Raw genomic sequence first — 55,776 nt, forward strand, 5'->3', positions numbered from 1 at the left:
GGCTATATGATTAACGTGGCGGCTTATAAAAACGGTATCGGCTATGGGAAATGGACTCATATCGACGGTTTTTCACAGAGCATTATTCGTTATATCATTGAGTCTGAACGATAACGCGGGATGGTGAAGTCTGGTCTAACACACATGGTTCATACCCATGCACCGCAGGTTCAAATCCTGCTCCCGCAACCAAAAAAGGCCCAGCGAACTCGATGAGTTCCTGGGCCTTTTCCTTATGGGCAGGCATGATCGTGGGGCGGAGGGCAGGATGGCGGTTCCGAGTGCAGTTGCGGGTTTGCTGAAACGGCCGGCCCGGCTGGGCGACGCGGTCTATGCTGCGATCTTCGAGCGTATCATGGCGCTTGAAGTGGTGCCCGGAGAGCGGATTTCTGTCGATGCGGTGGCGCGCCAGCTGGGCGTGTCGCAGACGCCGATCCGCGAAGCGATGGGGCGGCTCGAAAGCGAGGGTCTGGTGCGCAAGACGCCGCTGGTGGGCTATAGCGCGACGCCGCGCCTGGGTGCGGCGGAACTCGCCGATCTCTATGAAATGCGGCTGCAGCTCGAGCCGTTCGCGGCGCGCAAATGCGCCGCGCTGATGCCCGATGCGGTGATCGAACAGCTTGAGGCGCTGTGCCAGGAGATGGCTGATCTGGCCAAGCGGGAGGGCCTGGCCGCCTATGCCCAGTTTGCCCAGCTCGACATGGCATTCCACGACCAGATCGCGGTCAGCGCCGGCAATGCGCTCGTCGCCGAGGCGCTAGGGCGGCTGCATAGCCATGTGCACCTGTTCCGCCTGCTGGCCGAGGCCAAGGCGCCGGCCGCGGCCAATGGGGAACACGAGGCGCTGGTGGCGGCGATCCGGGCGCGCGATGGCGACGGCGCCGAAGCGGCGATGCGTCAGCATATCGAGCGATCGCGGCGGCGGTTCGCCTGACCCAGAGGTCAGCAGGCACTGATCTAGAGATCGACAGGCGCCGACTCGGAGGTCAGCAGGCGACGACGTTGACCGCCAGGCCCGCCAGGCTGGTTTCCTTGTACTTTTCGCTCATGTCGAGCCCGGTCTGGCGCATGGTTTCGATGCAGGCATCGAGCGGCACGGCGTGGGTGCCGTCGCCCTTGAGGGCGAGGGAGGCGGCGGTGACGGCCTTGACGGCACCGAAGGCATTGCGCTCGATGCAGGGGATCTGCACCAGCCCGCCCACCGGGTCGCAGGTCATGCCTAGATGGTGTTCCAGGGCGATTTCGGCGGCGTTTTCCACCTGGGCCGGGGTGCCGCCCATGATGGCGCAGAGGCCGGCGGCTGCCATGGCCGAGGCGGAGCCGACTTCGCCCTGGCAGCCAACTTCGGCGCCCGAAATGGAGGCATTGTGCTTGATGATGCCGCCAATGGCGGCTGCTGTCAGCAGGTAGTCGCGTATCGATTGCGGACCGGCCGCGGCGTTGAACTTGAGGAAATATTTCATCACCGCGGGGATGACCCCGGCGGCGCCGTTGGTGGGGGCGGTGACGACGCGGCCGCCAGCGGCGTTCTCCTCGTTGACGGCCATGGCATAAAGGCTCAGCCAGTCATTGGCCATCAGCGGGGTCAGCTCGTTGCGCTGCCACTGGGCGTCGAGCTGGGTGAAGATGCTGCGGGCGCGGCGCTTGACGTTGAGCCCGCCGGGCATGATGCCCTCCTGGCTGATGCCGCGGTCGATGCAGGCACTCATAACGCCCCAGATCTCGTCTATGCCGCGATCAAGCGCCGCGCGGCTGCGGGTCACTTCCTCGTTGGCGCGCTTCATGCCTGATATGGAGAGGCCCGATGTGGCGGCCATGGCGAGCATGTCTTTGGCATGGGCGAAAGGATAAGGCACGTCGGCCTGACCGGGAGAGGCATGCTTGACCGCATCAAGCTCCTCGGCGCTGACCACAAAGCCGCCGCCGATGGAGTAATAGGCCCGGCGCAGCAGGAGTTGCCCGTCGGTGTCATAGGCGGAAAACTGCAGGCCGTTGGGGTGGCCGGGCAGCGCATTGCGCTTGTCGAATACAAGGTCCACTGCGGGGCGGAAGCGATAGGCCGGGTGACCCGGGGGATGCACGGTACCGGTGGTCTCGGCCTTGGCGACGATGGCGTCCATGGCATCGGGATCGACCGTCTTGGGGTCTTCGCCGCACAGACCCAGGATCACGGCGCGGCCGCTGCCATGGCCAATGCCGGTAAAGGCCAGCGAGCCATGCAGGCTCGCCGTCAGCGCGGCGGGGCGCGCATTGGTGGCGCGGGGCCAGTTGCCAGTCTTGAGTTCATCGAGGAAGCGTCGGGCGGCGGTCATCGGCCCCATCGTGTGGGAACTGGATGGGCCGATGCCGATCTTGAAGACGTCGAAGATGGAAAGGAACATGACTGCATTGTGCATGAAAGCGGCGTGCCAGCAATCGGCAGTGCGGGTCACTGTTTCGCAAACGGCAACAGTGCGTGGCCGACAGGCCGATTGCGCCGGTCACGGCGCTGGCCGATATGTGGTCGGGACAAATTATGGAGACCACCATGGCCGACTATCATTATCGCGAAGCCCAGGGCGCCGATGCACAGGCGCCGCTATTCTTGGTCTTTCATGGCACCGGTGGCGACGAGAACCAGTTCTTTGAGCTGGCGGGCCAGTTGCTGCCCGGGGCGCGCGTGATCGCCCCGCGCGGCGATGTCAGCGAGGGCGGGGCACTGCGCTATTTCCGGCGCACCGGGGAGGGGGTCTATGACATGGACGATCTGCGCCTGCGCGTCACGCAGATGATCGCCTTTGTCGAGGCGCGCCGGACCGAGGGCGCGGCGCGGCAGGTCGTGGGGCTGGGCTATTCCAATGGCGCCAATATCCTGGCGGCGGTGCAATTCGCGGCGCCCAGCCTGTTCGATGCCAGCGTACTGATGCATCCGCTGATCCCGTTCGCCCCGCCAGAGGCCGATTTCGGCGGCAAGCGCGTGCTGATAACCGGCGGCCGGCGCGATCCGATCGCGCCGGAGGCGATGACGCAGCGGCTGAGCGACTATTTCACCGGCCATGGCGCCGCGACATCGCTGGTGTGGCATTCGGGCGGGCACGAGCTGCGCCAGGAAGAGCTGGTGGCGGCGCGGGAATTTCTGGCGGCCGCGCGCTAGATGAGGCCGTGATCCCGCATGGCCTGTTCTTCGTCGGGCGTGACATAGCCAAAAACCTTGGCGGCGCCGTCGGCCGTGGTGACGAAGTAGAAGTTGGTGAAGGTAACATGACCGCTCTGGCCGGCCTTGTTGGTATAGGCAAAGTCCCAGTCAACGTCGGCGATGGCATGGCAATGGTCCAGCTCGGTCACCTTGAGCCCCTTGATGGTCATGTGCTTGCCACCGACAGCGCGGTAGCGGGCGAAGCCCTTGGGGATCATGGCGCGGAACTGCTCGTCATTGGCGCCGCCCATCACGCCGCGGGGGCTGGAGCCGACGAAGTAGGGGGCAAAGGCCGCGGCAACGCCGTCCACATCTTCACGAGGGGGATCCTGCAGGGCGTCGTCGCTGCGCTTGGCATAGGCGTCAAACAGCGCGCGGACCTTGGTTTCGAGCTTGGTCATTGCGGTCTCCTTTCCAGGCAGAGCAGGCGTCTCAGGCAAACGTGCAGGGCCGCCACAGGTTCACGACCGCGCCGCCCGGCAATGCCTTAACGAAGTCTTGACGGGTGCAGCCTAACAGTGTCGGGGCGGTCTCCCAAGGGCCGCCCATTGTATATGCGAGGCGCCAAATCAGCGGGCTTCGGGACACTATCGCCAGCAGCCTGCGGATTCGCGTGCTGATCCTGGTGCTGCTCGGCTTCGCCGCGGTGGCCGTGCCGGCCTATGCCGCATTCAACTGGATCGTTGCCTCCACCGTCGTCCAGCTGGGGACACTGTTCGCCGAAAAGCAGGTTCTCTACGATCGCCATCGCGGTCTCGAAGCGCTGATGCGCGAAGTGTCGCTGGCCGAGGCGCTGGCCGGATCGCAGTCGATCCGGGACTGGGCCAATGACGAAAGCGACGAGAATCTCAAGCGCCGCGGCATTGCCGAGCTCGAGCATTTCCGCCAGTCCTTCGCCGACAAGAGCTATTTCTTCGTTATCGACGCATCGGGCAACTACTATTTCAACGACGCGGCCAATGCCTATGCCGGCAGCCAGTTCCGCTACACGGTCAACCCCGACAACCCGCGCGATGCCTGGTATTACGCCACCGTGCAACTGGGCGAGGGCTGCCACCTCAACGTCGACAACGATGCCAACCTGCGCGTCACCAAGGTCTGGATGAACTGCGTCATCCGCGAGGGGCGGCGGGTGCTGGGCATATTGGGGACGGGGATCGATCTCACCAGCTTCATCCAGGAGGTGGTCAACGTCCCCCAGGTCGGCGTCACCTCGATGTTCGTCGACCGGCAAGGCGCGGTGCAGGCGCATCGCGACCAGGATATGGTCGACCTGCGCAGCCTCACCGCAGAGATGAGCGCCAAGCGCACCGTCTATTCCATGCTCGACAATGCTGGGGACCGGGCAGCGCTGCAGGCGTTGATGGACGAGGTCGCGGCCGGCGACGCGGTGGCGAAATCGCGTTTCATGACGGTCAGCGGCAGGCAGATGCTGGTCGGCGTCGGGTATCTGGATCGGCTCGGCTGGTTCAATGTCACGCTGATGGATGTCGATGCCATCATCGACAGGCGGCTCTTCCTGCCCATCGGCCTGTTGCTGGCGGCGATGATGGGCCTGACGGCGGCCATCCTGATGCTGGTGTTCAAGCGGCAGGTGCTCGATCGCCTGAAGCGGCTCGAGGGCGTGGTGCGCAGCGCGCGGCAGGGCGATTATGGCCCGGCGCTGTCGATGGGAGACGCGCGGCAGGACGAGGTGGGCCGGCTCTCGGCAGCCTTTACCGAAATGGCGGTGTCGGTGGCCGACCACACGCGCCTGCTCGAAGCGCGGGTGCGCGAGCGCACCGAAGCGCTGGAAACCCTGGCCTTCCGCGATGCCCAGACCGGCATCGCCAATCGCCGCGGCTTTGTCGCCGCCTATGCCGATGCAATGGCGGGGCAGCGGCACGGGCTGCTGCTGGTGGATATCGACCACTTCAAGTCGGTCAACGACAATTTCGGCCATGCGGCCGGCGATGCCGTGATCATCGAGGTCGCCCGCCGTATTGTCGATTGCCTGGGTCAGGGCAATATCTGTGCGCGCTGGGGCGGCGACGAATTCATCGTGCTGCTGCAGCACAGCGCACCCAATCTGCTGCGCGCCGCTGCCGCGGGCATCATGGCTGCCATCAGCGACCGGCCGGTGGAATTGCCGGGGGGCGGCCAGGCCATGGTGACCATCAGCGTCGGCGCCTGCCTGACCGAGCCGGGCGACACGATCGAGACTGTCACCGAAATGGCCGATGCGGCGCTCTACATGGCCAAGGGCGAGGGGCGCAACCGCGTGGTTGTCTTCGGCCCGGAGGTCGCCCCCGCCGGGGAAAGCCGCACCGCCTGACAGGCGAATGCCCACCGTTCGGACGGTTGACGCGGCGGCAGGCGCCTGCCAGCGTCAGCCCGGTTCCAGCCGAGGTTCAGCCCATGTTCCCGTCCCGCTTCCTGCTTGCCGCCAGCCTCCTGGCGCTCGCCATACTGCCCGCCACCGCAGCCAGCTTCGACTGTGCCGAGGCCAGCACGCCCTTCGAGCGTGCCATCTGCGACATTCCGGAGCTGTCGACGGCCGATGACCGCCTGGCCAAGTCCTTTGCCACGGCCACGGGCGGCCTGAGCAAGGAGTCGGTGGTGCTGATGCGGGGCGACCAGCGCGCCTGGCTCGATTATGCGCAGCGTGCCTGCACCGACGATGCGGAACCGCTGAGCCGGGGCAGCTATCCGGAAATGGGCGGCTCGTGCCTGGTGGAGAAATTCAACAGCCGCAGCGGGGCGCTGGAACAGAGCCGGATGATCGGCGGGCATCGGTTCTTCATCAAGTCGCTCTATGCCGCGCTGCCCGACCCCAATGAAGTGGGCAATCCCGATTCATACTGGAAGGTGGCGAGCCACGACGCCGTGATGCCGCAGCTGGAGGCGGAGGACCCATGGGCCGAGGCGTTCAACCGCTATGTCATGGACGAGGCCGCCCGGGACACCGAGACGCTGTCGCTGGCCGGGGCGAGCGATGTCGCAGACCTCGACGCGACCGCCGACAGCAGCCTCAATATCGCGGTCAAGGAGCTGGGCGGCACCAGCCGGATCACCCTCTCGGTCAATACCTACTGGTATGGGCATGGCGCGGCGCATGGCAACTGGAGCATCAGCTACCTGCACTATCTCACGGCCGAGCAGCGAGGCCTGCAGGCGGACGACATGTTTGCCGGCAAGGACTGGCAGGCGACGCTGCGCGACGCGGCCTGGGCGCAGTTGCAGACCGAGCATGCCGAATGGCTCCAGGTGGAGTCGCCGTCCGACATCGCCGAGATCGTCATCGATCCCGCCCGCTGGGACCTCTCCAACGACTATGGCCTGGGGATACAGTTCCAGCCCTATGAGGTTTCGGCCTATGCCTATGGGGCCCCGACGATCACCATCCCCTGGGAAAAGCTCGACGCCATCAAGGCCGAGACGCAGGACCAGGTGCGCTGGGGCTATTGATCAGGCGCGCAGGTCGGCCCATTCGGGGTGGCGCCGGAACTGGGCCACCACATAGGAGCAGACCGGGGTGATCTTGAAGCCCTGTTCGCGCGCGTCGGCGACGGCGCGGTTGACCAGCCTGGCGGCGATGCCACGGCCCTCATATTCGGGCGGAACGCCGGTATGGTCGATGGTGATGGTGCCATTGTTGGCCTTGCGGAAGGTCATCTCCGCCTCAAAGCCCGGGGCCAGGCGAATGAAATAGCGGCCGCTGACAGGGCCATCCTCGCGAAGGATGGAGGGTTCGGTTTCAGTCATGGAATCTTCCTTGCTTTGCGCCCAATGTGGGACGCCGGCCCGTAGGCCGCAAGGCTAGATCTTGATCGCGTCTTCCAGCAATTCGGGGAACATCGCGCGTTCGGCGAGGAAGGGATGAATGGCGAGGCCCGCCAGGATGTCCTTGAGTGCGAGGTCGTCCTTGCCCTGTTCCTTGTACATGACGGCGCGGCCGGCCAGGGCGCCGAAATGGCGCGGCTCCAATTCCAGCACCCGTTCGATGTCGGCCATCGAGTGCTCGAAATCGCGCAGCAGGAAGTAGATCGTGGCGCGCTGGTTCCAGGCTTCGGCATAGTCGGGATATTCGGCAACGATCTCGTCGAGCAGGGCGATGACGGCCGGGAAATCGGCATTCATGCGCAGGGCCAGCACGTCCTGCATACGGGCCGCAAGCACCGGGTCGGCGGGTGTGGTCCAGTAGATCCAGATCTGGTCGGTGATGGCCTGGGCAGTGGCGGGATCGGGCGCGACGCGAAGCTGGTCGAACAGCGCATCGAGCGCGGCCTTCTCCCGCTCGGTCTGGGCTGTTGCGGGCAGGATCAGGGCAATAGCGGAGAGCGGACCCAGAAGGGCCAGGACGATGCGGGAACGGTCAAGCCAGCGGCGCATGATGGGCGCAAGAGTGAGCTTCTTGCAGGCGCCCGGCAAGACAGCACTTCGTGATCAGTGCGCGGCGTCCTCGGCGCTCCAGCGTGCCTTGATGGAGCGGCCGAAACCGCCCAGCCAGGGGGCGAAGAACAGCAGGATGCGGCGGTGGTAATGCACCAGGATGAAGAGGGCGGCCAGGATCAGCGTGCCAACCACGATCACCAGTTCCAGCGACAGGCCGATGGATTTGAGCCAGGCGGTCAGCAGCATGCCCGGCAGGATATGGGCGGCGGCCCAGGCGAAGGCGGAGGTGACGTTGATGATGGTGAAGTGCCCGTATTTCATGCCCATGATGCCGGCAACGCCGGGGATCACGGCCTTGACGCCCGGAATGAAGCGCCCGATGAACACGGCCTTGCCGCCATGCTTGGCGAAGAACACCTCGCCGCGGGCGATCAGCGGCCTGTGGTTCCGGAAGGGCCACACTTCCTTGATCGAATCCTTGAGGAAATGGCCGATCGTGTAGGAGATGGCGTCGCCGATGATGGCGCCGATGACCGCGGCAAAATACACTTCCCAGAAGGGCAGGCGGCCCTCGGCGATGATGCCGCCGGCCATCAGCAGCACGGGCGTCGAGGGCACGAACAGCCCCAGGATGAAGACGGCCTCGCCGATCGCCACCGCGAAGATGAACCAGAAGGTCAGCCAGAAATTGCCAGAAATCGCGTCGAGAAAGCTCTCGAGATAGGCTGAGACGGTATGAAATATATCGAACATCGGGCGGTCTCGCTACACGGAGAGCGGTGCGCAATGCTCACCGACCGTTGACTTATGGCCGCTGAGGCGCTGAGGCTCAAGCACTATCACCCTAGAGCATAGCCATGACACTTGTTCATCACCTGATCGCCGACGGTCCGCGGCCCGTCGCCCCCTTCTCTCATGCCGTCGAAGCCGATGGCTGGGTCTTCCTGACGGGGCAGATGCCGACGGACCCCAAAGCGCCGGACGCGCCGCTGCCCGATGGCATCGAGGCGCAGACCATAAGGGTCATGGACAATCTCAAGGTGGTGCTCGCCGGCATAGGGCTGGGGCTCGAGCATGTCACCATGGCCCGCATCTACCTCACGCAGTTCGAGCGGGACTATGCCGATCTCAACCGGCTGTGGCCGAGTTTCTTTGAGGCCGGTAAATTGCCGGCGCGCACCACGATCGGCGTGACGGCGCTGGCGGTGGGGGCGCTGGTGGAGATCGACCTGGTGGCGAAACGGCCCTCTTGACCTCTCCCTTTGGGGGAGAGGTCGGCGCGCAGCGCCGGGTGAGGGGGCCTTTGCCCGGCTGTGGTGTGGAGGAAGGCCCCCTCACCCGACCCGAAGACGGGTCGACCTCTCCCCCAGGGGAGAGGTGAAGAACGTCTAGGCCGAATACGCCTTCACATTCTGCTGCTGCTCGCCCAGGCCTTCGATGCCCAGGCGCATGACGTTGCCGGGCTTCAGCCAGACCGGCTCGGGCTTGATGCCCATTCCGACGCCGGGCGGGGTGCCGGTGGAGATGATGTCGCCGGGCTGCAGGCTCATGAACTGGCTGACATAGCTCACCACATGGGCGACGCCGAAGATCATCGTGGTGGTCGAGCCGTTCTGGTAGCGCTTGCCATCGACTTCGAGCCACATCTTGAGGTTCTGCGGGTCGGCGACCTCGTCCCGCGTCACCAGCCAGGGGCCGATGGGGCCGAAGGTATCGCTGCCCTTGCCCTTGTCCCAGGTGCCGCCGCGCTCGGTCTGGAAGTGGCGCTCGGAGACATCGTTGATGACGCAATAGCCGGCGACATGGTCCATGGCGTCGGCCTCCTCGACATAGCGGGCCTCCTTGCCGATGACGACGCCCAGTTCGACTTCCCAATCAGGCTTGATGGCGTTCTTGGGGATGATCACGTCGTCATTGGGGCCGATGATGGCGCTCGTGGCCTTCATGAAGATGATCGGTTCGGCCGGGATCGGCGCGCCGGTCTCGGCGGCGTGGTCGGCATAGTTGAGGCCGATGCAGATGAACTTGCCGACGCTGCCGACGCAGGCACCGATGCGCTGGTTTGCGTCGAGCTTGGGCAGGACGCCGATATCGGTGGCGCGGATCTTTGCCAGGCCTTCGGGCGTCAGGGTCTGGCCGGCGATATCGCCGACCACGCCGGAGAGATCGCGGATAGTGCCGTCTTCGGCCAGGATTGCAGGCTTTTCCGCGCCCTTGGCGCCGATACGAAGCAGTTTCATGGTGGAGTATCCCTGTTGCCGTTAGCCTTGGCCATAGCGGCTAACATGTTAGTCTGTCGAGGGCGACCTTGGTGCAATCGGTTCGGTCGACGCCATTTCAAGCGTCGGGCCGAATAATGCCCTTCTTGAGCAGGACATTGCCATAGAGCCGGCGCTCGCCGGTCTGGACGATGGCATAGGCCTGCTTGACCCTGTCGTAGAAGGCGAAGCGCTCCAGCGAGGCCAGGTGCATTTCCGGCTCGTGCTGCTTCACGATGGTTTCGAACTGGTCCATCACGGGCTCGCGCTTGCTGGCATTGCCGACGACCTGCATGCAAAAGGCCGCGTCATCGACAAAGGTATCGAGCGGCATCAGCGTCAGCACGGCGTCGAGCGCGTCGGTGGCGCTCACCCCATCGAGGCGGATGAGGGCGGGGCCGGCTGAATCGGCCGGATAGTTTGCGTCGACAATGGCGATTTCGTCGCCATGGCCCATGGCACGCAGGATGCCGAGCAGGTCGGGGCCGAGAATGGGCGGAATGTTCTTGAGCATGGAATGGCCTCCCGGGCCGTTGTTATCCGAAGGGGAAAGAATCGCTGTCCAAACCGAGCGTAGCGCCGTCGGCGAAGAGAGCAGGATGTTCGCGAGCAAAGGCGAAGAGTTCGACCATCACCGCATCGATATGGGCCCGGATGGCCCTGATCGCCTGGCCCTGGTCCTGCGCCAGGATGCCGTCGAAAATCGCCTGGTGCTCGGCAATGGTCAGCGCCAGGCGTCGCGGCGTGATGATCAGTCGCCGGGCGCGGTCGAGATTGGCGCGTGCACTATCGATGATGCCCTTGATCTTGGTGAAGCGCATCGAGCGGAAGATGATGTCGTGGAAGTCGATGTCGATCTGGTGGAAGGCCTCGGCGTCGTCGCGCTCGGCGGCTTCGCGCTGGGCGGCCATATTGGCGTGCAGGGCCGCGATCAGATCGGCATCGTGGGCGCCGATAAGGACGCGCAGGGCCTCCGATTCCAGCGCCTTGCGGATCAGCATGTATTCGCGCACGTCGGCAATCCTGACCAGCGACACGGTCGAACCACGCTGCGGGGCGATATCGACCAGGCCCTCGATCTGCAGGCGCGCCAGCGCTTCACTCACCGGAAAGCGGGAGACGCCGAGTTCGGCGCAGATCAGCGATTTGTCGATGGCACTGCCCGGCGGCAGAGCCAGGGTGACGATGGCGTGGCGGATGGCGTTGGTCACTTCAGCCGTGACGTTTCCCCGCGCCAGCCCAGCGGGTCGTGTCAGAAATGAGTAGCGACTTGTATGGTTGTTCATGCTAACATGTTAGTTAGTGCCGTGGTGCTTTACAACGCCCGTCGCTGCCGATTGCGGGCGCAATCTGGCGGCAAACGGGGTCGGCGTAAAGCGCAGTTGAGACCCGACCCCCGAAAGTCCCCCGATCCATGTCTGAAACGATGACCCGCCCGCAGCCCCGCACGCTGGTGCTCAACCCCGCCGACAATGTTGCGGTGGCGCTTGCCAATCTCGATGTGGGCAGCGACACGCCGCAGGGCGTGCGCATCGTTCGCCGCGTCCCCAAGGGGCACAAATTCGCCCGCAGGGCGATTGCCGCAGGCGAGGCCGTGGTCAAGTTCGGCCAGATCATCGGCTTTGCCAGCGAGGCCATCGTGCCTGGCGACTGGGTGCATGAGCACAATTGCGGCATGGGGGGCGCCGATGGCAGCCTCACCCATGACTATGCCTTCAGCGAGGGTGCCATTGCCCCGCAGATGATCCCGGTGGCGCAGCGCGCCACGTTCGAGGGCTATCGCCGCGCCAATGGCAAGGTGGGGACGCGCAACTATATCGGCATCCTCACCTCGGTGAACTGCTCGGCCACGGTGGCCAAATTCGTTGCCGAGGCGATCAACCGCTCGGGCATTCTGGAGCAATATCCAGAAATCGACGGCGTGGTCCCGTTCGTGCATGGCACCGGCTGCGGCATGGAGAGCCGGGGCGAGGGCTTCGACATCCTCAAGCGCACGCAATGGGGCTACACCTCCAATCCCAATCTGGGTGCGGCCCTGCTGGTGGGGCTGGGCTGCGAGGTGTTCCAGATCGGCCGCATGAAGGAAATGTATGGCATCGCGGAAAGCGAGACCTTCCAGACCATGACCATCCAGGAGCGCGGTGGCACGCGGAAAATGATCGATTGGGGTGTCGAGAAGGTCAAGGAAATGCTGCCCATCGCCGCTGCCGCACGGCGCGAGACGTTCGACGCGTCGCACTTGACGTTGGCGCTGCAATGCGGCGGCTCGGACGGCTATTCGGGCATCACCGCCAATCCGGCTCTGGGCTATGCCGCCGATATCCTGGTGCGCAATGGCGGCACGGCCATTCTCAGCGAAACACCGGAGATTTATGGCGCCGAGCACCTGCTGACCCGCCGTGCCGTGTCGCGCGAAGTGGGCGAGAAGCTCATCAGCCGTATCCATTGGTGGGAGGATTATACCCGCCGCAACCATGGCGAGATGAACAACAATCCCTCGCCGGGCAACAAGCTGGGTGGCCTCACCACCATTCTCGAAAAGTCGCTAGGCGCGGCGGCCAAGGGCGGCACGACGCCGCTGACCGCCGTCTACGAATATGCCGAGCCGGTGACCGAGAAGGGCTTTGTGTTCATGGATACGCCGGGCTTCGACCCGGTCTCGGCAACCGGGCAGGTGGCGGGCGGGGCAAACCTGCTTGCCTTCACCACCGGGCGCGGCTCGGCCTATGGCTGCAAGCCGGTGCCCTCGATGAAGCTGGCCACCAATTCGGACATGTATGCCCGCATGACCGAGGACATGGACATCAATTGCGGTGATATCGTCGAGGGCGTCTCGATCGAGGACAAGGGCCAGGAGATTTTCGACCTGCTGCTCAAGATCGCTTCGGGGCAGCACACCAAGTCCGAAGACCTCGGTTATGGCGACAATGAATTCGTGCCCTGGCAGGTCGGGGCGACGATGTGAGCAGCCAGCAGAAGACGGTCGACTATATCGTCGAGCAGTCAGCCGGCGCCGGGACGATGACGGCGAAGAAGATGTTCGGCGAGTATGGCCTTTATTGCGACGGCAAGATCGTGGCGCTGATCTGCGACGACCAGCTTTTCATCAAGCCGACAGAGGTCGGGCGGGCCTATCTGGGCGAGGTCACTGACGGCTCGCCCTTTCCGGGGGCCAAGCCGTATTTCCTGATCGAGGGCGACCGCTGGGACGATGCCGATTGGCTGGCGGGACTGGTCAAGACCACGGCGGATGACCTGCCGGCGCCCAAGCCGAAGACGGCGAAGAAGGGGTGATGCGATGCGCGGCGCCCATGTGGTCATAACGGGCCGCGTCCAGGGCGTCGGCTTTCGCTATTGGGTCGAGGCAGAGGCGGTGTTGCGCGGCGTGACCGGCTGGGTGCGCAATCGGCGTGACGGGTCCGTCGAGGCGGTTTTCTTCGGCGAGGATGACGCTGTGGGCGCCATGCTGAAAGCCTGTTGGGATGGCCCTGATATGGCACGGGTCACCGCGGTGGTGGTTTCCGACACGGACGATGCGCCACCAGATTTTCAGATTCGCGGCACGGTATAGCGGCCTCGGGACCTGAGCCGATAAACCGAGCCCACCCGCTCGGTGCTGGCCCGTGCATCCCCCGCATCTCCCACCGAGTAGGACGCGATGCGTTCCAGCCGGTCGACCGGCAAGTCACGCCGGTCCGGATCGCCAACCAAGACGTCCATGCCCGCCGCTACGCAGCGTTCGAGAAAGGGCAGCATGCGCTGGCCCACTTCGGGATTGTAGAACACGTCGCCGGCGGCGATCAGGTCGAAGCCTCCAGGCGCGGGGCCGCCGATGTCGATATCGACGATGGTCAGATCCACGCCATTGGCAGGCGCGTTGAGCGCGATGGCGGCCTGGCCGTTGGGATCGATCTCGGCCGCGCTGGCAACGGCGCCTGCTTTGGCCGCAACAATGCCGACCAGCCCGGACCCCGCCCCGAGATCAAGTATGCGCCTACCCCTGACCGTCTCGGGATGCGCCACGAAGTGATGCGCCAGGGCCAGACCGCCCGCCCATTGATAGGCCCAGTAGGGCGCGGGCGGATCGTCGTCATCGGGATCGGCAAGCCGCGACAGGCGGCTGCCGGGATGGGCGGTGTAGAGCACGATATCGGGCAGTGACGGCACAGGCTCGAGTCGGAGGTTCTGCCCGATGAAGTCGGCAGGATTCAAGGCGTCTGCAATCCGGTGGCGCTCACATAGGTGGCCATGACAAACTGGCTGCAGGTGATGAAGAGCCGGTTCCGGCGCGGACCGCCAAAGACCAGGTTTGAGGTCTTGGCCCCGGTCTTGATGCGGCCGAGCAGGGCGCCGGATGGATTGTAGACATTCACGCCCAGCCCGGCGCTGGTCCAGACATTGCCCTCGGTATCGAGCCGGAAGCCATCGGGCAGGCCGGAATCCACGTCGGCGAAGACCCTTGGATTGGCCAGCCGGCTGCCATTGACGTCGAATTGCCGGATATGGGCCGGCCAGTCGGGGTCGTGGCTCTGGCCGGTATCGGAGACATAGAGGATCGACTCGTCGGGCGAGAAGGCGAGGCCATTGGGCTTGGCAAAGTCGTCGGCCACGACGGTCAGCGAGCCATCCTGGGGATCGAAGCGATAGACGAAGCAGCCATCCTGCTCCTGGGCGGACTTGTAGCCTTCATAGTCGCTGAGGATGCCGTAGGGCGGGTCGGTGAACCAGATGGTGCCATCGGACTTGACCACGACATCATTGGGCGAATTGAGCCGCTTGCCCTGGTGCCGGTCGACCAGCGTGGTCACCGTCCCATCGGGCTCGGTGCGCAAGACGGCGCGCGCGCCATGCGAGCAGGAAATCAGGCGGCCCTGGCGATCGCGGGTGTTGCCGTTGACGTAATTGGAGGGCGTACGGAACGTGGTGACGCCCAGGTCCGGCACCCATTTGAGCATGCGGTTGTTGGGGATGTCGCTCCAGACCAGGAAATTGCCGTCGGCGAACCAGACCGGTCCCTCGGCCCAGCGGCAGCCCTCATAGAGCACTTCGAGCGCCGCGATCCCGATCACCAGGTCGTAGAATTTCTTGTCGATAAATTCGAGCGCGTCGCCACCGATTGCCATGCCGTCCTCCCGGTCTGGCGTGCATATGACGGGATGCCAGCATGAGTGGCAAGACCCATGCCCAAGGTCGCATTGACGACTAACATGTTAGTTGCTAGGGCAGGGCAACACCGGAGCCCGACATGGCCGCACTCGATAAAATCCTCACCGTCGACGAGATGAAGGCCAAGGCGCGCCGCAGCGTGCCCAAGATGTTCTTCGAATATGCCGATAGCGGCAGCTATACCGAAGGCACCTATCGCGACAACGAGAGCGATTTCGGCAAGATCAGCCTCAAGCAGAAAGTCGCGGTCAATCTGGAGAACCGCAACCTCAAGACCCGGATGCTGGGCAACGAGATCACCATGCCCGTGGCCATCGCGCCGGCCGCGACGGGCGGCATGCAGATTGCCGACGGCGAGATCAAGGCGGCCAGGGCCGCCGAGAAATACGGCATTCCGTTTACGCTCTCGACCATGAGCGTCTGCTCGATCGAGGATGTGGCCGAAAACACCACAGCGCCGTTCTGGTTCCAGCTCTACGTGATGCGCGACCGCGGCTTCATCGAGCGGCTGATCGACCGCGCCAAGGCGGCAAAATGCTCGGCTCTGGTGCTGACGATGGATCTGCAGATCCTGGGGCAGCGGCACAAGGACATCAAGAATGGCCTCGCCACGCCACCCAAGCTCAATGCCTATTCGGTCTGGCAGATGATGCAGCACCCGATCTGGTGCGCCCGCATGCTCGGCACGAAGCGCCACACGTTCCGCAATATCGTGGGGCATGTGAGCGGCGACCATGACCTGGCATCGCTGTCGGCCTGGACATCGAGCCAGTTCGACCCGGCGCTGGACTGGGCCGATGTCAAATGGGTCAAGGAGCGGTTCGGCGGGCCGGTGATCGTCAAGGGCGTGCTCGATCCTGATGACGCGCAGGCGGCTATCGACAATGGCGCCGATGCGATCGTGGTCTCCAACCATGGCGGGAGGCAGCTCGACGGCGCGCCATCGACGATCCGCGTGTTGCCCGAAGTCGTCGACCGCGTCGGCCACAAGACCGAGGTCTATCTCGATAGCGGTATCCGCTCGGGGCAGGATGTGCTCAAGGCCCTGGCCTTTGGCGCCAAGGGCACCTTTATCGGCCGGCCGATGCTCTATGGCCTGGGGGCGGGTGGCGAGGCCGGCGTGACTCGCGTCCTCGACATCATCCACAAGGAGCTCGACACCACCATGGCGCTGTGCGGCGAGCGCGACATCCTCAATGTCGGCCTGCACAACATCTATTCGAACGACATCCCGCCAAGGAATGCGCCGGTGGCAAGAGGCGCATGATTGCCGCCGGGTCATTCCGGCGAAGGCCGGAATATCCATGCGGCGAAGCATCCACCGACTACATGCCTGGGACGATGCGGACATGGATCCCGGCCTTCGCCGGGATGACGCGGTGGTTGGGACGAGCTTTCGCTACCCCCGATAAGGCGGTCCTGAGCCGACGTCACCCTCGGTCAGCTGGCGGTAGACCGCGCCGGCCACCGCCTTCATCTGTTCGCCAGGGAGGGTGCCGACCACAGTGCAGGTGATGCGGGCATTGGCCCAGTAGAAGGCCTCGGCGCCGTCATGGCTGGCGAACTGGTAGGCCGGCGCCCTGTCCGGCAGGGCAGCCGTCACATAGATGGTCACGCGCTGCTGGGCGGCGTTTTCATACATCAGTTGCCCTGCGCGGCCGCCGGCATCCGGCTCGCCCGGCAGCAGGCGCCCGCCGACCAGGGTGAAGCCCTCTGCCGTCAGGTCCGGCATGCCCAGCGTCGTATCGAGCCGGTTGGATAGCCAGGAACTCAGATGCTCGCTGTCGTCCCGGCCCACCTCCACCGCGTGGCGGTTTTCGGCGACATAGACGGCGTGGGCATTGACGGCGTCGGCGATCAGCGTGGCGCTGGCGGGACGCGCCTCGAACAGGGGGCGGGCGAACCAGCCGGCACCAAGGCCGAGGCCGACGAGGACGATGGCGGCAGCGGCCCAGCCCCAGGAGCGGGTGCGGCGGCGGCCGATTTCGGCGGCAATGCGGGATGGCTTGAGCCGGACAGGTACCGCCTCCGCGCCGGCCGGGCCGAACAGCGTCCTGATGGCGTGGGCCTGGCGCTGCAGCAGGGCGACTTCGGCGGCAGCCTCCGGATTGGCAGCAAGGTAGGCGTCGACGGCGGCGCGTTCGGTTTCCGGCAACTGTCCGTCGGCATAGGCCATGAGCTGGTCGCGGCTGATCTCGCTCATTTGACGGTCCTCAGGTGCGGCTCGGCCGGCGTTCCGGTCAGGGTCCGCAGGGCGGAACGGGCCCGGCCCAGCCGGCTCATCAGCGTGCCCAGCGGAATCTTCAGGATCTCGGCGGCCTCGCCATAGGCAAGCCCCTCAAGGGTAACGAGCAGCAAGGCTTCCTTTTGCTCCAGTGGTAGCGATTCGATGGCGCGTGCCATCTCGGCCAGCGCAATATGGCCCGGCTGCGGGGCCGGGGTCGATGGCTCGGGGATGGTGTCGAAATCCACGGTCTCGCCCCGCCGATGCGATGCCCGCAGGGCATTGCGATGCAGATTGAGCAGAATGGTGAACAGCCAGGCGCGAACCGGTCCTGATGGACGGAACAGGCCGCGCCTGGAAATGGCGCGCTCAAGGCAATCCTGGACCAGGTCATCGGCCAGGTCGGCACTGCGTGTCAGCGCCCGGGCATAACGCCTCAGGGCCGGCACGCAGGCTTCGAGCTGATCGAGGAAAGTGTCCACGGATGGCCTGGAGGTTATTCGATGGCAAGATGCCAGACACCGCCGACGCCGTCACCGGTGATATCGCCGGGAGCCATGTCGTCCTTCCAGTAATACAGCGGCCAGCCCTTGTAGGCCCACATCTTGGTGCCGTCGGTGCGGTCGACGACAGTGAAATCACCCTCGGCCATGGCCGCGGCATCGGCCATCAGCGGTGGCCAGTTGGTGGCGCACTGATCGTAGCAATTGGTGACGCCGGGCGCGTCCTTGTCGAAAATGTAAAGCGTCATGCCATTGGCATCGGTCAGCACCATCTTGCCGCCGATATCGGTGGATTTGACGGCGCCGCCCAGATAGTCGGTGGCGAAGGCAGGCATGGCGAACAGCGCAAGCGCGGCAGCGCCGGCCAGGATCGAACGGAGTTTCATGGGATATTTCCCTCCATGTTGCGGGACCGTCGCTGCGGTCCTCACATCCATCAACACCGGGGCGAGGGGATTAATCCCGGCGTTGCGATAATTTTCGAGGATCAGTCGTCCGCCGCCATCAGGCCATGGTCGATGACATAGCGCGTCAGCCCCGCTGTCGTGCCGATGCCGAGCTTCTTCTTGATGTTCTTGCGGTGCGTCTCGACCGTGCGCACGGAAATATCGAGTTCGGCGGCCACGTCCTTGTTGGAGCGCCCGCGGGCGACGAGCAGCAGCACCGATTGCTCGCGCGTGGTCAGCGGCATGGCGGCGCTGGCCCGGCTGCCTTTCTGGAGGATGGCTTCGGCCACGCCCGAGGAGAAGTATGTGCCGTTGGCGGCCACGGCCTCGATCGCCGAAATGATCTCGGTCGGCGAGACGTCCTTGAGGATGTAGCCCGCGGCGCCATACATGACCGCAGTGGAAATGTACTCGCGGCTGTCATGCATGGACAGCATCAGCAGCCTTGTGCGCGGCAGCCGTTCGCGGAACAGTTCGATGGCATCCAGCCCGCTCAGTTCGGGCATGTTGATGTCCATCATCACCACATCGGGATTTTCTGTTTCGGCCAGGGCCAGCGCTGCATGGGCTGAGCGCACGGCACCCACCACCCGGATATGGTCGAAGGTTTCCACCACCGAGCGGATGCCCTCGAGCACCAGCGGATGGTCGTCGCAGATCAGAACTTTGATGGGGCGGTGGGTCATGCGGGGACGGGATCGGGCTTGCTGGTGACATAGGTGGATTTGGGCAGCCTTGCCCTGAGCGTGGTGCCGCTAGCGCTGGTGCGTACCTCGAGCGATCCGCCGAAATGCTCCATGCGTTCCTGCATGTTGCGCAGGCCCAGCCCCCGGCTGCGCTTGGCCGGCAGATGAGCAAAGCCCTGGCCGTTGTCCTCGATCAGCATCTGCGGGCCATTGCCGGCGCTGGTGATGACGACGCGCACCCTGGTGGCGTTGGCATGGCGTTCGATATTGGTCAGCGCCTCCTGCGCCACCCGATAGAGCGCCGTGCGGGCCTCGGGCAGGATCATGTTCTTGAAGGCGACGGATTTGAGTTCGACTGTCACCCCGGTGCGCTCGGCAAAGCTGTCCGTCAGGGCCTCCAGCGCCGCGGTCAGGCCCAGATCGTCCAGCATGCCGGGTCGCAGGTCATGCGAAATGCGGCGGACCTCCCTGATGGCAGTGTTGAGCCCCTGCCGCCCCCGCTCGATCACCTCAGCGGTGTCACCAGCGCCCGTGCGGACCTTGGTGGCGGCCAGATCGAGCATGTAGCGTGCGGCCACCATGGTCTGGGAGATGCCATCATGCAGTTCGCGGGCAATGCGGGCCCGCTCCTCCTCCTGGGTATCGACCACCCGCTGCGCCAGTTCCTTGAGCTTGCTGTCGGCCAGCCGCCTTTCGCGCAGGGTGATGAGGAAACTGGTGAGGAACACTGCAAAGACGATGGGCACGGTGATCGCCGCGACGATGATGAAGGTGGTGTCGATATGGCTGCGCAGGTCGGCCTCGGCCGCGGCGGTCTGGGCAAAGACATCGTCCAGGTAAACGCCGGTGCCCAGCATCCAGCGCCACTTGTCGAGCCCCACGGCAAAGGACAGCTTGTCGGCGACCTGGCCGGTCGAGGGCTTTTCCCATTTGTACTGATGCAGCCCGCCGCCTTCCTTGGCGCGCTCGATCAATTCGTAGATCACGCGGTTGCCATCGGGATCGGTCAGGTGCAGCCAGTTCTGGCCCTGCCGGAACGCCTGGCGCGGGTGGACGATATTCACCCCGTCATAGTCGTAGGCGAAGAAATAGCCGTCCGGCCCGTAGTCAAGCGCCGAGAGAATGGCCTGCACGCGGCTCTTGGCGGCCTCGTCATCGGCGTCGGCGGCTTTATAGATGTCGGCAATGGCCGAGACGGCCATGTTGGTCAGGTTGAGCAGCTCGCTTTCCTTGGCTTCCAGCAGGTTGCGCTCGAAGGTTGCGATGCTGGCCCGCGCCAGCTGGGTCGACTGCGAGGTGACGAGCGCGGTGATGGCCAGGATGGCCAGCACCAGCGGCAGTACCGACAAGACCAGGATCTTCTGTCTGAGGTTCATGATTGCGCCCCGGCTCCTCCTCTCGAGCACGCTATCCTAGCATGGCTGGGCCATGTCGATCTGCGTATTAGTGGGTAGACCGGCGACGAGAGTGCAGCGGCAGGTGCGGCCCGCTCTGGACACGTGCAGCGTGGAGCGCAACTCTGTCGCCGACACGAGTCCGCCCACGTGCCGGAATGGGAAACAGGCGGCGAGTCAAGACGCGCGGCATCAACGCCGCTCCTAGGGAGGAATCATGAAAAGACGCGAGTTCTTCAAATCGGCATCGGTTGCCACGATCGGCGCCGCCGCGGCCGCGACGCTGGCCACGCCAGCCATTGCGCAGGGCAATATCAATTGGCGCATGGTCACCACCTGGCCCAAGAACTTCCCGGGCCTCGGTGTTGGTGCACAGCGCCTCGCCGATCGCATCACCGCCGCTTCCGGCGGGCGCCTCACCATCCAGGTCTTCGCGGCCGGCGAAATGGTGCCGGGCCTGCAGGCGCTGGATGCGGTGATCGACGGTTCGGCCGAAATGAGCCATGGCGCTGCCTATTACTGGCAGAACAAGAGCCAGGCCCTCAGCTTCTTCACCGGCGTGCCCTTCGGCATGACCAGCCGTGAAATGAGCGGCTGGGTCCGTCACATGGGCGGCCAGGAAATCTGGGACGAGATCTACGACCAGTTCGGTCTGCAGGGCTTCCTGTCGGGCGATACCGGCACCCAGGCGGGCGGCTGGTTCAAGAACGAGATCACCGGCCTTGCCGATGTGCAGGGCCTGCGCTTCCGTACGCCGGGCCTGGGCGGCCAGGTGTGGGGCAAGCTCGGCGCTTCGGTGACCAACCTCGCTGCCGGCGAAATCTTCGCCGCCCTGCAGTCGGGCACGCTGGACGCCGCCGAATTCGTCGGTCCCTATAACGACCTGGCGCTCGGCTTCTACCAGATTGCCAAGAACTACTACTTCCCCAGCTTCATCGAGCCGGGCCTCGCCACCGAACTGGTTGTCGACAAGGCCAAGTTCGCTGCGCTGCCGGCCGACCTGCAGGCCCTGGTCAAGGATGTCTGCCAGGCCGAATACGACAACGTCGCTGCCGACTTTGCCGCCAACGACCCGCGTGCCCTGCAGTCGCTCATCAACGAGCACGGCGTGCAGATCAAGCAGTTCCCCGAGGAAATCCTCGAGGCTGGTGCCAAGGCAGCAGCGGAACTCCTCACCGAGATCCGCGAGAGCGGCGACGCCCTCACCAAGAAGACGGCCGAGAGCTTCATCGCCAACCTAAATATCGTGCGCCAGAAGACCGAAGGCACGGACTCCCTGTTCCTGGCAGCCCGCCAGAAGTACTTCACGCTGAGCTAAGCCCAGGGCACAGCGCCAAACCTGACGGCCCCACCGCTTCGGCGGTGGGGCTTTTTGTTGGCCGAAGGTCGAGGGTCTGTCGCTGTGTCGTCGCCAAAGAGAAGGGCCCGGATGGTGATGCCATCCGGGCCCCTGGTTTCGTGAAGGCCTCGTGCCTCAGTGATAGATCAGCCTGGGCAGCCAGGTGATGAGATCGGGGAAGAGGAACAGGACAGCCAGCCCCATCATCTGCAGGAGTACGAAGGGTACCACGCCCTTGTAGATCATGCCGGTGCTCACCCGGGACGGCGCCACGCCACGCAGGTAGAACAGGGCGAAGCCGAAGGGCGGGGTGAGGAAGCTGGTCTGCAGGTTCACGCCCACCATCACGCCCAGCCAGATCGGATCGACGCCCAAAGCCAGCAGCACCGGCGCGGTGATCGGGATCACGATAAAGATGATCTCGAACGTGTCGAGGATGAACCCGAGCAGGAACATGATCAGCATGACGATGATGGTGGCGCCGATCGCCCCACCCGGCATGGACGAGAGGAATTCATGCACCAGGTTGTCGCCGCCCATCATGCGGAAGACGATCGAGAACACCGCCGCACCGAACAGGATGATGAAGACCATCGAGGTGATGGTTGCCGTCGAGATGACCGCCTGGCGCAGGATGGCGAAGCTCAGCTTCCAGCGCAGGGCCGTCAGGATGATGGCGCCCACCGAACCGACCGAAGCGGCTTCGGTCGGGGTGGCGATACCGGCCAGGATCGAGCCGAGCACGGCCAGGATCAGCAGCAGCGGCGGGATCAGCGCAACCACGACTTCCTTGAGCAACCCGGCCTTCTCTGCCTCCGGCACCGGCGTTGCCGGGCAGGATTTGGGGTCGGTGACGGCCTTGAAGATGACCCAGCTGGCATAGAGCCCCACCAGCAGCAGGCCGGGAATGATGGCGCCGGCAAAGAGCGCGCCCACCGAGACCGGCTCCGGCGCGAAGTTGCCCTTTTCCATCTGCACCTGGGCGTTGATGCCCGAGAGCATGTCGCCCATGAAGATCAGGACGGTGGAGGGCGGGATGATCTGTCCCAGCGTGCCCGAGGCGCAGATGACGCCCGTAGCCAGCTTGGGGTCATAGCCGGCGCGCAGCATGGCGGGCAGCGAGATGAGGCCCATGGTGACCACGGTGGCGCCGACCACGCCTGTCGAGGCGGCCAGCAGGGCGCCCACCAGGATCACCGAGAGGCCAAGGCCGCCGCGCAGGTTGCCGAACAGCTTGCCCATGGTGAGCAGCAGCTGCTCGGCAATGCCGGATCGCTCCAGCATCACGCCCATGAAGACGAAGAGCGGCACGGCGACCAGCACTTCATTGGTCATCAGGCCGATATAGCGGCCGGCGAGCGAACCATAGTTCGAGGGGTCATAGACACCCAGCCACCAGCCAACGAGCCCGAAGAGCAGGGCGGTGCCGGCGAGGGAGAAGGCGACGGGAAAACCGAGCATCAGCACGCCGATGACGCCCAGGAACATCAGGCCGGCGAGGATTTCGCCAATGAGAACGGGATCCATCAATGGGCTTCCTTGGCGTCGCGGGCGCCGTAGCGCAGGTCATCGGGCAGCAGGTCCTCGCGGTCGGCCAGCACCAGGATGGCGCGGGCGGCCATGGCCAGGCCCTGCAGCCCGACGAGAAGGCAGAACACCAGGATGAAGCTCTTGAGCACGAACAGTCCCGGCATGCCGCCAATATTGCCCGAGCCCTCATAGTAGCTCCACGAGCGCAGCACCGCGGGGGAGGTGTAGGTGTAGACCACGTAGATGAACGGGAGCAGGAACAGCACGACGCCGATCAGGTCGGCGATCGCCTTCCGCCGCACCGGGGCAGGCCGGTAGAAGATATCGACACGCACGTGGTCGTCGCGCATCAGCGCGAAACCGGCGACACCGGTAAACATGGCGCCACCCAGCCAGACATAGAGATCCTGCATCCACAGCGTCGATGTGCTGAAGGCGTAGCGCTGTACGACGACGCCGAAACAGACCAGCACGCAGCCCAGCGCCAGCCATGACAGGACTTCGCCGACAACGCGGTTCAGACCGCTGATCGTGCGGACAAGCAAAGCAAGAGCCTGCAATTTATCCTCCCCTCTCCCCCGGGACGTTCCCGGCATGCTTGAGCCGATTGTTCGGCATATTGCCGTGAGGTCACCACGGTTAGTCGCCTACCGCAAGATGCGCGGCATTGGCGCTGACCGATAGGGGAAAGCCGCCCACGCCACAACGGCGAGCGGGGACGAAGTGGCGCGGCGCCCGTAGTAGTGGGTAGGCGTGGCCGTGCCGCGGTCGAGCAGGAATGGCGCGCTGCCGCCTTCCGTCATTTGACAGATTTATTTGTCTAATGTAGCGTTGGGGCATGAGCGATGTATCATCTACGGTGCTGATCGAGGATGCCGACAGGGCGCTGCTGGCGCTCGATCCGGTCAAGCGCCGCCTGCTTGCGGCATTGCGCGAGCCCGGCTCGGCGGCAGGCCTGGCCAAGAAGCTGGCCTTGCCGCGCCAGCAGCTCGGCTATCACCTGCGGGCGCTGGAGCAGGCCGGATTGGTGCGACTGGTCGAGGAGCGCAAACGGCGCGGCTTCGTCGAACGGGTGCTGGTGGCCGCCGCGGACGCATTCGTCCTCGATCCCGCCATGCTGGGCGCCGGTTTGGCGGTCGATGCGCAGGACCGTCATGCCGCGGCCCATCTGGTCGAGGCAGCGGCGACGGTAGTCCGCGAGGTGACGCGCATGCGCGGCGCCGCCGAGGCGGCCGGGCAGCGGCTGCTCACCTTCACCATCGAAGCCGATATCGGCTTTGCTCAGCCGCAGGATTTCGAGGATTTCACCGGCGCCCTGGCCAAGGCCGTTGCAGAACTGGCTGCCCGTTATCCGCGGCTGCCCGACACGCGCGGCTACCACCTGGTCATGGGCGCCCATCCGGCCGTGGCCAACCAGCCGGCCAAGCCCATCAATTGAGGAGCATGCCATGAGCGAGAACCCCAGGCAGGTCATTGTCGACATCACCATTGCGGCACCCATTGAAGCCGTCTGGGCTGCCCTGCGCGACCCGGCGCAGATCGCCAACTGGTTCGGCTGGGATGCGCCGGGTCTCGCCGAGGAGATCAAGTTCATTTTCCAGGATGGCGCTGCTGTCGACGAGGCGAGACATGTCGTCGAGTTCAGCGAATGGGAGGGCATTCGTGACGTTGTCGAACTGACCCGGGACGGCAAGCAAACGCGCCTGCTGCTGACTCGCGCCGGCGGGGCACCGATCGACTGGACCGGCGTCTATGAGGATATCACCCAGGGGTGGATCAACTTTTTCCAGCAGTTGCGGCTGGCGCTGGAACTGCATCCGGGCGAGGACCGTCGCACCATCTTTCTGTCGGGGTCGAGCAAGCCCGGCATTGGCGAGCCGACGACGGAACTGGGCCTTGGTGAAGTCGCCGACCTGGCGCCGGGACAGGCCCATGCGGTTGGGCTGGGCACGGGCGACAGCGCCTCGGGCAAGATCTGGTACCAGACCCATTTCCAGACTGCGCTCACCGTCGAACAGTGGGGCAACGGACTGCTAGTCGTCACCGACAAGGGCATTTCCGACAGCCGGCTGCATGGCGGCGGCTCGGTGCTGCTCACGACCTATGGCCTGGAAGACACCGAATTCCGTGCGCTGGAGCAGCGCTGGAATGACTGGTGGTCCGCTCGCTATCCCAAGTCCTCGAACTGAGCATTCGCTCACGCCGCTGGTGACAGGCTCACCAAAAATGCTATGTCGCTGCCGACTGCGCTGGGAGGCACTGCATGTTTGTCGTTGGTGGGGAAAGCCTGATCGATCTCAAGGCCGAGGTGGCGCTGCCTGATGGCGCGCTGATCGGTCGCGACGGCGAAGGCCAGATCGTGATGACGGCCCATCCAGGCGGCTCGCCCTATAACTGCGCCATCGCGCTGGCCAAGCTGGGCAATCCGACGGGCTTCCTCTGCCCCATCTCGGCGGACGCCTTTGGCGACTATCTGCTGGGTCCGCTCAACGAGGCCGGGGTCAAGCCGCTGCTGACCGAGCGGGTCAGGGAATATACCACCCTGGCCGTGGTCAATTTCGATGCCAACCACAATGCCCGCTACGGTTTCTATCGTTCGGCCGATGGCGCCATCGAGGCGGCCAAGGGCATAGCGGCGCTGCCGGAAAAGCTCGATCTGTACCAGATCGGCGGCTTCTGCCCAATCAAGCCTGACGAGGCCGCCATCTGGCTCGAGATCGTCCAGGCGGCCATCGCCAGGGGCGCCACCATTTCCATCGACCCCAATGTGCGTCCGAGCCTGGTTGATGATTTCTCGGGCTACAAGGCGCGGCTCTCCACCTTCCTCGATCTCGCCCATGTAGTGAAAGTGTCCGAGGAAGACCTTGAGGCGCTCGACAGCGCCAAGGATATAGAGCAGCACGCCGCGGACCTGCTGGCGCGTCCCAATTGCCAGCTCGTCGTGGTGACGCTGGGCGACAAGGGCTCGCGCGCCTTCACCGCCGCGGGCAAGGCCCAGGCGGCGATCTATGCGCCGCCGGTCTTCGGTGACACCGTTGGCGCCGGCGACAGCCTGATGGCGGGTATTCTGTCCTGGCTGCACGAACGCGGGCTGCTCAAGCCCGGCAAGCTCGATGGATTGGGCGAGGGCGCACTCTCGGACATGTTGCGTTTTGGCGCGGTGGTGGCCGGCATCAATTGCGGCCGCAAGGGCTGCAAGCCGCCGACCCGCGCCGAGGTCGATGCCGTACTGACGGCGTGATGGTAACGCGCAGTTGATCCAGGCATAAGAAACCATCCGCCCCCACGGCGCGAATAGAGCGTAACCGATTGGTTCGCTTCTTGCTGCGGGGTTGCTGTGCTCGATCTGATCTTCGCCTATGCCGCGGGCCTGCTGACGCTGCTCAATCCCTGCGTATTGCCGCTGCTGCCGCTCATCGCTGCTGGCGCCGTGGCTCGCCATCCGCTGGGGCCGCTGGTCATGGCCGCTGGCATGGCGGTCAGTTTTACCCTGGCCGGCATGGGCGCTTTCGCCCTCACCCGGGCAACCGGGCTCCCGCAGGAGGACATCACCCTGGCGGCGGGCTGGTTGATGATCCTCTTCGGACTGGTCCAACTCATTCCTCAGGCGCAGGCCAGCTTCGGGCGCCTCGCGGGTGCTGCCGCCGGTGGCGGCACAAGGCTGATCGGCCAGGTGGAGGGCAAGGGGCTGCTGGGCGAGGCGCTCGGCGGCGCATTGCTGGGCCTGGCCTGGTCACCCTGCATCGGCCCCACCCTGGGGGCGGCGATCGGCCTGGCGGCGCAGGGCGAGAATCTGGGTTTCGCCTTTTCCATCATGGTCATGTTCTCCGCCGGTGCCGCCACGGTCATGCTGGCGCTGGCCTATGGCACGAGATCGCTCATTTCCGGGCGCAAGGCCCTGCTGGCGCGCATTACGCCGCATGCCAAGACCCTTCTGGGTTGGGGGCTCATCGTGGTGGGTCTCGCCATCGTCTTCCAGCTCGATCGACTGGCAGAGGGCTGGGCCCTGGCCGTGTTGCCTGCCTGGTTCACCGACATTTCCGTTAGCATCTAGCAAAGGACTTCCCCATGCCTGTCAGCCGCCGCTCCGCACTCGCCCTTATGGCAGGAATTGCTGCCTGGACGGTCATCCGCCCGGCCAGCGCCGCCACATCCATCATCACCTATAGTGAAACAGCCCTTGCCGAGCTCGCCGCGGGCAACCAGCCCTATCTCATCGACTTCTTCGCCACCTGGTGTTCCACCTGCGCTGCGCAGGAGCGGGTGTTGCAGGAGCTTGCCGAAGCCAGTCCGGCTTACGCGGCCATCCCCATCATCCGCGTCGATTGGGACCAGCACAGTCGGGGCGACCTTGTGCGCCAGATGGGCATTCCGCGCCGCTCCACGCTGGTGCTGATGCGGGGGACGACTGAACTGGGGCGGCTGGTCGCCGACACCAGGCGGGATGCCATCGCGGGACTGCTCGACCTCGCAGGCAGTTGATTTCCTTGGCGATTGCGTCCCGACTCCACCTCTGCTTGTATTGATTCAGGCAGGGCGGGGGCTTTCATGCGGCGTTGGCTGGTGGTTCTGGGTGTGCTCGCGGTCGTTGGTATCGGGGCCGCGGTCTATTTCCTCAAGCCGGTCACGGGTCCCGCGCGGGACCTGACGCTGGTCGGCGATGCCGAGCGTGGCAATTATCTGATCCGGCTGGGCGGCTGCATTGCCTGCCACACCGATGCGGCCAGCGGCCGCGCCTTCCTGGCTGGCGGCGCGGGGCTCACAACGCCGTTCGGCACCTTCGTGCCGCCCAATATTACCTCCGATCCCACAGCCGGCATCGGCGACTGGACGCTGGCGCAGTTCTCGGACGCGATGAGTAACGGCATGGGGCCGCAGGGGCACCTCTACCCGGCCTTTCCCTACGAAAACTACACGCGGATGAGCGACCAGGAGATAGCCGATCTCTATGCGGCGCTGATGGCGACCGAGCCTGTCAGCGAACCGGCGGCGGCCAGCCAGGTTCCATTTCCCTTCAATATCCGCCTCGCCATGGCGGGCTGGAAGAACCTCTTCTTCTCGCCCGCGCGGTTCGTGCCGGAAGAGGGACGGTCGGAGGCCTATAACCGGGGCGAGTACCTGGCCTATGGCCCGGCCCATTGCGTCGCCTGCCATACGCCGCGCAACGCCCTTGGGGCGCTGGACTGGGGCAAGGCCCTTACCGGCTCACCCGGCGGCACTGGAGGCAAGGCGCCGGCCATCACCCGCGACGCGCTGCTCGGGCAAGGCTACGACCAGGACCTGCTGGCGCAGACGCTGCTCGATGGCTTCACGCCCGGCTTTGATGTGCTTGGCGGACCGATGGGGGAAGTCATTGCCGATTCAACTTCCCAATGGACCGAGGCCGATCGCGCCGCGATTGCCGAGTACATGCTGACGGAGTGATCAGGCCCCGGCACGAATGGCGAGGGCTTCCTCCAGCGTCATGGTGGTGTGATGTTCCCAGCCCTCGTCGGTCTGCGGGAAATCGGTGCGGAAGTGCCCGCCGCGGCTTTCGGTGCGCTTGAGCGCGGCGGCGGCGACCATGGTGGCCGAGGTGGTCATGTTGAGATAGGCGCTCGTCACCTGCTCGGCCGTGGCCTCCAGATGGGCAATACGACGAAGGGCCAGCCGCAGGCCATCGGCGTCGCGTTCCACACCCACCAGGTCGGTCATGACACGCCGCAGGTCCTGCACGGCTATGGTGCCGCGCAGGACGTCCTCGGCCCGCTGGCCCTCTGCCTCGTCCCACTCTATGCCCTTGAACGGAGCGAGCTCCCTTGCAGGCTCCAGCCCGCCAATATCTTCGGCGATGCGCGCGCCGTAGACGGTGGCTTCGAGCAGCGAATTGGAGGCAAGCCGGTTGGCGCCATGCAGGCCGGTGCAACTGGCCTCGCCGCAAACCCAAAGGCCTGGCAGCGATGAGCGGCCGCGATCGTCCACCTTGACGCCGCCCATATGGAAATGCGCGGCCGGCGTGACCGGGATCATGCCGGCCACCGGGTCGATGCCAGCGTCCAGGCAGTATTTCGAAACCGTCGGGAAGCGGGTAAGGATGGCTTCGCCGAGCACCTGCCGCGTATCGAGGAAGACCTTCCGACCCGATTGGATCTGGCGGAAATTGGCGCGGGCGACCACGTCGCGCGGCGCCAGTTCGGCATCGGGATGAATTGATGGCATGAAGCGCTCGCCCAGGTCGTTGACGAGTATGGCGCCTTCGCCGCGCAACGCTTCGGTGGCCAGCGGGGCCGGGTCGGCACCGGTGGCGATGGCGGTGGGGTGGAACTGGACGAATTCGGCGTCGGCAATCAGCGCACCGGCGCGCGCGGCCATGCCCATGGCGTGGCCACGTACCCCGGGCGGATTGGTGGTGACGGCGTAGAGCCCGCCCAGGCCGCCGGCCGCCAAGACCGTGGCGCGGGCGCGGATGAAGACGGGCTCGGAATAGCGATCACCCAGTTTGCGGCAGAAGACGCCGACGATACGGCCATTATCGCGTGCCAGGCTCAGCGCGGTAATGCCTTCGACCACCCGGATGGACGGGGTGCGACGCACCTCGGCAATGATGGCCTGCATGATGGCCCAGCCGGCCCGGTCGCCCTCGACCTTGACAATGCGGTTCGCCGAATGGGCGGCTTCCTTGCCCAGTTCGTAATTGCCGAAATCGTCGCGATCAAAGGGTGTACCCCAGCGCGCCAGGTCCTCGATGCGGGCGGCGGCCTCCGCGGTGACGCTTTCGGCGGTGCCGTGATCGACAATGCCGGCGCCGGCCATTTCGGTATCCACCGCATGGGCGTGGCTGCTGTCGCCCTTGCCCACCGCCGCGGCCACGCCGCCCTGCGCCCAGGCCGACGACGCGCCCAGGCCGAGCGGCTTGGGCGACAGTACAGTCACCGGGCGCGGCGCCAGCTTGAGCGCGGTGAACAGACCCGCCAGGCCCGCGCCGACAATCAGCGCGCCATCGGCATTGAGCGTATTGTCGAAGGTGGTCATGGCTGGAGCGGCTCCGCTTGCAAGCTCTGTGGTTCTACGTAAGGTCCTTTCCCAGGGGAAGCTGGAGAGGACGGGTGGTCGTGGGCGGCGAAGACGGATTTGGCGAGGAGATGCAGAAGGGCTTTGCCGCCGCCGATGAGCTCGAAGCCTATACCAGTCTCTATCGCCTCGTGCTGGTCAGTTATGGCCATCGCTGCGCGCTGACCGGTGCACGCTTTGCCCCGCCCACCCTGTCCCTCCATCCCGACCTCGACGTCACCGCCATCCGACCGCGCGAGCAGGGTGGACCGCTCACCATCGCCAACTACCTGCCGATGCTGCATTCGTTGACGCCGGCCTTTCGCGACGGGCTGATCACCATCGCGGACGATTTCCGCATCCTCGTGCCACATCCGGACCTGCTGGATCGGGATACGCTGTCCGCGCTGCGTACCAGCCTGGTGCTGCCCGAAGAACCGCTCCGTCCCGGCGCGGAGTTCCTCGCCCATCATCGTCGCTACGCCCTGGGCGCCTAGTCGCCCTTCCGGCTCATCTCGATCATGCGCTCCACGGCCAGCCGCGCTGCCGGGATGATGGCAGGATCGACCGTCACTTCCTCGGTCATGGTGTGGAGGCTCCACAGCACGTTTTCGAGGTTGATGCGCTTCATATGCGGGCAGATGTTGCAGCCGCGCAGGAAATCAACGCCCGTGGTCTCCGACGCGACATTGTCCGACATGGAGCATTCGGTGACCATCACCACGCGCGGCGGCTTGTTGGTCTTGACCCAGTCGATCATGGCGGCGGTCGAGCCGGCGAAATCCACCGCGTCGATGACTTCGGGCGGGCATTCGGGATGGGCGATGATCTTGGCTGTCGGATAGGCGTGGCGCAGCTCGGAAATGTCTTCGGCCGTGAAGGTCTCATGTACCTCGCAGGCGCCGGCCCAGGTGATGACCTTCTTGGCGGTCTTCTTCGCCGTGTTGGCGGCAAGATACTGGTCGGGGATCATGATGACGGTGTCGCCATCGACGCGATTGACGATGTCGAGCGCATTGGACGAAGTGCAGCAGACGTCGGTCACCGCCTTCACCGCCGCCGAGGTGTTGACATAGGTCACCACCGGAACGCCCGGATATTTTTCCTTCATCATCAGCACGTCTTCGGCGGTGATGCTCTCGGCCAGCGAGCAGCCGGCGCGGCTGTCGGGAATGAGTACCGTCTTGTCCGGATTGAGCAATTTGCTGGTCTCGGCCATGAAATGCACGCCGCATTGCACGATGACCGACTGCTTGACCTTGGTGGCCTCGATGGCCAGCTGCAGGCTGTCGCCGACGATATCGGCGACGCCGTGATAAATCTGCGGCGTCTGGTAGTTGTGGGCGAGGATGACCGCGTCCTTCTCGCGCTTGAGCTGATTGATCTGGAAAATCAGCGGCGCATAGAAGGGCCATTCGATCTCGGGAATCTTGTCGCGCACCCGATCGAACACCTTCTCGGTGGCCCGCTCGATGGCCTTGGAGAATTTGAGGTCGAAGTGCTGGGACAGGATGGCGCGTGCCTCATCGAGGGGCGTCACGGCGTTGATCGTCTGCACCATGGTGCGTCTCCTCCCGAAGTCGTGGCGGAACCTAGGGATTTTTTCCGGGCTTTTCAATGAACGGGGTTGCGGGAATTTTGCCAAGCTCCTAACCGTTCCCCAACAGCACCGATGAGGACTGACCATGCCGCAAGACACCGCCGCCATCCGCTCCATCCTCTCGCTCGCTCCGGTTGTCCCGGTGATCATCCTCGATGATGTGAGCCAGGCGCGGCCGCTGGCCGAGGCACTGGTCGCCGGTGGCCTGCCGATCCTGGAAGTGACGCTGCGCACGCCCAATGCGCTCAAGGTGATGGAAGAGATGGCCAAGGTCACCGGCGCCATTGTCGGCTCTGGCACGGTGCGCACGGCGCTGCACATGAAGCAGTCGGTCGATGCCGGCTGCCGCTTCATGGTGTCGCCCGGCATTTCGCCGCGCATTCTCGATGCGGCCGACGATATCGGCATTCCGCTGCTGCCTGGCATTGCCACGCCCAGCGAGGCGATGACGGCGGCAGAGCGCGGCTATGGCTTCCTCAAATTCTTCCCGGCCGAAGCCAATGGCGGGGCGCCGGTGCTCAAGGCCTTTGCCTCGCCGCTGCCCGACATCACCTTCTGCCCCACCGGCGGCATCGATCCGGCCAAGGCCAAGGTCTATCTGGGGCTCTCCAATGTCATCTGTGTCGGCGGGTCGTGGATCATGCCGGCTGATGCGCTGGCGGCCAATGACTGGGCCCGCATCGAAGCCCTGGCGCGGGAAGCGAGCGCCTTGCGCGGCTGATGCGGCGGCTCGGGGCGGCACTGGCGCTGGCCGGGCTGATCAGCGCCCCGACTCATGCCGAAACCGTCCATGTCGCCGTTGCCGCCAATTTCACCGCGGTTGCCGAGCAACTGGCGCCGCTGTTCATGGCTGAGACCGGCCATGACGTGAGCTACAGCTTTGGCGCGACGGGTCTGCTCTACACCCAGATCAGCCAGGGCGCCCCATTCGAGGTGCTGCTCGCAGCCGATGCCGAACGGCCGCGCAGGGCGGTGGCCGAGGGGCTTGGCGTCGCGGGCACGGTCTTCACCTATGCCATCGGCGCGCTGGCGCTCTACAGCACCTCGCTGGACCTGAGCGACGGCAAGGGCGTGCTGGAAGCCGGCGATTTCGACAAGGTTGCGATTGCCGATCCCGCCACTGCTCCCTATGGCCGGGCGGCGCAGGAGACTATCGAGGCTTTGGGTCTCACCGATGCGATCACGCCCAAGCTGGTGACCGGCGAGAGCATCAGCCAGACCCTGCAATTCGTCGAGAGCGGCAATGCCGAAATCGGCTTCGTGGCGGCCAGCCAGGTAGTCGGCAAATCGGGCGTGTGGCTTGTGCCGGCCGATCTCCATGAGCCCATCCGCCAGGATGCGGTGCTGCTCAAGGCTGGGGAAGCTAATCCGGCCGCGACGGCCTTCCTTGATTTCCTGAGAAGCGATGCCGCCGTCGCCGTGATAGAAGCGTCGGGATACGTCATCGAGTAAACGGATCGTGGGATGAGTTTTGCCGATATCTGGCCGCCGGTCGGCCTGACGCTCACCCTGGCGACGATCAATACGCTCATCCTGCTGCTGCTCGGTACGCCCATCGCCTGGTGGTTGGCGCGCAGCAGGAGCCGGTATCGCGAACTGGTGGCGGCCGTGGTGGCCATGCCGCTGGTGCTGCCGCCGACGGTGCTGGGTTTTTATCTCCTGATCGTGCTCGGCCCCAATGGGCCCGGCGGCTGGATTGCCGGGCTCTGGGGCGGGCGGACGCTGGCCTTTTCCTTCACGGGCCTCGTCATCGGCTCGTTCTTTTATTCGCTGCCCTTCATGGTGCAGCCGCTGCGCAACGGTTTCGGCGCGATCGGCGAAGACGCGCTCGAAGTGGCGACGAGCCTGGGCGCCAGCAACTGGCAGCGCTTCTGGCGCGTGGCGCTGCCGCTGGCACGGCCGGGCTATATCACCGGCGCGGTGATGACCTTTGCGCATACGGTCGGCGAATTCGGCGTGGTGCTGATGATCGGCGGCAATATACCGGGCCAGACCAAGGTGATCGCCATTGCGCTCTACGACTATGTCGAGCGGTTGCAATGGGGCGAGGCGCATGTGCTGGCGCTGGGTATGGTGGTGTTTGCCTTTGTGGTGATCGCGGTGACGCTGACGATCGATCGTCGGGTCAACGTACCGATGCCCTAGCGCCTGGGCCCGTCCACCGCGCTCCACATGGCCTTGGTGATCGACTGGGTCGTGTCGAAATAGCCCTTCCACGGATCGGGCTGTTTCGCCCGTGCGGCGGCGTCGGCCAGGGTGAACTGGTTGGCGGCCTTGACAGTCGCCAACTCGTCCCAACTGACCGGCACCGCCGCCGGTGCACCCTGGCGGGAGCGACTGGACCAGGGAGCGATGGCGGTTGAGCCGCGCTCGTTGCGGAGGTAGTCGATGAACAGCTTGCCCTTGCGCTTGGCCTTGCTCATCGTGGCGACGAAGCGGTCGGGCTCGCGGTCGGCGAGGCGCTGGGCCAGGGTCTTGCAGAAGCCTTTGACCTCCGGCCATTCGGTCGTCGGGCGCAGTGGGGCAATGACGTGGATGCCCTTGCCGCCGCTGACCAGCGGGTAGCTCTGCAGCCCCCAGGCTTCGAGCTCCTTGCCGATATCGACCGCGGCGGCGCGGATATGCTCGAAGCCGAGCGCTTCGTCGGGGTCGATGTCGAAGATGATGCGCTCGGGCTTCTCGACATCCTTGATGCGCGACCCCCAGAGATGCCATTCGAGCACATTCATCTGCGTGCCGGCGATGAGGCCCGCCAGGTCCTCGATATAGAAATAGTCTTCCTTGCTGCCATCCTTTTCGGTGATCATCACCGACTTCATGGCATCGGGAAATCCCCCAGTGTCGTGCTTCTGGAAGAAGCAGTATTTGGCCCGCCCCTGCGGGCAGCGCAGCAGGCTCAGCGGCCGCTTCTCGACATAGGGCAGCATGCGCTCGGCGACGGCCGCATAGTAGGCGACCAGGTCGGCCTTGGTGACGCCCTGGCCGGGATAGATCACGCGATCGGGGCTGGTCAGCCTGATGCCGGCCGCCTCGGCGGCGGAAATGCCGGCCTTGCCGTTCAGCGGCGTTGCGGCATTTGGGGCTGCGGCTGGCTTTTCCATGCGCACGTCTCCCGCCGGCTTGTCCTCGCGCAGGGCAAGGAAAGACGGGTGGCGCAATATGCCATCGGGGGTGAATTCGGTGTAGCCGATTTCGGCCACCAGCTCCGGCGCCACCCAGCGCGCTGTCCGGGCGATGGCACGGGGCGCGTTCGCGAACGGGTTGGTCTTGCGGGCGCGGCTGTCGAGCTGCTGCTGCAGCTGCTGGGCCAGTTCCATATTGAAGCCGGTGCCGACGCGGCCGCGATAGATCAGCTTGCCGTCCTCCCAGGTCCCCAGCAGCAGGGAGGCGAAGGTCTTCTTCTTGCTTGAGGGCGACCAGCCGGCGACGACGAATTCCTGGCGCTTGCCTGCCTTGATCTTGAGCCAGGTGCGGGTGCGCTCGCCGCGATAGGGGGCGTCGGCCTGCTTGGCGATGATGCCCTCATGACCCTCACGGGAAACGCTGTCGAACACCTTCTGCCCATTGCCGGTGACATGGGCGGAGAACTGCACCAGCGAGGATGACTCCAGCTTGCCGAGCAGCTTCTCGAGCCTGGCCTTGCGTTCGATCAGCGGCAGCCGGGTGAGGTTCTCGCCATCGAGTTCGAGCAGATCGAAGGCAAAATAGGTGAGCGGGCCGCCATTGGAGAGGTGCTCCTTCAGCGTCGAGAAATCAGTGCGGCCCTTGTCGTCAAAGGCGCAGAGCTCGCCATCGATGAGCGCGGTGCCTTTGGTGATGCGGGCCAGTGGTGGCACGATGGCCTGAAACTGGGTGGTCCAGTCCTTGCCGGTGCGGGTAAACAGACGCACCTGGTCGCCCGCGACGGCGGCGAGGCACCGATAGCCGTCATATTTCATCTCGAAGACCCAGTCTGAGCCTTCAGGGACTGATGTCACGAGGGTCGCCAGCTGCGGCTCGCGGAAGGCGGGCAGGGCGCCGCGCTTGGCCTTGGCCTTGGCCGGGGCTGGATTGTCGGCGGTCTTGTCGTCGTCGGAATGCCAGACCGCGTCATCGGGTGTCTCGGTCTTCTTCTTCGACTTCAGCCCCTTGGCAATGCCGTCGAGGTCGCGGCCAGTGGAAACGGACTTGGTGAAGCGTTCGGTCAGCGTCGCCTCGTCCCTGGCATAGTCATCCTTGTGCTTGATCAGCAGCCAGTTCTCGCGCGGCGGGCCGGATTTTCGCTTGCTGTCGCGGCCCTTCATGTGGACGAGCACCCATTCGCCCTTCATGCGGTGGCCATTGAGCTTCATCTTGAGATCGCCCTCTTCGAGCCCCGCATGCGGATCACCGATCGCCTCCCAGGTGCCCTCGTCCCAGAGCATCACCGTGCCGCCGCCATATTCGCCCTCGGGAATGGTGCCTTCGAAGCTGCCATAGTCGAGGGGGTGGTCTTCGACGCGGACGGCGAGGCGTTTGTCGGCGGGATTGTCCGATGGCCCCTTGGTCACCGCCCAGCTCTTGAGCACGCCATCGAGCTCGATGCGGAAATCGTAATGCAGGCGGGTGGCGTCATGCTTTTGCACGACGAAGCGATAGCCCTTGGCACTGCCGGCAGCGGCTTTGCCCGATGGCTCCTGCGTCCTGGTGAAGTCGCGCTTGGCCTGGTATTCGCGCAGCAGGGTGTCGGCTTTGCTGGCCATGAGCTCAGCTCGCCTTCTTGCGCGGGGCAGCCTTCGCCTTGGCGGCGGGCTTCTTCGCCGGGGCCTGCTTGCCGCCTTCGAGGGAGGATTTCAGCGCCGCCATCAGGTCCACCACGTTGGACTTGGTCGGCCTGCTCTCGGGCGGCTCGTCCCTGGCGGTGATCTTCCTGCCCTTGTTCTTGAGCTTGCGGGCGATCAGCTCGCGCAGGGCGCTTTGATAATGGTCCTTGAACACCTTGGCATCGAATTTGTCGGTCTTCTTGTCGATCAATGCGGTGGCGACCTCCAGGAGATCCGCATCGGCCTTCTTGGCCGGAATGTCGGAGAAATAGGGATCGGCCTTGCGCAGCTCGTCCTCGTAATGCAGCGTTTCGAGCAGCAGGCCCTTGCCGGCCGGCTTGATGGCGACAAGGTATTCCTTGCCACGCAAAGCAAGCTGGCCGAGCCCGACCTTGTCGGCCTGCCGGAGCGCATCGCGAATGACGATGAAAGCGTCTTCGGCGAGCTCGTCAGACGGCACCATGTAATAGGGCTTGTCGTAGTAGAGCGGATCGATCTCGTGGCTGTAGACGAACTGGGTGAGATCGAGCGTCTTGCGGGTCTCCAGCTTGACCGCGTCGATCTCCTCGTCGGTGAGCAGGACATAATCGTCCTTCTCATATTCAAAGCCCTTCATGATCTCGTCCTTGTCGACGGGACCGATGCCATCCACCACTTTTTCGTAATGGACAGGCTTGCCTGAAGGCTCGTGAATCTGGCGGAAGCTGGGCTTGGCGTTGGCTTTGGTGGCCGTATAGAGTTCCACTGCTATCGACACGAGCGAGAGGCGCAGCTGGCCTTTCCAGATAGGGCGTGAAGCGGGCATGGCGGGGCTCTTGGCGACGGGAAGATGCCGCTGCAACGGTTGCGGGCGGGGCTTTGTTCCGCCGGCCGGCGTTGCGCGCCGGCATGGGCGACCCTAAGGTCGGCGCCATGAAGGACAAGGGAGAATCGGCGATGGAAATCTTTGAGGGCCTGGCACTGGACGGGCTCAGCATCACGCTGATCGGCCTTGGCATCCTGGCGCTGCTGGTGCTGTTCGCGGGAGCGAAAACGGTGCCGCAGGGCTACAACTACACCGTCGAGCGGTTCGGCAAATATACCCGCACGCTCAAGCCCGGCCTCAACCTGATCGTGCCGTTCATCGACAGCGTCGGCAAGAAGATCAATGTCATGGAGCAGGTGCTCGACGTGCCCCACCAGGAGGTGATCACGCGCGACAATGCCTCGATCACCGCCAATGGCGTGACCTTCTACCAGATCCTCGATGCGGCGGCGGCGGCCTATGAGGTGTCCAACCTCGAAAACGCCATTCTCAACCTGACCATGACCAATATCCGCACGGTGATGGGATCGATGGACCTGGACGAGCTTTTGTCCAATCGCGACGAGATCAACCATCGCCTGCTCAAGGTGGTGGACACGGCGGTGTCGCCCTGGGGCGTCAAGATCACCCGCATCGAGATCAAGGACATCGACCCACCCAAGGACCTGGTGGATTCGATGGGGCGGCAGATGAAGGCCGAGCGCGAGAAGCGTGCCGCAATCCTGGAAGCAGAAGGTCGCAGGCAATCTGCCATCCTGCAGGCAGAAGGCGCCAAGCAGGCCCAGGTGCTGGAAGCCGAGGGCCGCAAGGAGGCGGCGTTCCGCGATGCCGAGGCGCGCGAGCGCTCGGCCGAGGCCGAAGCCAAGGCAACCACGATGGTCAGCGATGCCATCGCCAGCGGCAGCGTGCAGGCCATCAACTACTTCGTGGCAAACAATTATATCGAGGCGCTGGGCAAGATCGCCACCTCGCCCAATCAGAAGGTGCTGATGCTGCCGCTGGAGGCCGCCAGTGTCATCGGCTCGATCGGCGGCATTGCCGAGATCGCCCGCGAGACCTTTGGCGGGGCCGCGCCGTCGACCCCAGTTCGTCCCAGCCGGCCACCATCGGCCGGCCAATCGTAACGGAGGCGGACCATGCAGGTGATCGACTTCATCGCGGGCAACGGGCCCTGGGCCTGGATCGTCGCTGGGTTGGTGCTGCTGGCGCTTGAGCTGGTGGTACCCGGCGGGTTCCTGCTGTGGATGGGGATTTCGGGCATCGTCACCGGCATCGTCGCGCTGCTCTGGGCTATCGGCTGGCCGCTGCAATGGCTGATCTTTGGCCTGCTGTCGCTGGTCAGCATTGCGATCTGGGTCCGCTGGACCCGCAGCCGGCCGGCGCCGACGGACCGCCCCTATCTCAACCTGCGGGCCGAACATCTGGTCGGCCAGGAGGCGGTGCTCGAACAGGCGATCGAGCAGGGCTTCGGCCGGGTGGTGCTAGGCGATACGGTTTGGCGGGTATCGGGCGCCGACCTGCCGGCGGGCCAGCGCGTGCGCATCATTGGCAATGAGGGCGCCGTGCTCAAGGTCGAGGCGGTCTGAAAACCGGACTGGCAAGCATTCGTTAACCATAAGGTGGAAGGATCGCCGCGAGCCGGTGGCACCATGCCGCGGGCCGATTTGGGTTGGCGGAGAGCATCTTGCCCTGGTGGTGGCGGCAGACAGCAAGGCATGCAGGCGCCGCGGCGCTGTGCACGCTCTGCCTTGCCTTGCCCGCGCTGGCGGCATCGGACCATTCGCTCGGCGATGGCTCGGACACCGACAACGAGCGGCTGTTGCCTGGCGTCTATCCCAGCGAGCCTGTGCTCGACAGCGGCGAATGGCTGCGCGAGCCTTACGATCCGTTCTTCGATGTCGACTGGTCGGTGGCGCTGCGCGGCAGCTATACCAAGGCGACATCGGGCGAGCGCTTCGACATCCTCCTGGTGCCGACCATCGGGCTCGAGCATATCGGCAGCCGCTCGGCGATCAATTTTGACGCCAGCGCCGAAATCGTGCGACCCAGCGATGGCGGCAATATCAGTGTTACCGGTCTGCGGCTGGGGCTGCAGACGGGCTATGACCTGGACAGCGTCACCCGTCTGACCGGCAATGGCAGCCTGTCGCTGACGCAGGCGACAGCCGGTTCGCCGGGGCTGGCCAGCAATATCGCCATTGCGCCGCAGACGATCAGCGGTGGTGGCGATATCGGCGTGACGCGGCAGTTCGGCCGCTTCAATGTCGGTGTGACCGGCGCGGCGCAACGCCATGTGTTCGGCCCGACGTCGCTGACATCGGGCGTGGTTACCGACAATTCGGAGCAGAATTACTGGGCGCTGGATGCGGGATTGCGCGTGGGGCTCCAGGCGACGCCGATCTTCGAGGTGTTCGGCCAGGCTGGCGTCGGACGCGACATCTTCGACCTGCCTTCGACGGCGTTCATGGCCTATCCCAATGCCTCCGACGCCACGCTCAAGGCTGGCGTAACCGGGCGCTGGAGCACGATCCTGGAAGCGACGGCCTCGGCCGGCGTGGGGCTGCGGCGCTTTGATGCGGCGGGCCTGGGCGAGGTGGTCACCCAGCTCTACGACGCCAGCGTCACCTTCACACCCGACCCGACCTGGCGCATGACGGCGGGCTTTGCCACCACGATATCCCCGCCCGGACCCAATGGCGGGGGCACGACAAAGGTGGATTATGCTGCCACTGCCGAGGTGGCATACACGGTCAATTCATGGCTGGCGCTGCGAGCGCTGGCCGACTGGAACAGCGCGCGCTTCGTCGGCAGTGCCAATACCGAGACCGGATACGGCCTAGGCGCGGGAGCCGACTACAAGGTCAATGCCCACACGGCCCTGTCGGCCGACTATGACTACGACCATTCCGAAAGCAGCAGCAACGGCGTGCGTGACGCCCACCGGGTAACCGTGGGCATCACGCTGTCACGCTAGGGTCCGGCACCCCCTTCAGGCGAGGGGGCTAAAGCTGGTCTTCGAGGTCGAGCTTGCGCAATTCCCTGAGGAAGCCCGGGCGGATGTCGTCGCGATCGAGCGCATAGACGACATTGGCGGTGAGAAAGCCGATCTTGGAGCCGCAATCGAAGCTCTGGCCCTGATATTTGACACCGGTGAAGCTCTGGCTGCGCATCAGCGTCTGCATGCCGTCGGTGAGCTGGATTTCCCCGCCGGCGCCGCGCGGCTGGTCTGCCAGCAGGTTGAAGATTTCCGGCTGCAGGATATAGCGCCCGGAGATGATGAGGTTGGAGGGCGCTTCTTCGCGCTTGGGCTTTTCCACCATGGCGGTGACCGCAAAGCCGTTGTCGGCACCTGCGCCGCGGGCGATCACGCCATAGGAGGACACTTCGCTCTCGGGGACTTCCTCGACGGCGATGACATTGCCGCCGGTTTCCTCATAGGCGTCCATCATCTGCTTGAGAACGCCGGGCACGCCCTTGAACAGCATGTCGGGCAGCAGCAGGGCGAAGGGGTTGTCGCCCACGATATCGCGGGCACACCAGACGGCGTGGCCGAGGCCCAGTGGCTCCTGCTGGCGGGTGAAGCTGGTGCGGCCGGCCGAGGGCAGATCCTTGCGCAACTCCTCCAGTGCCGCATTTTTGCCGCGCGCTTCAAGAGTAGTCTCGAGCTCGAACTGGCGGTCGAAGTGATCCTCGATGACACCCTTGTTGCGACCGGTGACGAAGACGAAGTGCTCGATGCCGGCTTCGCGCGCTTCATCGACCGCATACTGGATCAGCGGACGATCGACGACGGTCAACATTTCCTTGGGGAGGGCCTTGGTTGCAGGCAGGAACCGGGTTCCGAGGCCGGCAACAGGAAATACGGCGGTTCTGACGCGCTTGGGCAAATCGTGCACTCCATGCTGGAATTGGCGTAAAGCTATCTCAACGTCTCTGCAATATCACCAAGGCAAACAAGCAATTGAAATTCGGAGTTAATCCATGGCTGTTCTGGTAACCGGCGGGGCGGGCTACATCGGTAGTCATATGGTGCTGAACCTGGCCGATGCCGGCGAACAGGTCGTCGTGCTCGACAATCTGGTGACCGGGTTCGACTGGGCAATCGATGGCAGGGCGATATTCGAAGCGGGTAACGCCGCGGACATCGATTTCGTTCGAAGCCTGATCGACAAGCATGGCATCAGCGAGATCGTGCATTTTGCGGGATCGATCGTGGTGCCGGAATCGGTCACCGACCCGCTCAAATATTACGGCAACAACACCGCCACGTCGCGCAACCTCATCGAGGCTGCAGTCAAGAGCGGGGTCAAGCACTTCATCTTTTCCTCGACGGCGGCCGTCTATGGCATGACTGGCCTGGCGCCCGTCGTCGAGACGACGCCGCTCAATCCGATGTCGCCCTATGGCCGGTCCAAGCTGATGACCGAGTGGATGCTGGCCGATGTCGCGGCGGCGCATCCGATGACTTTCGGCGTGCTGCGCTATTTCAACGTGGCCGGGGCAGACCCGGGCAAGCGCAGCGGCCAATCGACGCCGCTGGCTACCCATTTGATCAAGGTGGCCTGCCAGACGGCGCTGGGGCAGCGGGCCAAGATGGACATTTTCGGCACCGACTATGAAACCCCCGACGGCACCTGCGTGCGCGACTATATCCACGTCACCGACCTCATCGCGGCCCATGCCCTGCTGCTCAAGCATCTGCGTGGCGGCGGCGAGAGCACCACGCTCAACTGCGCCTATGGACAGGGTTACTCGGTGCGGCAGGTGGTGGAAACGGTGCGCGAGGTTTCCGGGGTCAACTTCCGGGCAGAGGAGGGGCCGCGCCGCGCCGGTGATCCGGCCTCGATCACGGCGACGGGCGAAAAGGTGCGGAGCCTGCTCGGCTGGGTGCCGCAGCATGACGATCTCAGGGAAATCGTCGAATCCGCCTATTGGTGGGAGCGGCATCTGATGACGCGCAATCGCTAGCCTGCGCTAGCCAGACGCGGACGCGCGGTGGTTGCGAAGCCTTGGAGACCCGTTCGATGCGTTTGATGTTCCTGCTCTTCGTCCTTCTTTCGACCCCGGCTTTCGCCCAGCCCATCGAGAGCTTTGGCAGTTTCATCGCCGGCTTCCGGGCCAAGGCGCTGGCGGCGGGGGTGAGTACGTCGACCTATGACGGCGCCATGGGCGGGCTGACGCCCGACCCGCGCGTGCCGGATCTGGTAACCAGCCAACCCGAATTCACCACGCCCATGTGGGACTATATCGAAGGCCGGGTCACGTCAGGGCGGATCGAGCGCGGCAAGGCGGCGATAGCGCGCAACCAGGCGCTGTTTGCCGCGGTGGGCGAAGCCTATGGCGTCGACCCGTTCGTGCTTGGCGCCATCTGGGGCATGGAGACCGACTACGGCGCCGTGCTCGGCAATGAGCAGTTGATCCGCCCCATCGTGCGGGCCCTGGCGACGCTGGTGCATCAGCGGCGCACGCGGCTGGTCGAGGACGAGGCTGACCTTATCGCGGCCCTGCTGCTGGTGCAGTGGGGCCCGCTCGATGCGCAATCGCTGGTCGGCTCCTGGGCCGGGGCCATTGGGCATCTGCAGGTCAATCCGTCCAATGTAGTGGCGCATGGCACGGATGGGGACGGCGACGGGCGGGTGGACCTGCACAACTCGCTGGCCGATGCGCTGGCGACCAGCGCGCGGTTCCTGCGCGGACTGGGCTACCAGCCCGGGCTCGACTGGGGCATGGAAGTGGTGGTGCCTTATGGGTTCGATTATCTGCTGGCGACGCGGACGGAGATGCGGCCGGTATCGTTCTTCGCCGAACGCGGGGTGGCGCGCGTGGCCGGGCGGCAGTTCGCCGACCCGAACCTGCCGGTCTTCCTCTATGTTCCGGCCGGCAAGGACGGTCCCAAATTCCTGATGACGCAGAACTATCTGGTGCTCAAGGGCTACAATTTCTCCGACAGCTACGCCATGAGCGTGGCGCATATGACCGACCGGCTCAAGGGCGGCGGCGGCTTCGTCGATGACTGGCCGCGCAATACGGTGTTCCCCAACCTGTCGGAGCGACGGGGGATCCAGCAGGCGTTGACGCAACTGGGACTTTATGACGGTGCGGTCGATGGACGGCTGGGACCAATCAGCCAGGCGGCCTATGCGCGCTTCCAGGCGGCACAGGGCCAGGTGGCCGACGGGTTCATCACCCGGGCTGCCTATGAGGCCCTGGTGGCGGCGACACGGTAACATGATGGGGACGCCGATGGCGCTGCCAAGGCAGTTTTGCTAGAGGGTTGGGGTCGTTGCGCGGGAAAGCCATGATCCGCCTGGTTGTCGCATTGCTGGTCGGCCTGCTCGTCTTCAGCGACGTGGCGCCGGCCTATGCCCAGAGCGACGACACGCTAATTGTGGCGCAGGAGGCAAAACGGCGGACATTGTTCGATCTGCTGTTCGGCGAACCCGAGCCCGAGCCGGCACCCGTGCAGCAGCAGCAGGCGCCCCGGCAACAGGCGCCCGCCGCCTTGCCGCCGCCCAAGCCGCAGGTCGAGAAGGCGCCCAATGCGACCCGGCTGGCCGTGTTCGGCGATTCGCTGGCAATCGACCTTAGCCGGGCGCTAGAGCGCTTCTACGCGGAGGACCCCAACCTGGTGGTGATCGACCAGGGCGTCAGTTCCTCGGGCTTTGTGCGCTACGACTATTTCGACTGGGACGCCGCCATCACCGAACAGATCGCGGCCGACAGTTTCGACCTCGCCGTGGTCATCATCGGCATCAACGACCGGCAGGAAATCACGGTCAATGGCGAAACCTATGACTCGCTGACCGACCCATGGACCGCAGCCTATCAGGCGCGCATCACCAGCTTCCTGGGCAAGCTGCGGGCGGCGCGCAAGCCGGTGATCTGGGTGGGCCTGCCGCCGATGTCCAAGACCGAATATTCGGCGGCAATCAGCCAGATCAGCAATATCCAGCGGCTGGCGAGCTTCTCGGGCGGGGCGGAATTTCTCGATATCTACGAGCGCTTCCTGGGCGAGGACGGCAAGTATTCCTCGCATGGCCCGGATGTGAACGGGCAGAATGCCCGCATGCGCAAGGATGACGGCATCCACTTCTCCAGCGCCGGGGCGGACAAGCTAGCCTTCTATCTCAGCCAGACCATCCAGTCCTTCTATCGCGGCGGCGGCGTGACCATGGCGATTGCCGATCCGCTGCTGGGCACGGACGCAGCAGCGATGCTGCGGCCGCCCTATCAGGGGCTGGGGCAGATCCGGCTGCTCGAGGTGGCCGGGGCGGTGATCCCGATCAGCCGGGTGCCGCAGCGGGCGACGGAACTGGTGACCGCCGTCAATGTGCCGCCGGGCGCGGTCCCCTTCACCCTCGAGCAATTGGTGACCGCGCCGATCGGCCGGGTCGATGCGTTCGGGGTCGGTTTCGACCCCGAAGCCGAGCCGGTGGAGAACGAGAGCGGGCGCTAGGCGGGCGCGCGCTGCCCGATGGCGGCCAGCAGCGCGACGGCGTCCGGATCGGGCTTCTTCTCGATGCGGCGATAGAGCCGGCCGTCGGGCGTGCGGGCCAGCATGTGAGCGTCCACCAGCGAGCGGCGCAGCAGGGCGTGGTCGCCGAAACTGTGGGCGTCGATGATGAACTGGTTGATCTCGCGTTCGCTGAAACGCTGCTCGGCGGGGATGCGGGACCAGATGACCCAGAGACAGAGTGTCTGGTGGTTGGTCCTGCTGGGCCAGCGGATCATGACACCGGCCTCGTTGAAATGGCGCAGCACCTTTTCGACGCGGGCATGGTCGACCCGCTCTAGGGGGGGCTCGGTGGTGAGCCGAGCCTGCGCCTCGGCATCGGCGCGCAAATGCTGGAAATTGGCGTGGCCGCTGGCCCGGGCCAGCATGTTGAGCATCTCGACATGGCTGGGGGCGTGGTCGAGCTTGCCGAGCTGCTCGCGTAGCGAGCGGGCGATTGCGGTGATATCAGTGGCGGCGAAAGGGACGTGAAGTTTGGGCATGACAATCCTCATCGGGTGCCAATGCGCAGAGCGCTCGTCGGTCGCCGGCTTACGATCAGGCACCCATGGGGATGGGGTCATGGTCAGAAGTCTGGAACTGCAGGTTTAGCTCCCCTGATGGGGCGGCGACGCCTCGGTGAACTGCAGACCGTGGCGTGGTTTTACTCAGGCATTGGGGGGAGCACAAGGCCCCCTCACCCGGCCTGCGGCCGACCTCTCCCCCAAGGGAGAGGTGAAAAGCGGTCAGCCGGTAAAGCGGACGGCGCCGATATGGGGGAGGTTGCGGTTGCGCTGGGCGTAGTCGATGCCGTAGCCGACGACGAATTTGTCTGGAATATCAAAGCCGATCCACTTGGCGACGACGTCGGTTTCGCGGCGGCTCGGCTTGTTAAGGAGGGCGCAGACTTCCATGCGGCGCGGATGGCGGGTGCCGAGGATTTCGAGGACATGCTTGAGGGTGTAGCCGGTGTCGACAATGTCTTCGACGACCAGCACGTCGCGTCCGGCGATCTCGCCGCGCAAGTCCTTGAGGATACGGACTTCCCGGCTCGATTCGGTGGAATTTCCGTAGGAGGAGGCTTCCATGAAATCGACCTCGACGGGCAGGTCGAGTTCGCGCACCAGGTCGGCGATGAAGATGAAGGAACCGCGCAAGAGGCCGACGACAACGAGTTTGTCGGTGTCGGCGAAGTGGGTGGAGATGTCCTTGGCCAGCGCCTCGACACGGGCCGCGATGGCCTTGGCGGAGATCAGTTCGTCGACGGTATAGGGCTTGGTGGTCATGCGGATTCCGGGTCACGCGAAGGCGGAAAGTGTTAGCAGACTGTTAGCATGGGCGGTAGCGGGAGGTGAATCCAGGGCGGACTGCCAGTCTTCGCAACAGCCACCGGTCGTCACCCTCGGGCTTGACCCGAGGGCGTTTCACTTGCCATGCGTCGTCCAAGTGCAGAGCCCTCGGGTCAAGCCCGAGGGTGACGACCGGTAGGGTGGCGGGCTCCTGCCTTTGTCAGGCACCTCAGCGCGGCAAATCGGTCTTGCCCATCAGGTCGAAGTCGATGGAGCGGGCGGCCTGGCGGCCTTCGCGGATGGCCCAGACCACGAGGGACTGGCCGCGGCGCATGTCGCCGGCGGCGTAGACCTTGGGGACCGTCGTCTTGTAGCTCAGCGTATCGGCGAAGAGATTGCCGCGCTTGTCGAGCTGGGCGCCCAGTTCGGTCAGCATGCCCTCATGGATGGGGTGGGCGAAGCCGATGGCGAGCAGGACCAGATCGGCCTTGATGACGAATTCCGTGCCGGGAATGGGCTGGCGCTTGCGATCGACGCGGGCGCATTCGACGCCGGTGACCTGGCCCTTGGCATTGCCGATGATCTTCATCGTGCCGGCGGCGAATTCGCGGATGGCGCCTTCGGCCTGGCTGGAGGAGGTGCGCATCTTGACCGCCCAGTTGGGCCAGTTGGTCAGCTTGTTCTCGAGCTCCGGCGGCATGGGGCGGACGTCGAGCTGGGTGACGGCAATGGCGCCCTGGCGGAAGCTGGTGCCGACACAATCGGATGCGGTATCGCCGCCACCGACCACCACGACATGCTTGCCGGCGGCGGTGAGCTGCACCTCGGAGGACACATCCTCGCCACCCAGGCGACGGTTCTGCTGCACAAGGAAGGGCATGGCGAAATGGACGCCATTGAGATCGGTGCCTTCGCTATCGACGGCGCGCGGCTTTTCCGAACCGCCGGCCAGCAACACGGCGTCGTGGCGCGACTGGAGGTCGGACAGGGGTGTGTTGACGCCAACATTGACGCCATAGTGGAAGGTGACGCCCTCGGCTTTCATCTGCTCGACGCGGAAGTCGATATGGTCCTTTTCCATCTTGAAATCGGGGATGCCGTAGCGCATCAGGCCGCCGGCCTTGGGCTCGCGCTCATAGACATGCACGTCGTGGCCGGCGCGGGCGAGCTGCTGGGCGGCAGCCAGGCCAGCCGGGCCGGAGCCGACAATGGCGACCGACTTGCCGGTCCTGTGGGCGGGCACCTGCGGCTTGATCCAGCCGCTCTTGATGGCGCGGTCGGCAATGGCCTGCTCGATGGTCTTGATGGCGACGGGCACGTCTTCCAGGTTCAGCGTGCAGGCTTCCTCGCAGGGAGCGGGGCAGATGCGACCGGTGAATTCGGGGAAGTTGTTGGTGGAGTGGAGGTTGCGCGCAGCTTCCTCCCAGTCGCCGTTATAGACCAGGTCATTCCAGTCCGGGATCTGGTTGTTGACCGGGCAGCCGGTATCGCCGTGGCAGAAGGGCACGCCGCAATCCATGCAGCGCGCCGCCTGATCGACGATGCGGCCTTCACTCATCGGAATGGTGAACTCGCCGAAGTGACGGATGCGATCGGAGGCCGGTTCGTACCGGGGCTCTTCGCGTTCGATCTCGAGGAAGCCAGTTACCTTACCCATGTCGTACCCCTAATTGCCTGCCGAAAAGGCAGGTAGTCCGAGTTCTTGTTCGCAGGCGGCAATCCAGCGCGTCAGCGCCGGCCGCCCGATCAGATCGAAGCCCGCCTGCGGCGACTGGCGCGTATAGGGCAGGAGGGCAATGTCCGCGATGGTCACTGCATCGCCGACGAGGAATTTCTGGTTCGCCAGCGCCTGTTCGAGCCGGTCGAGCGCCTTGTTGGCGCGGGCGACAAGCGCCGGGTCGAGATCGGCTGTGGCGACCTTGTCATAGACGACACGGGCGCGGGCCACGGCGACCGTGGGTTCGTGGCTATACTGTTCCCAGAACAGCCACTCGTCCACCTTGGCCGCCGCGTAACGATCGGAGGGAATGAAGCGCGAGCCATGCGCCAGGTAGCGCAGGATGGCGTTTGACTGGGCCAGGGGACGGCCGTCATCGAGCACGACGACGGGCATCTGGCCGGCCGGGTTGAGCGCCAGGAATTCGGGCGTGCTGGTGCCGCCCGAGCGGGCGAGCACTTCATGCCAGACATAAGGCATGCCGGTGGCGTCGGCGATGAGCTTGACCTTGAGGCAGTTGCCCGACCCAAGGTCACCGTAGATGTGCAGCGTCATTCCGCTGCCACGCCCATGCTGCCGCTGGCCCGCTTCTTTTCCATCTCCTTGATGGCGCGGCGATATTCGACTGGCATCACCTTGACGAATTTCGGGCGCATCTCGACCCAGTTGTCCAGGATGAACCGGGCGCGGTCCGACCCCGTATAGTGCAGGTGGTTGGAGATGAGCTGGTGCAGGCGCTCGTCGTCATGCTTGGTCATGTCGCCGGAGATGTCGACGCGGCCATGCCATTCGAGATCGCCACCATGGTGGTGGAGCTTCTGCATGAGCGCTTCTTCCTCGGCAACCGGCTCGAGATCGACCATGGCCAGGTTGCAACGCTCGCGGAAGGTTTCATCCTCGTCGAGCACATAGGCGACGCCACCCGACATGCCGGCGGCGAAGTTACGGCCGGTCTGGCCGATGACGACGACAACACCGCCGGTCATGTATTCGCAGCCATGGTCGCCCGTGCCTTCAACGACTGCGATGGCGCCGGAATTGCGGACGGCGAAGCGTTCGCCGGCAATGCCGCGGAAGTAGCATTCGCCGGCAATGGCGCCGTAGAGCACGGTGTTGCCGACGATGATCGACTTACTCGGCTCGAAGCTCACCTTGTCGGAGGGACGCACGACGATGCGGCCGCCGGAGAGCCCCTTGCCGACATAGTCGTTGGCGTCGCCCACCATGTCGATGGAAATGCCGCGGGCGAGGAAGGCGCCGAAGCTCTGGCCAGCGGTGCCGGTCAACTTGATCGAAATGGTGTCGTCGGGCAGGCCCTCATGGCCATACTTCTTGGCCAGGGCACCCGAAAGCATGGCACCGGCCGAGCGGTCGCGGCTGCGGATGGGCAGCTCGATCTGCACGGCTTCGCCGCGCGCCAAGGCAGGCTCGGCCAGCTCGACCAGCTTGCGGTCGAGCACCGATTCCAGGTGATGGTTCTGCAGCTCGGAATGATAGAGCGTGTCGCCGCCGATCGGCTCGGGCTTGTAGAAGAGCTTGCTGAAGTCGATGCCTTCGCTCTTCCAGTATTCGGACATCTTGCGCTGGTCGAGCAGGTCCGAGCGGCCGATGAGCTCGCGCAGGGTGCGGGCGCCCATCGACGCCATCAGGCCACGCAGCTCTTCGGCGATGAAGAAGAAGTAGTTGATGACATGCTCGGGCGTGCCCTTGAAGCGCTTGCGTAGCACCGGGTCCTGGGTGGCGACGCCAACCGGGCAGGTGTTGAGATGGCACTTGCGCATCATGATGCAGCCCGCCGCGATCAGCGGCGCGGTGGAGAAGCCGAACTCGTCGGCGCCGAGCAGGGCGCCGATCAGCACGTCGCGGCCGGTCTTGAGGCCGCCATCGACCTGGAGGACGACGCGCGAGCGCAGGCGGTTGAGCACCAGGGTCTGGTGGGTTTCGGCCAGGCCGATTTCCCAAGGGCCGCCGGCATGCTTGAGCGAGGTCAGTGGAGAGGCACCCGTGCCGCCATCATAGCCCGAGACGGTGATGTGATCGGCGCGCGCCTTGGCGACGCCGGCCGCGACCGTGCCGACGCCGACTTCGGACACCAGCTTGACCGAGATATCGGCCTGCTCATTGACGTTCTTGAGATCGTAGATGAGCTGGGCGAGATCTTCGATGGAATAGATGTCGTGGTGCGGCGGCGGGCTGATGAGGCCCACGCCGGGCGTCGAGTGACGGGTCTTGGCGACGATCCAGTCGACCTTGTGGCCGGGCAGTTGCCCGCCCTCGCCGGGCTTGGCGCCCTGCGCGACCTTGATCTGGAGCTGGTCGGCATTGACAAGATATTCGGTGGTGACGCCGAAGCGGCCGGAAGCGACCTGCTTGATGGCTGAGCGCAGCGGGTTGCGCGAGCCATCGCTGAGGGGCTTGTAGCGGTCGGGTTCCTCGCCGCCTTCGCCGGTGTTGGACTTGCCGCCAATGCGGTTCATCGCCTGGGCCAGGGTGGTGTGTGCTTCGCGCGAAATCGAGCCGAAGCTCATGGCGCCGGTGACGAAACGCTTGACGATATCGACAGCCGGCTCGACTTCATCAAGCGGCACGGCTTCGCCCAGCGGCTTGATGTCGAACAGGTTGCGGATGGCGAGATAGCCGTTTTCGCCCGAGTTCACGCGGTGGGCAAAGCTGTTGTAGCGATCCTGCGCCGTCTCGGGCGACTCGTCCCGGGTGCGAACGGCGTGCTGGAGGTCGGAGACGACATCCGGGCTCCAGGCATGCTTTTCGCCACGGATGCGGTACATATAGTCGCCGCCGACATCGAGCGCCTTGCGCAGCACGACATCGTCGCCGAAGGCGTCGCGGTGACGCCGGACGGTTTCCTCGGCCACTTCGGCGAGGCCAACGCCCTCGATGGTGGTGGCCGTGCCGAAGAAGAAGCGCTGGACGAATTCGGTCGATAGGCCAACGGCGTCGAAGATCTGGGCGCCGCAATAGGACTGGTAGGTCGAAATGCCCATCTTGGACATGACCTTGAGCAGGCCCTTACCGACGGACTTGATGTAGCGATAGACCACTTCGTGGGCATCGACCTCGGCCGGGAATTCGCCTTCGGCATGGAGGGCCGAGAGCGTTTCGAAGGCGAGGTAGGGGTTGATGGCTTCGGCGCCATAGCCGGCCAGCATGGCGAAATGGTGCATTTCGCGGGCTTCGCCGGTCTCGACCACCAGGCCCGAGGAGGTGCGCAGGCCCTTGCGGATCAGGTGGTGATGCACGGCGGCGGTGGCCAGCAGCGCCGGGATGGCGATGCGGTCGGAGGCCACGAGCCGGTCGGACAGCACGATGATGTTGTACTCGCCGGCAATGGCGGCCTCGGCCTTCTCGCAGATGGCGTTGATCGCCGCTTCCATGCCCACCGCGCCCATATCGGCGGGGTAGGTGATGTCGATGGTCTTGGTCTTGAACTGGTTGTCGGCCATGTCACCGATGGCGCGGATCTTTTCGAGATCCTCGTTGGTGAGAATGGGCTGGCGGACTTCGAGACGCTTCTCCTTGGAGGCGCCGGCCAGATCGAAGATGTTGGGGCGCGGGCCGATGAAGCTGACAAGGCTCATCACCGATTCCTCGCGGATCGGATCGATCGGCGGGTTCGTCACCTGCGCGAAGTTCTGCTTGAAATAGGTGTAGAGGAGCTTGGACTTCTGGCTCAGCGCCGAGATCGGCGTGTCGGTGCCCATCGAGCCGACGGCTTCCTGGCCCGTGGTGGCCATGGGCGCCATCAGGATCTTGATGTCTTCCTGCGTGTAGCCGAAGGCCTGCATGCGATCGAGCAGCGACTCTGACGTCACCGGGGCCTTGGGCTCGGTTTCGGGCAGGTCTTCGAGCACGATCTGGCTGCGGGCGAGCCACTCGGCATAGGGGTTCTTGGTGGCGAGGGTGCGCTTGATCTCGTCATCGGAGATGATGCGGCCTTCTTCGAGGTCGATCAGCAGCATGCGGCCGGGCTGCAGGCGCCAGCGCTCGACGATGTCCTCATCGGGAATATCGAGCACGCCCGACTCGGAGGCCAGCACGACATGGCCCTCGCGGGTTACGAGGTAACGGGCGGGGCGCAGGCCGTTGCGGTCGAGGGTGGCGACGACGTAGCGGCCGTCCGACAGCGACATGGCGGCGGGGCCGTCCCATGGCTCCATCAGGGCGGCGTGATATTCGTAGAAGGCGCGGCGCGTCTCATCCATCAGCGGGTTGCCGGCCCAGGCTTCGGGGATCAGCATCATCGCCGCATGCGGCAGCGAATAGCCGCCGCGCACGAGGAATTCGAGCGCGTTGTCGAAGCAGGCGGTGTCGGATTGGCCCTCATAGGAAATCGGCCAGATCTTGGTGATGTCGTCGCCGAACAGGGGCGAGGACACCGAGGCCTGGCGGGCGGCCATCCAGTTGACGTTGCCGCGGATGGTGTTGATTTCACCATTGTGGGTGGTCATGCGGTAGGGGTGGGCCAGCTTCCAGGAGGGGAAGGTGTTGGTCGAGAACCGCTGATGCACGAGCGCGATGGCGCTCTCGAAGCTCTCGTCGGAAAGGTCCGGATAGAAGGCCTTGAGCTGGGCGGCCAGGAACATGCCCTTGTAGACCAGCGTGCGGGCCGACATGGAGACGACGTAAAAGCCGTTGTCGCCGTTGCTCTCGGGGACTTGGGCATAGACGGTGTTGGAAATGACCTTGCGGACGATCAGCAGCTTGCGCTCGAACTCATCGAGCGTGACGCCTTCGGGGCGGGCCACGACCATCTGCTCGATGATCGGCTGGGTGGCGATGACGCCTTCGCTCAGGGGCGAATTGTCAGTCGGCACGATGCGCTCGCCGAGCAGCGTCAGGCCTTCGCGGGCGAAGACGCCGCGGACGGCTTCGGCGCAGCGGTCGCGCAGTTCCACGATGTTGGGATAGAACAGCATGGCCACGGCGTAGTGGTGCTTTTCGGGCAAAGCGAAAGGCAGCACCTTGCTGAAGAAGGCATGCGGGGTCTGCACCAGGATGCCGGCACCGTCGCCCATCAAGGGATCGGCGCCCACGGCACCGCGATGCTCGAGGTTCTCGAGGATTTCGAGACCCTTCTCGACCACTTCGTGGCTGGGTCTGTTCTTGATGTTGGCGATCATGCCGATGCCGCAGGCATCGTGTTCGTTGGCCGGATCATAGAGACCCTGGGCCGCGGGACGACCAGTTTCGACACGGCGACCGTGCTCGATCAAGGTCGTGCGATTGGCTTTGCTCGTCGTGACCGGGGCTTGGGATCCGTTCCGCGCGTCTGCCATGGCATGTTCCTCGTTCTTTGTGTCGCGCCCGTTGCCGGGCTCTGTCGCTATGTCGTGTGCATCCTGATGATGCCGGTTCCCCGGCGGGCTGGATGCGTCTCGTCCTCTGGTGGGCGCGTTATTCAGGCGGGTCGTACTACAACAGTACGGCTCGAAAGAGCAAACGCATCCATGCATGGGGAGTGGCGCTGCATCCAAATGGCCACTCAAACTTCGGACTATATTAGTCCCGCCTATCCGTTTCCGCTCATGCAGAGCGGGCCAGCCGGACCAGCGTGCGCGCTGGCCGCGGAGAGCGGGGCGACGCGTCAGATAGGACAGAAGTGCTGCCCTAACATCTGCACATTTGCATAATTCCAAACTGTCGGCAAGCGCCTTTGCCACGCTTCCGTCACATAAAATAGGACTTTGCCAATTTTCGTGTAGGAAACGATAGGAATACCCGAGATGCCGCCGTCACCAAAGCGCTGACCAGACAACTGTTTCTGGAGGCGGGTCAGCAAATTATCAGACGCCTGAACGGATTTGGCTAGGGCGTGACGACGTCGACCTCATTGCCGTTCATGTCATAGGCGACGCGGCCGCTGGTCCAGCCGTCGTCCAATCCGGCGCGGACTTCCACCACAAGGCGGTCGTCCTCGGGGGTCATGAACAGGACCGAGCGTGAAATCGTGTAGCGGAACACGGTCATGCCAGGCATGCCCATGCGTTCGATGGTGCGCTGTTCGAGATCGGCCAGCATGCCCGCGTCTAGCGAGGCGACGTCAGCCAAAGTGAAGGGGCGATCGAGCGTGGGGCCGAGCGGGGTACCCGCCATCATCGATTCGTCCCGGGTCATGGAATCGGCGTCGATACGGATTTCGGCGATCTGACCGGGATTTTGCGGGTCTTCCATCTGCACGAGGGCCTTGGTGTCATCGATGAAGATTTCCGCATAGCGGGCATTGGGGCCGAATTCCTCGCTGAGGCGGGCCAGCGTATTGGCGACCGTGGCGGGGGCCAGCCATGGGCCGAGCTCGGCCTGCTGGCCCTGGGGCAGGATGATATCGACCACCTGGGCATTGGCGGTGAGGAACACGGAGCCGACACCGCCGCCGGGCTGCGCGAAATGCACTTCCCAGAGCGGGATGAGCTTCTTGCTGGTGCGGGTGGTGGGCATGGTGCCCTCGATCTCGGTGATCAGGGCCTTGGGCAGGGCGAAGGCATTGATCGCCGCGTTCTTGATTTCGGGCAGCCGGTCGAGCGGCAAGTCGGCCAGCGGGAAGGGCTTGGTGTCGCCCATGCCCAGGGCGGTGAAATTGGGCATGCTGATGCCGGAACGGACCGTCTGGCCATCCCAGTAATAGTCGGTGGTCTGTTCGGGATCGGTGGCGTGGTCGGCGGTGATGGCGACATCGTCGCTGCCAATGGTGATGTCGTGGACCAGGGCCGTGCCGATCTCGTCGGCGAGCGCGGCCTGGGCCTCCGCCATGGGCCAATCGTTGGTCTTGAGGAAATCGTCGGCATAAGCGCCAGGCGCCAGCAACAGGACTGCGGCGCAGCCGAGATGAGCGGGGCGTAGGCGGTGAAAGGGCGAGTGCACGGCAAGCCTCCCAGGGCGCAGGACGAAAAGTGTAGCGCAAAACTGGGTCTTGCACACTGACTGGCCCATGAACGGGTCGTTCAGGCGGGCGCGGGTCTAGGCAGCACGCAAAAGGCGCAGCCCTTGCGGACTGCGCCTCTATCGTCACCTGGAGGTGAAGGTATCGGTCGACGCGGCTACCGACGCCGAAGAAGGCGCGGTTGTCGACGCTGAAGGCAGCGCGACTAGTTGACCGACTTGTCTTCGATGGTCGGCTGGGTGCCGGCATTGATCTGGATGGTGCGCGGCTTCTTGCTCTCGGGCAGTTCGCGCTTCAGTTCCAGATGCAGCAGGCCGTTTTCGAGGCTGGCGCCGTGGACCTCGACATAGTCGGCAAGCTGGAAGCGCAACTCGAAGGCGCGTTCGGCAATGCCGCGATGGAGGAATTCACGGGCCTTGTCAGCGGCCTCGGCGGGCTTGGCACCCTTGACGACCAGGCTGTTTTCCTTGGTCTCGATGGCGATGTCGCCATTGGCAAAGCCGGCGACGGCAATCGAGATGCGGTAGGCGTCTTCGCCGGTGCGCTCAATATTGTAGGGAGGATAGGTCTTGGCCTCCTGCCCAACGAGCGTGTCGAGGCGATTGAAGACGCGGTCAAAGCCGACAGTCGAACGATAGAAGGGGGAAAAATCGATGGTCTGCATGGTCACATTCTCCGTAAAGCAACGTGGATGTCCCGGTGGTCTCGACAGCGCTCCCAGCATTAGGCGAGCGGATGATTTCGAGGTCGGGGTTCCCGGAAAGTCCGGCGAACGAAGCAGATATGGGAGGGGATTTTTCCGGTTCAAGGGGGTGCTTTTGCCGCGATATCGCTGCGAAACGGCAAAGATGAACGGAAAATGAACGGGGCTGTCCGTTGGAGTTCAGGCTGGGTGGCTTAGAACACGGTCAATGCGGTCCATCACCCGCCCCCCGCATGGACCGTATACAAGGACCGGCACCTCCCAGGAGGTGCCGGTTTTCCTTTTTCAACCTCTCTGAGCTAAGACCAGTGCACTCATGAGAGGTCGCCCATGAACGCCGTCGTCGATCCCAATGGACCCAGCCTGGTCA

At 64.7% G+C, this 55,776-nt stretch carries 56 protein-coding genes and 1 tRNA gene (1 of these 57 only partly in view); 28 read left to right on the forward strand and 29 right to left on the reverse strand.

The genetic code is table 11. The features are described from left to right. The first annotated feature begins 114 nt into the window (after positions 1-114). Positions 115-192, forward strand: a tRNA-Met gene (locus IH615_RS16120). A 76-nt stretch (positions 193-268) separates the two neighbouring features. Continuing rightward, positions 269-934 (forward strand): GntR family transcriptional regulator, encoded by a 666-nt coding sequence (locus tag IH615_RS16125; RefSeq protein WP_291363360.1) that lies wholly within the window; start codon positions 269-271, stop codon positions 932-934. A 52-nt stretch (positions 935-986) separates the two neighbouring features. Here IH615_RS16125 and IH615_RS16130 read toward each other — a convergent pair whose 3' ends face one another. Then, entirely contained in the window at positions 987-2,381 is a 1,395-nt protein-coding gene (locus IH615_RS16130) for an L-serine ammonia-lyase (RefSeq protein ID WP_291363362.1), read from the reverse strand. Positions 2,382-2,527: 146 nt separating this feature from the next. Between IH615_RS16130 and IH615_RS16135 the strand changes: the two genes are divergently transcribed. Beyond that, on the forward strand, positions 2,528-3,133 hold the full coding sequence (locus IH615_RS16135) for an alpha/beta hydrolase (protein ID WP_291363364.1): 606 nt from the start codon (positions 2,528-2,530) through the stop codon (positions 3,131-3,133). Here the strand turns inward: IH615_RS16135 and IH615_RS16140 are convergent. Continuing rightward, positions 3,130-3,576 carry a nuclear transport factor 2 family protein gene (locus tag IH615_RS16140; protein ID WP_291363366.1) on the reverse strand — a complete coding sequence of 149 codons (447 nt, stop codon included), beginning with the start codon at positions 3,574-3,576 and terminating at the stop codon, positions 3,130-3,132. The two genes, IH615_RS16135 and IH615_RS16140, sit on opposite strands and share 4 nt — an antisense overlap. Before the next feature lie 212 nt (positions 3,577-3,788). Here IH615_RS16140 and IH615_RS16145 point away from each other — a divergent pair, with 212 nt between their 5' ends. Next, a complete protein-coding gene (locus IH615_RS16145; RefSeq protein ID WP_291363368.1) occupies positions 3,789-5,489 on the forward strand; it encodes a diguanylate cyclase in 1,701 nt (566 codons plus the stop codon). Positions 5,490-5,572: 83 nt separating this feature from the next. After that, on the forward strand, positions 5,573-6,622 hold the full coding sequence (locus IH615_RS16150; protein ID WP_291363369.1) for a DUF3298 domain-containing protein: 1,050 nt from the start codon (positions 5,573-5,575) through the stop codon (positions 6,620-6,622). Here the strand turns inward: IH615_RS16150 and IH615_RS16155 are convergent, their stop codons facing one another. From IH615_RS16155 to IH615_RS16165, 3 genes are read right to left on the reverse strand one after another with little or no spacing between them, the layout of a single operon-like run. Continuing rightward, the gene (locus IH615_RS16155) at positions 6,623-6,919 is read right to left on the reverse strand and encodes a GNAT family N-acetyltransferase (protein WP_291363371.1); all 297 of its coding nucleotides are present in this window, start codon (positions 6,917-6,919) and stop codon (positions 6,623-6,625) included. A 54-nt stretch (positions 6,920-6,973) separates the two neighbouring features. Further along, positions 6,974-7,546: a tetratricopeptide repeat protein gene (locus IH615_RS16160; protein ID WP_291363373.1), complete on the reverse strand. Its 573-nt coding sequence runs from the start codon at positions 7,544-7,546 to the stop codon at positions 6,974-6,976. A gap of 54 nt (positions 7,547-7,600) precedes the next feature. Beyond that, on the reverse strand, positions 7,601-8,302 hold the full coding sequence (locus IH615_RS16165; protein ID WP_291363375.1) for a DedA family protein: 702 nt from the start codon (positions 8,300-8,302) through the stop codon (positions 7,601-7,603). Positions 8,303-8,406: 104 nt separating this feature from the next. Here IH615_RS16165 and IH615_RS16170 point away from each other — a divergent pair, with 104 nt between their 5' ends. After that, on the forward strand, positions 8,407-8,802 hold the full coding sequence (locus IH615_RS16170; RefSeq protein ID WP_291363376.1) for a RidA family protein: 396 nt from the start codon (positions 8,407-8,409) through the stop codon (positions 8,800-8,802). A gap of 135 nt (positions 8,803-8,937) precedes the next feature. On the opposite strand, the gene IH615_RS16175 is transcribed toward IH615_RS16170, so the two are convergent. The 3 genes from IH615_RS16175 to IH615_RS16185 form a co-directional block, all read right to left on the reverse strand. Then, on the reverse strand, positions 8,938-9,789 hold the full coding sequence (locus tag IH615_RS16175; protein WP_291363377.1) for a fumarylacetoacetate hydrolase family protein: 852 nt from the start codon (positions 9,787-9,789) through the stop codon (positions 8,938-8,940). A 97-nt stretch (positions 9,790-9,886) separates the two neighbouring features. Further along, positions 9,887-10,321, reverse strand: a complete 435-nt coding sequence (locus IH615_RS16180; RefSeq protein WP_291363379.1) for an RbsD/FucU domain-containing protein — start codon at positions 10,319-10,321, stop codon at positions 9,887-9,889. A 22-nt stretch (positions 10,322-10,343) separates the two neighbouring features. After that, positions 10,344-11,093, reverse strand: a complete 750-nt coding sequence (locus IH615_RS16185) for a GntR family transcriptional regulator (protein ID WP_291363381.1) — start codon at positions 11,091-11,093, stop codon at positions 10,344-10,346. 128 nt (positions 11,094-11,221) lie between these two features. On the opposite strand from IH615_RS16185, the gene IH615_RS16190 reads away from it, so the two are divergent. From IH615_RS16190 to IH615_RS16200, 3 genes are read left to right on the forward strand one after another with little or no spacing between them, the layout of a single operon-like run. Next, the gene (locus IH615_RS16190) at positions 11,222-12,772 is read left to right on the forward strand and encodes an altronate dehydratase family protein (protein ID WP_291363382.1); all 1,551 of its coding nucleotides are present in this window, start codon (positions 11,222-11,224) and stop codon (positions 12,770-12,772) included. Continuing rightward, entirely contained in the window at positions 12,769-13,101 is a 333-nt protein-coding gene (locus IH615_RS16195; RefSeq protein ID WP_291363384.1) for a TfoX/Sxy family protein, read from the forward strand. Before IH615_RS16190 ends, IH615_RS16195 begins: the two co-directional genes overlap by 4 nt. Positions 13,102-13,105: 4 nt before the next feature. Continuing rightward, positions 13,106-13,378 carry an acylphosphatase gene (locus IH615_RS16200; protein WP_291363386.1) on the forward strand — a complete coding sequence of 91 codons (273 nt, stop codon included), beginning with the start codon at positions 13,106-13,108 and terminating at the stop codon, positions 13,376-13,378. Here the strand turns inward: IH615_RS16200 and IH615_RS16205 are convergent. Together IH615_RS16205 and IH615_RS16210 are read right to left on the reverse strand one after the other, a co-directional pair. Then, positions 13,357-14,019 (reverse strand): 50S ribosomal protein L11 methyltransferase, encoded by a 663-nt coding sequence (locus IH615_RS16205; RefSeq protein ID WP_291363388.1) that lies wholly within the window; start codon positions 14,017-14,019, stop codon positions 13,357-13,359. The two genes, IH615_RS16200 and IH615_RS16205, sit on opposite strands and share 22 nt — an antisense overlap. Continuing rightward, entirely contained in the window at positions 14,016-14,930 is a 915-nt protein-coding gene (locus IH615_RS16210) for an SMP-30/gluconolactonase/LRE family protein (RefSeq protein WP_291363390.1), read from the reverse strand. The genes IH615_RS16205 and IH615_RS16210 overlap by 4 nt, the downstream gene beginning before the upstream one ends. 122 nt (positions 14,931-15,052) lie before the next feature. Between IH615_RS16210 and IH615_RS16215 the strand changes: the two genes are divergently transcribed. Further along, positions 15,053-16,240, forward strand: a complete 1,188-nt coding sequence (locus tag IH615_RS16215; RefSeq protein ID WP_291363392.1) for an alpha-hydroxy acid oxidase — start codon at positions 15,053-15,055, stop codon at positions 16,238-16,240. Positions 16,241-16,372: 132 nt separating this feature from the next. Here the strand turns inward: IH615_RS16215 and IH615_RS16220 are convergent, their stop codons facing one another. The 5 genes from IH615_RS16220 to IH615_RS16240 all read right to left on the reverse strand — a co-directional run bounded on the left by IH615_RS16220 (position 16,373) and on the right by IH615_RS16240 (position 20,208). Beyond that, positions 16,373-17,176, reverse strand: coding sequence for an anti-sigma factor (locus IH615_RS16220; protein ID WP_291363394.1), 804 nt, complete (start codon positions 17,174-17,176; stop codon positions 16,373-16,375). Further along, entirely contained in the window at positions 17,173-17,679 is a 507-nt protein-coding gene (locus IH615_RS16225; RefSeq protein ID WP_291363396.1) for a sigma-70 family RNA polymerase sigma factor, read from the reverse strand. Before IH615_RS16225 ends, IH615_RS16220 begins: the two co-directional genes overlap by 4 nt. A gap of 14 nt (positions 17,680-17,693) precedes the next feature. Further along, on the reverse strand, positions 17,694-18,086 hold the full coding sequence (locus IH615_RS16230) for a hypothetical protein (RefSeq protein ID WP_291363398.1): 393 nt from the start codon (positions 18,084-18,086) through the stop codon (positions 17,694-17,696). 101 nt (positions 18,087-18,187) lie between these two features. Beyond that, positions 18,188-18,832: a response regulator transcription factor gene (locus IH615_RS16235; protein WP_291363400.1), complete on the reverse strand. Its 645-nt coding sequence runs from the start codon at positions 18,830-18,832 to the stop codon at positions 18,188-18,190. Beyond that, positions 18,829-20,208 carry a cache domain-containing protein gene (locus IH615_RS16240; protein WP_291363401.1) on the reverse strand — a complete coding sequence of 460 codons (1,380 nt, stop codon included), beginning with the start codon at positions 20,206-20,208 and terminating at the stop codon, positions 18,829-18,831. Before IH615_RS16240 ends, IH615_RS16235 begins: the two co-directional genes overlap by 4 nt. 235 nt (positions 20,209-20,443) lie before the next feature. On the opposite strand from IH615_RS16240, the gene IH615_RS16245 reads away from it, so the two are divergent. Beyond that, the gene (locus IH615_RS16245; RefSeq protein ID WP_291363402.1) at positions 20,444-21,544 is read left to right on the forward strand and encodes a TRAP transporter substrate-binding protein; all 1,101 of its coding nucleotides are present in this window, start codon (positions 20,444-20,446) and stop codon (positions 21,542-21,544) included. 156 nt (positions 21,545-21,700) lie between these two features. Here IH615_RS16245 and IH615_RS16250 read toward each other — a convergent pair whose 3' ends face one another. Then, on the reverse strand, positions 21,701-23,092 hold the full coding sequence (locus IH615_RS16250; RefSeq protein ID WP_291363403.1) for a TRAP transporter large permease subunit: 1,392 nt from the start codon (positions 23,090-23,092) through the stop codon (positions 21,701-21,703). Next, positions 23,092-23,655, reverse strand: a complete 564-nt coding sequence (locus IH615_RS16255; RefSeq protein WP_291363405.1) for a TRAP transporter small permease subunit — start codon at positions 23,653-23,655, stop codon at positions 23,092-23,094. Before IH615_RS16255 ends, IH615_RS16250 begins: the two co-directional genes overlap by 1 nt. A gap of 278 nt (positions 23,656-23,933) precedes the next feature. On the opposite strand from IH615_RS16255, the gene IH615_RS16260 reads away from it, so the two are divergent. The 6 genes from IH615_RS16260 to IH615_RS16285 all read left to right on the forward strand — a co-directional run bounded on the left by IH615_RS16260 (position 23,934) and on the right by IH615_RS16285 (position 28,519). Further along, a complete protein-coding gene (locus IH615_RS16260) occupies positions 23,934-24,533 on the forward strand; it encodes a helix-turn-helix domain-containing protein (protein ID WP_291363407.1) in 600 nt (199 codons plus the stop codon). A gap of 10 nt (positions 24,534-24,543) precedes the next feature. Then, positions 24,544-25,284 carry an SRPBCC domain-containing protein gene (locus IH615_RS16265; RefSeq protein ID WP_291363409.1) on the forward strand — a complete coding sequence of 247 codons (741 nt, stop codon included), beginning with the start codon at positions 24,544-24,546 and terminating at the stop codon, positions 25,282-25,284. 74 nt (positions 25,285-25,358) lie between these two features. Further along, positions 25,359-26,336: a carbohydrate kinase gene (locus IH615_RS16270; RefSeq protein WP_291363411.1), complete on the forward strand. Its 978-nt coding sequence runs from the start codon at positions 25,359-25,361 to the stop codon at positions 26,334-26,336. A 96-nt stretch (positions 26,337-26,432) separates the two neighbouring features. After that, positions 26,433-27,149: a cytochrome c biogenesis CcdA family protein gene (locus IH615_RS16275; RefSeq protein WP_291363413.1), complete on the forward strand. Its 717-nt coding sequence runs from the start codon at positions 26,433-26,435 to the stop codon at positions 27,147-27,149. A gap of 14 nt (positions 27,150-27,163) precedes the next feature. Continuing rightward, the gene (locus IH615_RS16280) at positions 27,164-27,577 is read left to right on the forward strand and encodes a thioredoxin family protein (RefSeq protein WP_291363415.1); all 414 of its coding nucleotides are present in this window, start codon (positions 27,164-27,166) and stop codon (positions 27,575-27,577) included. A gap of 66 nt (positions 27,578-27,643) precedes the next feature. After that, positions 27,644-28,519: a cytochrome c gene (locus IH615_RS16285; RefSeq protein ID WP_291363417.1), complete on the forward strand. Its 876-nt coding sequence runs from the start codon at positions 27,644-27,646 to the stop codon at positions 28,517-28,519. On the opposite strand, the gene IH615_RS16290 is transcribed toward IH615_RS16285, so the two are convergent. Continuing rightward, positions 28,520-30,106, reverse strand: coding sequence for an L-aspartate oxidase (locus IH615_RS16290; RefSeq protein ID WP_291363419.1), 1,587 nt, complete (start codon positions 30,104-30,106; stop codon positions 28,520-28,522). It abuts the gene before it with no gap. Between the two features lie 80 nt (positions 30,107-30,186). On the opposite strand from IH615_RS16290, the gene IH615_RS16295 reads away from it, so the two are divergent. Beyond that, the gene (locus IH615_RS16295) at positions 30,187-30,621 is read left to right on the forward strand and encodes a hypothetical protein (protein WP_291363421.1); all 435 of its coding nucleotides are present in this window, start codon (positions 30,187-30,189) and stop codon (positions 30,619-30,621) included. Here the strand turns inward: IH615_RS16295 and nadA are convergent. After that, complete coding sequence (gene nadA / locus IH615_RS16300) at positions 30,618-31,685, reverse strand: quinolinate synthase NadA (protein WP_291363423.1); 1,068 nt, start codon at positions 31,683-31,685, stop codon at positions 30,618-30,620. The genes IH615_RS16295 and nadA overlap by 4 nt on opposite strands. A 124-nt stretch (positions 31,686-31,809) precedes the next feature. On the opposite strand from nadA, the gene eda reads away from it, so the two are divergent. Genes eda through modB form a run of 3 tightly spaced genes read left to right on the forward strand, consistent with a single transcriptional unit; the run spans position 31,810 to position 33,869 of the window. Continuing rightward, on the forward strand, positions 31,810-32,445 hold the full coding sequence (eda, locus tag IH615_RS16305) for a bifunctional 4-hydroxy-2-oxoglutarate aldolase/2-dehydro-3-deoxy-phosphogluconate aldolase (RefSeq protein ID WP_291363425.1): 636 nt from the start codon (positions 31,810-31,812) through the stop codon (positions 32,443-32,445). After that, complete coding sequence (gene modA / locus IH615_RS16310) at positions 32,445-33,176, forward strand: molybdate ABC transporter substrate-binding protein (RefSeq protein WP_291363427.1); 732 nt, start codon at positions 32,445-32,447, stop codon at positions 33,174-33,176. Before eda ends, modA begins: the two co-directional genes overlap by 1 nt. Positions 33,177-33,188: 12 nt before the next feature. Beyond that, entirely contained in the window at positions 33,189-33,869 is a 681-nt protein-coding gene (gene modB, locus IH615_RS16315; protein WP_291363429.1) for a molybdate ABC transporter permease subunit, read from the forward strand. On the opposite strand, the gene ligD is transcribed toward modB, so the two are convergent. Beyond that, positions 33,866-36,445, reverse strand: a complete 2,580-nt coding sequence (ligD, locus tag IH615_RS16320) for a DNA ligase D (RefSeq protein WP_291363431.1) — start codon at positions 36,443-36,445, stop codon at positions 33,866-33,868. The genes modB and ligD overlap by 4 nt on opposite strands. Before the next feature lie 4 nt (positions 36,446-36,449). Continuing rightward, the gene (locus tag IH615_RS16325; protein ID WP_291363433.1) at positions 36,450-37,310 is read right to left on the reverse strand and encodes a Ku protein; all 861 of its coding nucleotides are present in this window, start codon (positions 37,308-37,310) and stop codon (positions 36,450-36,452) included. Between the two features lie 155 nt (positions 37,311-37,465). Between IH615_RS16325 and IH615_RS16330 the strand changes: the two genes are divergently transcribed. From IH615_RS16330 to IH615_RS16340, 3 genes are all read left to right on the forward strand, one after another. Continuing rightward, a complete protein-coding gene (locus IH615_RS16330; protein ID WP_291363474.1) occupies positions 37,466-38,434 on the forward strand; it encodes an SPFH domain-containing protein in 969 nt (322 codons plus the stop codon). Between the two features lie 12 nt (positions 38,435-38,446). Beyond that, the gene (locus IH615_RS16335; RefSeq protein WP_291363435.1) at positions 38,447-38,896 is read left to right on the forward strand and encodes an NfeD family protein; all 450 of its coding nucleotides are present in this window, start codon (positions 38,447-38,449) and stop codon (positions 38,894-38,896) included. Between the two features lie 98 nt (positions 38,897-38,994). After that, entirely contained in the window at positions 38,995-40,284 is a 1,290-nt protein-coding gene (locus tag IH615_RS16340) for an outer membrane beta-barrel protein (protein WP_291363436.1), read from the forward strand. 28 nt (positions 40,285-40,312) lie between these two features. Here IH615_RS16340 and galU read toward each other — a convergent pair whose 3' ends face one another. Then, positions 40,313-41,197 (reverse strand): UTP--glucose-1-phosphate uridylyltransferase GalU, encoded by an 885-nt coding sequence (galU, locus tag IH615_RS16345; protein WP_291363438.1) that lies wholly within the window; start codon positions 41,195-41,197, stop codon positions 40,313-40,315. Positions 41,198-41,291: 94 nt separating this feature from the next. On the opposite strand from galU, the gene galE reads away from it, so the two are divergent. The 3 genes from galE to IH615_RS16360 all read left to right on the forward strand — a co-directional run bounded on the left by galE (position 41,292) and on the right by IH615_RS16360 (position 44,766). Beyond that, a complete protein-coding gene (gene galE / locus IH615_RS16350; RefSeq protein WP_291363440.1) occupies positions 41,292-42,278 on the forward strand; it encodes a UDP-glucose 4-epimerase GalE in 987 nt (328 codons plus the stop codon). A 56-nt stretch (positions 42,279-42,334) separates the two neighbouring features. Continuing rightward, a complete protein-coding gene (locus IH615_RS16355; protein ID WP_291363442.1) occupies positions 42,335-43,537 on the forward strand; it encodes a lytic murein transglycosylase in 1,203 nt (400 codons plus the stop codon). Between the two features lie 71 nt (positions 43,538-43,608). Then, entirely contained in the window at positions 43,609-44,766 is a 1,158-nt protein-coding gene (locus IH615_RS16360; protein WP_291363444.1) for a DUF459 domain-containing protein, read from the forward strand. Here IH615_RS16360 and IH615_RS16365 read toward each other — a convergent pair. The 7 genes from IH615_RS16365 to IH615_RS16395 form a co-directional block, all read right to left on the reverse strand. Then, entirely contained in the window at positions 44,763-45,305 is a 543-nt protein-coding gene (locus IH615_RS16365) for a DUF2087 domain-containing protein (RefSeq protein ID WP_291363446.1), read from the reverse strand. The genes IH615_RS16360 and IH615_RS16365 overlap by 4 nt on opposite strands. Before the next feature lie 243 nt (positions 45,306-45,548). Next, on the reverse strand, positions 45,549-46,088 hold the full coding sequence (hpt, locus tag IH615_RS16370) for a hypoxanthine phosphoribosyltransferase (protein ID WP_291363448.1): 540 nt from the start codon (positions 46,086-46,088) through the stop codon (positions 45,549-45,551). Between the two features lie 232 nt (positions 46,089-46,320). Beyond that, positions 46,321-47,748 (reverse strand): glutamate synthase subunit beta, encoded by a 1,428-nt coding sequence (locus tag IH615_RS16375; RefSeq protein WP_291363450.1) that lies wholly within the window; start codon positions 47,746-47,748, stop codon positions 46,321-46,323. Between the two features lie 9 nt (positions 47,749-47,757). Beyond that, positions 47,758-48,357, reverse strand: coding sequence for a glutathione S-transferase family protein (locus tag IH615_RS16380; protein WP_291363476.1), 600 nt, complete (start codon positions 48,355-48,357; stop codon positions 47,758-47,760). A 2-nt stretch (positions 48,358-48,359) separates the two neighbouring features. After that, positions 48,360-53,102 (reverse strand): glutamate synthase large subunit, encoded by a 4,743-nt coding sequence (gene gltB, locus IH615_RS16385; protein WP_291363451.1) that lies wholly within the window; start codon positions 53,100-53,102, stop codon positions 48,360-48,362. Positions 53,103-53,631: 529 nt separating this feature from the next. Then, a complete protein-coding gene (locus tag IH615_RS16390) occupies positions 53,632-54,684 on the reverse strand; it encodes a hypothetical protein (RefSeq protein ID WP_291363453.1) in 1,053 nt (350 codons plus the stop codon). A 224-nt stretch (positions 54,685-54,908) separates the two neighbouring features. Continuing rightward, complete coding sequence (locus IH615_RS16395) at positions 54,909-55,367, reverse strand: Hsp20 family protein (RefSeq protein ID WP_291363455.1); 459 nt, start codon at positions 55,365-55,367, stop codon at positions 54,909-54,911. A 369-nt stretch (positions 55,368-55,736) separates the two neighbouring features. Here IH615_RS16395 and IH615_RS16400 point away from each other — a divergent pair, with 369 nt between their 5' ends. Next, positions 55,737-55,776, forward strand: the beginning of a protein-coding gene (locus IH615_RS16400) for an alpha/beta hydrolase (RefSeq protein WP_291363457.1). 935 nt of this gene lie beyond the right edge of the window; the window shows 40 of its 975 coding nt (coding positions 1-40); it begins with the start codon at positions 55,737-55,739; its stop codon lies off the right edge, out of view.

The organism is Devosia sp. (assembly GCF_014860165.1).
Classification (GTDB): domain Bacteria; phylum Pseudomonadota; class Alphaproteobacteria; order Rhizobiales; family Devosiaceae; genus Devosia.

What these genes read in the sequence shown, in the direction of transcription:
- IH615_RS16125 (WP_291363360.1), top strand. Translation starts at nt 269, where the DNA reads ATGGCGGTTCCGAGTGCAGTTGCGGGTTTGCTGAAACGGCCGGCCCGG.
- IH615_RS16130 (WP_291363362.1), bottom strand. Translation starts at nt 2,381, where the DNA reads ATGTTCCTTTCCATCTTCGACGTCTTCAAGATCGGCATCGGCCCATCC.
- IH615_RS16135 (WP_291363364.1), top strand. Translation starts at nt 2,528, where the DNA reads ATGGCCGACTATCATTATCGCGAAGCCCAGGGCGCCGATGCACAGGCG.
- IH615_RS16140 (WP_291363366.1), bottom strand. Translation starts at nt 3,576, where the DNA reads ATGACCAAGCTCGAAACCAAGGTCCGCGCGCTGTTTGACGCCTATGCC.
- IH615_RS16150 (WP_291363369.1), top strand. Translation starts at nt 5,573, where the DNA reads ATGTTCCCGTCCCGCTTCCTGCTTGCCGCCAGCCTCCTGGCGCTCGCC.
- IH615_RS16155 (WP_291363371.1), bottom strand. Translation starts at nt 6,919, where the DNA reads ATGACTGAAACCGAACCCTCCATCCTTCGCGAGGATGGCCCTGTCAGC.
- IH615_RS16160 (WP_291363373.1), bottom strand. Translation starts at nt 7,546, where the DNA reads ATGCGCCGCTGGCTTGACCGTTCCCGCATCGTCCTGGCCCTTCTGGGT.
- IH615_RS16165 (WP_291363375.1), bottom strand. Translation starts at nt 8,302, where the DNA reads ATGTTCGATATATTTCATACCGTCTCAGCCTATCTCGAGAGCTTTCTC.
- IH615_RS16170 (WP_291363376.1), top strand. Translation starts at nt 8,407, where the DNA reads ATGACACTTGTTCATCACCTGATCGCCGACGGTCCGCGGCCCGTCGCC.
- IH615_RS16175 (WP_291363377.1), bottom strand. Translation starts at nt 9,789, where the DNA reads ATGAAACTGCTTCGTATCGGCGCCAAGGGCGCGGAAAAGCCTGCAATC.
- IH615_RS16180 (WP_291363379.1), bottom strand. Translation starts at nt 10,321, where the DNA reads ATGCTCAAGAACATTCCGCCCATTCTCGGCCCCGACCTGCTCGGCATC.
- IH615_RS16185 (WP_291363381.1), bottom strand. Translation starts at nt 11,093, where the DNA reads ATGAACAACCATACAAGTCGCTACTCATTTCTGACACGACCCGCTGGG.
- IH615_RS16190 (WP_291363382.1), top strand. Translation starts at nt 11,222, where the DNA reads ATGTCTGAAACGATGACCCGCCCGCAGCCCCGCACGCTGGTGCTCAAC.
- IH615_RS16200 (WP_291363386.1), top strand. Translation starts at nt 13,106, where the DNA reads ATGCGCGGCGCCCATGTGGTCATAACGGGCCGCGTCCAGGGCGTCGGC.
- IH615_RS16210 (WP_291363390.1), bottom strand. Translation starts at nt 14,930, where the DNA reads ATGGCAATCGGTGGCGACGCGCTCGAATTTATCGACAAGAAATTCTAC.
- IH615_RS16215 (WP_291363392.1), top strand. Translation starts at nt 15,053, where the DNA reads ATGGCCGCACTCGATAAAATCCTCACCGTCGACGAGATGAAGGCCAAG.
- IH615_RS16220 (WP_291363394.1), bottom strand. Translation starts at nt 17,176, where the DNA reads ATGAGCGAGATCAGCCGCGACCAGCTCATGGCCTATGCCGACGGACAG.
- IH615_RS16230 (WP_291363398.1), bottom strand. Translation starts at nt 18,086, where the DNA reads ATGAAACTCCGTTCGATCCTGGCCGGCGCTGCCGCGCTTGCGCTGTTC.
- IH615_RS16235 (WP_291363400.1), bottom strand. Translation starts at nt 18,832, where the DNA reads ATGACCCACCGCCCCATCAAAGTTCTGATCTGCGACGACCATCCGCTG.
- IH615_RS16240 (WP_291363401.1), bottom strand. Translation starts at nt 20,208, where the DNA reads ATGAACCTCAGACAGAAGATCCTGGTCTTGTCGGTACTGCCGCTGGTG.
- IH615_RS16245 (WP_291363402.1), top strand. Translation starts at nt 20,444, where the DNA reads ATGAAAAGACGCGAGTTCTTCAAATCGGCATCGGTTGCCACGATCGGC.
- IH615_RS16250 (WP_291363403.1), bottom strand. Translation starts at nt 23,092, where the DNA reads ATGGATCCCGTTCTCATTGGCGAAATCCTCGCCGGCCTGATGTTCCTG.
- IH615_RS16260 (WP_291363407.1), top strand. Translation starts at nt 23,934, where the DNA reads ATGAGCGATGTATCATCTACGGTGCTGATCGAGGATGCCGACAGGGCG.
- IH615_RS16265 (WP_291363409.1), top strand. Translation starts at nt 24,544, where the DNA reads ATGAGCGAGAACCCCAGGCAGGTCATTGTCGACATCACCATTGCGGCA.
- IH615_RS16270 (WP_291363411.1), top strand. Translation starts at nt 25,359, where the DNA reads ATGTTTGTCGTTGGTGGGGAAAGCCTGATCGATCTCAAGGCCGAGGTG.
- IH615_RS16280 (WP_291363415.1), top strand. Translation starts at nt 27,164, where the DNA reads ATGCCTGTCAGCCGCCGCTCCGCACTCGCCCTTATGGCAGGAATTGCT.
- IH615_RS16285 (WP_291363417.1), top strand. Translation starts at nt 27,644, where the DNA reads ATGCGGCGTTGGCTGGTGGTTCTGGGTGTGCTCGCGGTCGTTGGTATC.
- IH615_RS16290 (WP_291363419.1), bottom strand. Translation starts at nt 30,106, where the DNA reads ATGACCACCTTCGACAATACGCTCAATGCCGATGGCGCGCTGATTGTC.
- nadA (WP_291363423.1), bottom strand. Translation starts at nt 31,685, where the DNA reads ATGGTGCAGACGATCAACGCCGTGACGCCCCTCGATGAGGCACGCGCC.
- eda (WP_291363425.1), top strand. Translation starts at nt 31,810, where the DNA reads ATGCCGCAAGACACCGCCGCCATCCGCTCCATCCTCTCGCTCGCTCCG.
- modA (WP_291363427.1), top strand. Translation starts at nt 32,445, where the DNA reads ATGCGGCGGCTCGGGGCGGCACTGGCGCTGGCCGGGCTGATCAGCGCC.
- modB (WP_291363429.1), top strand. Translation starts at nt 33,189, where the DNA reads ATGAGTTTTGCCGATATCTGGCCGCCGGTCGGCCTGACGCTCACCCTG.
- ligD (WP_291363431.1), bottom strand. Translation starts at nt 36,445, where the DNA reads ATGGCCAGCAAAGCCGACACCCTGCTGCGCGAATACCAGGCCAAGCGC.
- IH615_RS16325 (WP_291363433.1), bottom strand. Translation starts at nt 37,310, where the DNA reads ATGCCCGCTTCACGCCCTATCTGGAAAGGCCAGCTGCGCCTCTCGCTC.
- IH615_RS16335 (WP_291363435.1), top strand. Translation starts at nt 38,447, where the DNA reads ATGCAGGTGATCGACTTCATCGCGGGCAACGGGCCCTGGGCCTGGATC.
- galE (WP_291363440.1), top strand. Translation starts at nt 41,292, where the DNA reads ATGGCTGTTCTGGTAACCGGCGGGGCGGGCTACATCGGTAGTCATATG.
- IH615_RS16355 (WP_291363442.1), top strand. Translation starts at nt 42,335, where the DNA reads ATGCGTTTGATGTTCCTGCTCTTCGTCCTTCTTTCGACCCCGGCTTTC.
- IH615_RS16360 (WP_291363444.1), top strand. Translation starts at nt 43,609, where the DNA reads ATGATCCGCCTGGTTGTCGCATTGCTGGTCGGCCTGCTCGTCTTCAGC.
- IH615_RS16365 (WP_291363446.1), bottom strand. Translation starts at nt 45,305, where the DNA reads ATGCCCAAACTTCACGTCCCTTTCGCCGCCACTGATATCACCGCAATC.
- hpt (WP_291363448.1), bottom strand. Translation starts at nt 46,088, where the DNA reads ATGACCACCAAGCCCTATACCGTCGACGAACTGATCTCCGCCAAGGCC.
- IH615_RS16375 (WP_291363450.1), bottom strand. Translation starts at nt 47,748, where the DNA reads ATGGGTAAGGTAACTGGCTTCCTCGAGATCGAACGCGAAGAGCCCCGG.
- gltB (WP_291363451.1), bottom strand. Translation starts at nt 53,102, where the DNA reads ATGGCAGACGCGCGGAACGGATCCCAAGCCCCGGTCACGACGAGCAAA.
- IH615_RS16395 (WP_291363455.1), bottom strand. Translation starts at nt 55,367, where the DNA reads ATGCAGACCATCGATTTTTCCCCCTTCTATCGTTCGACTGTCGGCTTT.